At 70.8% G+C, this 55,953-nt stretch carries 60 protein-coding genes (2 of these 60 only partly in view); 35 read left to right on the top strand and 25 right to left on the bottom strand.

The annotated features are described in order from the left end of the window. The 3 genes in view from ACXDC7_RS04260 to ACXDC7_RS04270 are tightly spaced (at most 40 nt apart) and all read right to left on the bottom strand, a layout consistent with a single transcriptional unit that may run on beyond the window. Positions 1-797, bottom strand: the 5' portion of a protein-coding gene (locus tag ACXDC7_RS04260) for a glucosaminidase domain-containing protein (RefSeq protein ID WP_459221319.1). Its footprint begins 181 nt before the window's first position; the window shows 797 of its 978 coding nt (coding positions 1-797); it begins with the start codon at positions 795-797; its stop codon lies off the left edge, out of view. A gap of 40 nt (positions 798-837) precedes the next feature. Then, on the bottom strand, positions 838-2,343 hold the full coding sequence (locus ACXDC7_RS04265; protein ID WP_459221320.1) for a sensor histidine kinase: 1,506 nt from the start codon (positions 2,341-2,343) through the stop codon (positions 838-840). Further along, on the bottom strand, positions 2,340-3,074 hold the full coding sequence (locus tag ACXDC7_RS04270; protein WP_179444667.1) for a response regulator transcription factor: 735 nt from the start codon (positions 3,072-3,074) through the stop codon (positions 2,340-2,342). The genes ACXDC7_RS04265 and ACXDC7_RS04270 overlap by 4 nt, the downstream gene beginning before the upstream one ends. Positions 3,075-3,236: 162 nt before the next feature. Between ACXDC7_RS04270 and pdxS the strand changes: the two genes are divergently transcribed. Beyond that, positions 3,237-4,130, top strand: coding sequence for a pyridoxal 5'-phosphate synthase lyase subunit PdxS (gene pdxS, locus ACXDC7_RS04275; RefSeq protein WP_459221321.1), 894 nt, complete (start codon positions 3,237-3,239; stop codon positions 4,128-4,130). After that, on the top strand, positions 4,127-4,720 hold the full coding sequence (gene pdxT, locus ACXDC7_RS04280; protein ID WP_459221322.1) for a pyridoxal 5'-phosphate synthase glutaminase subunit PdxT: 594 nt from the start codon (positions 4,127-4,129) through the stop codon (positions 4,718-4,720). Before pdxS ends, pdxT begins: the two co-directional genes overlap by 4 nt. Before the next feature lie 10 nt (positions 4,721-4,730). Here pdxT and ACXDC7_RS04285 read toward each other — a convergent pair whose 3' ends face one another. Both ACXDC7_RS04285 and ACXDC7_RS04290 read right to left on the bottom strand, forming a co-directional pair. Then, entirely contained in the window at positions 4,731-5,138 is a 408-nt protein-coding gene (locus ACXDC7_RS04285; RefSeq protein ID WP_459221323.1) for a VOC family protein, read from the bottom strand. A gap of 66 nt (positions 5,139-5,204) precedes the next feature. After that, complete coding sequence (locus ACXDC7_RS04290; protein ID WP_459221324.1) at positions 5,205-5,996, bottom strand: helix-turn-helix transcriptional regulator; 792 nt, start codon at positions 5,994-5,996, stop codon at positions 5,205-5,207. A 96-nt stretch (positions 5,997-6,092) separates the two neighbouring features. Here ACXDC7_RS04290 and ACXDC7_RS04295 point away from each other — a divergent pair, with 96 nt between their 5' ends. After that, complete coding sequence (locus ACXDC7_RS04295) at positions 6,093-7,301, top strand: glycoside hydrolase family 10 protein (protein ID WP_459221325.1); 1,209 nt, start codon at positions 6,093-6,095, stop codon at positions 7,299-7,301. Here ACXDC7_RS04295 and ACXDC7_RS04300 read toward each other — a convergent pair. The 5 genes from ACXDC7_RS04300 to ACXDC7_RS04320 form a co-directional block, all read right to left on the bottom strand. Next, positions 7,274-7,726: a MarR family winged helix-turn-helix transcriptional regulator gene (locus tag ACXDC7_RS04300; RefSeq protein ID WP_343045878.1), complete on the bottom strand. Its 453-nt coding sequence runs from the start codon at positions 7,724-7,726 to the stop codon at positions 7,274-7,276. The two genes, ACXDC7_RS04295 and ACXDC7_RS04300, sit on opposite strands and share 28 nt — an antisense overlap. Positions 7,727-7,759: 33 nt before the next feature. Next, entirely contained in the window at positions 7,760-7,915 is a 156-nt protein-coding gene (locus ACXDC7_RS04305) for a hypothetical protein (RefSeq protein WP_459221326.1), read from the bottom strand. A gap of 89 nt (positions 7,916-8,004) precedes the next feature. Further along, positions 8,005-8,487: a hemerythrin domain-containing protein gene (locus ACXDC7_RS04310; RefSeq protein WP_459221327.1), complete on the bottom strand. Its 483-nt coding sequence runs from the start codon at positions 8,485-8,487 to the stop codon at positions 8,005-8,007. 4 nt (positions 8,488-8,491) lie between these two features. Next, positions 8,492-9,133 carry an NAD(P)-dependent oxidoreductase gene (locus ACXDC7_RS04315; protein ID WP_459221328.1) on the bottom strand — a complete coding sequence of 214 codons (642 nt, stop codon included), beginning with the start codon at positions 9,131-9,133 and terminating at the stop codon, positions 8,492-8,494. Between the two features lie 2 nt (positions 9,134-9,135). Beyond that, positions 9,136-9,705 (bottom strand): PadR family transcriptional regulator, encoded by a 570-nt coding sequence (locus ACXDC7_RS04320; RefSeq protein ID WP_459221329.1) that lies wholly within the window; start codon positions 9,703-9,705, stop codon positions 9,136-9,138. Between the two features lie 181 nt (positions 9,706-9,886). Between ACXDC7_RS04320 and dnaK the strand changes: the two genes are divergently transcribed. From dnaK to ACXDC7_RS04350, 6 genes are all read left to right on the top strand, one after another. Next, positions 9,887-11,773, top strand: a complete 1,887-nt coding sequence (gene dnaK / locus ACXDC7_RS04325) for a molecular chaperone DnaK (RefSeq protein ID WP_179444658.1) — start codon at positions 9,887-9,889, stop codon at positions 11,771-11,773. Between the two features lie 79 nt (positions 11,774-11,852). Then, complete coding sequence (gene grpE / locus ACXDC7_RS04330; protein WP_459221330.1) at positions 11,853-12,506, top strand: nucleotide exchange factor GrpE; 654 nt, start codon at positions 11,853-11,855, stop codon at positions 12,504-12,506. Next, positions 12,506-13,711 carry a molecular chaperone DnaJ gene (gene dnaJ / locus ACXDC7_RS04335; protein WP_459221331.1) on the top strand — a complete coding sequence of 402 codons (1,206 nt, stop codon included), beginning with the start codon at positions 12,506-12,508 and terminating at the stop codon, positions 13,709-13,711. Before grpE ends, dnaJ begins: the two co-directional genes overlap by 1 nt. Positions 13,712-13,717: 6 nt before the next feature. Then, positions 13,718-14,110: a heat shock protein transcriptional repressor HspR gene (locus tag ACXDC7_RS04340; RefSeq protein ID WP_179444656.1), complete on the top strand. Its 393-nt coding sequence runs from the start codon at positions 13,718-13,720 to the stop codon at positions 14,108-14,110. Positions 14,111-14,268: 158 nt separating this feature from the next. After that, on the top strand, positions 14,269-16,923 hold the full coding sequence (gene clpB, locus ACXDC7_RS04345; RefSeq protein ID WP_459221332.1) for an ATP-dependent chaperone ClpB: 2,655 nt from the start codon (positions 14,269-14,271) through the stop codon (positions 16,921-16,923). Next, positions 16,910-17,722, top strand: coding sequence for a spermidine synthase (locus tag ACXDC7_RS04350; RefSeq protein ID WP_459221333.1), 813 nt, complete (start codon positions 16,910-16,912; stop codon positions 17,720-17,722). Before clpB ends, ACXDC7_RS04350 begins: the two co-directional genes overlap by 14 nt. Here the strand turns inward: ACXDC7_RS04350 and ACXDC7_RS04355 are convergent. The 10 genes from ACXDC7_RS04355 to ACXDC7_RS04400 form a co-directional block, all read right to left on the bottom strand. Continuing rightward, positions 17,715-18,725: an ABC transporter substrate-binding protein gene (locus tag ACXDC7_RS04355; protein ID WP_459221334.1), complete on the bottom strand. Its 1,011-nt coding sequence runs from the start codon at positions 18,723-18,725 to the stop codon at positions 17,715-17,717. The genes ACXDC7_RS04350 and ACXDC7_RS04355 overlap by 8 nt on opposite strands. A gap of 62 nt (positions 18,726-18,787) precedes the next feature. Further along, entirely contained in the window at positions 18,788-19,627 is an 840-nt protein-coding gene (locus tag ACXDC7_RS04360; RefSeq protein WP_459221335.1) for an ABC transporter ATP-binding protein, read from the bottom strand. Continuing rightward, a complete protein-coding gene (locus tag ACXDC7_RS04365; protein WP_459221336.1) occupies positions 19,624-20,733 on the bottom strand; it encodes a FecCD family ABC transporter permease in 1,110 nt (369 codons plus the stop codon). Before ACXDC7_RS04365 ends, ACXDC7_RS04360 begins: the two co-directional genes overlap by 4 nt. Next, entirely contained in the window at positions 20,730-21,764 is a 1,035-nt protein-coding gene (locus ACXDC7_RS04370; RefSeq protein ID WP_179444651.1) for an iron chelate uptake ABC transporter family permease subunit, read from the bottom strand. Before ACXDC7_RS04370 ends, ACXDC7_RS04365 begins: the two co-directional genes overlap by 4 nt. Before the next feature lie 266 nt (positions 21,765-22,030). Then, entirely contained in the window at positions 22,031-22,651 is a 621-nt protein-coding gene (locus ACXDC7_RS04375; RefSeq protein WP_459221337.1) for a GntR family transcriptional regulator, read from the bottom strand. A gap of 46 nt (positions 22,652-22,697) precedes the next feature. Continuing rightward, positions 22,698-24,242, bottom strand: a complete 1,545-nt coding sequence (gene tcuA / locus ACXDC7_RS04380) for an FAD-dependent tricarballylate dehydrogenase TcuA (protein ID WP_459221338.1) — start codon at positions 24,240-24,242, stop codon at positions 22,698-22,700. A gap of 13 nt (positions 24,243-24,255) precedes the next feature. Then, positions 24,256-25,062: an N-acyl homoserine lactonase family protein gene (locus tag ACXDC7_RS04385; protein ID WP_459221339.1), complete on the bottom strand. Its 807-nt coding sequence runs from the start codon at positions 25,060-25,062 to the stop codon at positions 24,256-24,258. Further along, positions 25,059-25,985 (bottom strand): NAD(P)-dependent oxidoreductase, encoded by a 927-nt coding sequence (locus ACXDC7_RS04390; RefSeq protein ID WP_459221340.1) that lies wholly within the window; start codon positions 25,983-25,985, stop codon positions 25,059-25,061. The genes ACXDC7_RS04385 and ACXDC7_RS04390 overlap by 4 nt, the downstream gene beginning before the upstream one ends. Then, complete coding sequence (locus ACXDC7_RS04395) at positions 25,982-27,472, bottom strand: aldehyde dehydrogenase (protein WP_459221341.1); 1,491 nt, start codon at positions 27,470-27,472, stop codon at positions 25,982-25,984. Before ACXDC7_RS04395 ends, ACXDC7_RS04390 begins: the two co-directional genes overlap by 4 nt. Further along, positions 27,465-28,802 (bottom strand): MFS transporter, encoded by a 1,338-nt coding sequence (locus tag ACXDC7_RS04400; RefSeq protein ID WP_179444648.1) that lies wholly within the window; start codon positions 28,800-28,802, stop codon positions 27,465-27,467. The genes ACXDC7_RS04395 and ACXDC7_RS04400 overlap by 8 nt, the downstream gene beginning before the upstream one ends. A 135-nt stretch (positions 28,803-28,937) precedes the next feature. Here ACXDC7_RS04400 and zwf point away from each other — a divergent pair, with 135 nt between their 5' ends. From zwf to ACXDC7_RS04435, 7 genes are all read left to right on the top strand, one after another. Beyond that, the gene (zwf, locus tag ACXDC7_RS04405; protein WP_343045875.1) at positions 28,938-30,455 is read left to right on the top strand and encodes a glucose-6-phosphate dehydrogenase; all 1,518 of its coding nucleotides are present in this window, start codon (positions 28,938-28,940) and stop codon (positions 30,453-30,455) included. A 15-nt stretch (positions 30,456-30,470) separates the two neighbouring features. Next, positions 30,471-31,067: a hypothetical protein gene (locus ACXDC7_RS04410; protein ID WP_179444646.1), complete on the top strand. Its 597-nt coding sequence runs from the start codon at positions 30,471-30,473 to the stop codon at positions 31,065-31,067. Beyond that, the gene (locus tag ACXDC7_RS04415; RefSeq protein WP_459221342.1) at positions 31,064-31,756 is read left to right on the top strand and encodes a class E sortase; all 693 of its coding nucleotides are present in this window, start codon (positions 31,064-31,066) and stop codon (positions 31,754-31,756) included. The genes ACXDC7_RS04410 and ACXDC7_RS04415 overlap by 4 nt, the downstream gene beginning before the upstream one ends. After that, positions 31,753-32,313 (top strand): orotate phosphoribosyltransferase, encoded by a 561-nt coding sequence (gene pyrE, locus ACXDC7_RS04420; protein ID WP_179444644.1) that lies wholly within the window; start codon positions 31,753-31,755, stop codon positions 32,311-32,313. Before ACXDC7_RS04415 ends, pyrE begins: the two co-directional genes overlap by 4 nt. Next, entirely contained in the window at positions 32,310-33,041 is a 732-nt protein-coding gene (locus ACXDC7_RS04425; RefSeq protein WP_459221343.1) for a LemA family protein, read from the top strand. Before pyrE ends, ACXDC7_RS04425 begins: the two co-directional genes overlap by 4 nt. Positions 33,042-33,135: 94 nt before the next feature. Then, positions 33,136-34,245 (top strand): hypothetical protein, encoded by a 1,110-nt coding sequence (locus tag ACXDC7_RS04430; RefSeq protein WP_459221344.1) that lies wholly within the window; start codon positions 33,136-33,138, stop codon positions 34,243-34,245. Then, on the top strand, positions 34,242-35,528 hold the full coding sequence (locus ACXDC7_RS04435) for a hypothetical protein (RefSeq protein ID WP_459221345.1): 1,287 nt from the start codon (positions 34,242-34,244) through the stop codon (positions 35,526-35,528). The genes ACXDC7_RS04430 and ACXDC7_RS04435 overlap by 4 nt, the downstream gene beginning before the upstream one ends. Positions 35,529-35,535: 7 nt before the next feature. On the opposite strand, the gene ACXDC7_RS04440 is transcribed toward ACXDC7_RS04435, so the two are convergent. Next, complete coding sequence (locus ACXDC7_RS04440) at positions 35,536-35,925, bottom strand: hypothetical protein (protein ID WP_179444641.1); 390 nt, start codon at positions 35,923-35,925, stop codon at positions 35,536-35,538. Between the two features lie 137 nt (positions 35,926-36,062). On the opposite strand from ACXDC7_RS04440, the gene ACXDC7_RS04445 reads away from it, so the two are divergent. The 8 genes from ACXDC7_RS04445 (at position 36,063) to ACXDC7_RS04480 (ending at position 43,039) form a co-directional block, all read left to right on the top strand. Next, entirely contained in the window at positions 36,063-36,614 is a 552-nt protein-coding gene (locus ACXDC7_RS04445; RefSeq protein WP_459222800.1) for a TrmH family RNA methyltransferase, read from the top strand. Positions 36,615-36,680: 66 nt separating this feature from the next. Then, positions 36,681-37,433, top strand: a complete 753-nt coding sequence (locus tag ACXDC7_RS04450) for a GntR family transcriptional regulator (protein WP_343045873.1) — start codon at positions 36,681-36,683, stop codon at positions 37,431-37,433. A gap of 32 nt (positions 37,434-37,465) precedes the next feature. Then, on the top strand, positions 37,466-38,005 hold the full coding sequence (locus ACXDC7_RS04455) for a hypothetical protein (RefSeq protein ID WP_179444639.1): 540 nt from the start codon (positions 37,466-37,468) through the stop codon (positions 38,003-38,005). A 50-nt stretch (positions 38,006-38,055) separates the two neighbouring features. Next, positions 38,056-39,090, top strand: coding sequence for a class II fructose-bisphosphate aldolase (gene fbaA / locus ACXDC7_RS04460; RefSeq protein WP_459221346.1), 1,035 nt, complete (start codon positions 38,056-38,058; stop codon positions 39,088-39,090). An 86-nt stretch (positions 39,091-39,176) separates the two neighbouring features. Further along, positions 39,177-39,932 carry an SDR family NAD(P)-dependent oxidoreductase gene (locus ACXDC7_RS04465; protein ID WP_459221347.1) on the top strand — a complete coding sequence of 252 codons (756 nt, stop codon included), beginning with the start codon at positions 39,177-39,179 and terminating at the stop codon, positions 39,930-39,932. Continuing rightward, entirely contained in the window at positions 39,929-40,681 is a 753-nt protein-coding gene (locus ACXDC7_RS04470) for an enoyl-CoA hydratase-related protein (protein ID WP_459221348.1), read from the top strand. Before ACXDC7_RS04465 ends, ACXDC7_RS04470 begins: the two co-directional genes overlap by 4 nt. Before the next feature lie 26 nt (positions 40,682-40,707). Then, entirely contained in the window at positions 40,708-41,904 is a 1,197-nt protein-coding gene (locus ACXDC7_RS04475; protein WP_179444635.1) for a thiolase family protein, read from the top strand. Position 41,905: 1 nt separating this feature from the next. Next, the gene (locus ACXDC7_RS04480; RefSeq protein ID WP_179444634.1) at positions 41,906-43,039 is read left to right on the top strand and encodes a CoA transferase; all 1,134 of its coding nucleotides are present in this window, start codon (positions 41,906-41,908) and stop codon (positions 43,037-43,039) included. Between the two features lie 287 nt (positions 43,040-43,326). On the opposite strand, the gene ACXDC7_RS04485 is transcribed toward ACXDC7_RS04480, so the two are convergent. After that, complete coding sequence (locus ACXDC7_RS04485; RefSeq protein ID WP_179444633.1) at positions 43,327-43,929, bottom strand: TetR/AcrR family transcriptional regulator; 603 nt, start codon at positions 43,927-43,929, stop codon at positions 43,327-43,329. Between the two features lie 76 nt (positions 43,930-44,005). On the opposite strand from ACXDC7_RS04485, the gene ACXDC7_RS04490 reads away from it, so the two are divergent. Then, the gene (locus ACXDC7_RS04490; protein ID WP_459221349.1) at positions 44,006-44,476 is read left to right on the top strand and encodes a DUF3151 domain-containing protein; all 471 of its coding nucleotides are present in this window, start codon (positions 44,006-44,008) and stop codon (positions 44,474-44,476) included. Here ACXDC7_RS04490 and ACXDC7_RS04495 read toward each other — a convergent pair. Then, the gene (locus ACXDC7_RS04495) at positions 44,457-45,323 is read right to left on the bottom strand and encodes a DMT family transporter (RefSeq protein WP_459221350.1); all 867 of its coding nucleotides are present in this window, start codon (positions 45,321-45,323) and stop codon (positions 44,457-44,459) included. The genes ACXDC7_RS04490 and ACXDC7_RS04495 overlap by 20 nt on opposite strands. Positions 45,324-45,381: 58 nt before the next feature. Between ACXDC7_RS04495 and ACXDC7_RS04500 the strand changes: the two genes are divergently transcribed. The 6 genes from ACXDC7_RS04500 (at position 45,382) to ACXDC7_RS04525 (ending at position 52,099) form a co-directional block, all read left to right on the top strand. Then, positions 45,382-46,803 (top strand): aminotransferase-like domain-containing protein, encoded by a 1,422-nt coding sequence (locus ACXDC7_RS04500; RefSeq protein WP_459221351.1) that lies wholly within the window; start codon positions 45,382-45,384, stop codon positions 46,801-46,803. 93 nt (positions 46,804-46,896) lie between these two features. Then, on the top strand, positions 46,897-48,180 hold the full coding sequence (locus ACXDC7_RS04505; protein WP_179444629.1) for an adenylosuccinate synthase: 1,284 nt from the start codon (positions 46,897-46,899) through the stop codon (positions 48,178-48,180). Next, positions 48,167-48,694 (top strand): hypothetical protein, encoded by a 528-nt coding sequence (locus ACXDC7_RS04510; protein ID WP_459221352.1) that lies wholly within the window; start codon positions 48,167-48,169, stop codon positions 48,692-48,694. Before ACXDC7_RS04505 ends, ACXDC7_RS04510 begins: the two co-directional genes overlap by 14 nt. A gap of 9 nt (positions 48,695-48,703) precedes the next feature. Further along, on the top strand, positions 48,704-49,969 hold the full coding sequence (purD, locus tag ACXDC7_RS04515) for a phosphoribosylamine--glycine ligase (RefSeq protein WP_459221353.1): 1,266 nt from the start codon (positions 48,704-48,706) through the stop codon (positions 49,967-49,969). Continuing rightward, on the top strand, positions 49,962-51,398 hold the full coding sequence (gene purB / locus ACXDC7_RS04520) for an adenylosuccinate lyase (protein ID WP_459221354.1): 1,437 nt from the start codon (positions 49,962-49,964) through the stop codon (positions 51,396-51,398). The genes purD and purB overlap by 8 nt, the downstream gene beginning before the upstream one ends. 98 nt (positions 51,399-51,496) lie before the next feature. Then, a complete protein-coding gene (locus ACXDC7_RS04525) occupies positions 51,497-52,099 on the top strand; it encodes a DUF1269 domain-containing protein (RefSeq protein ID WP_179444626.1) in 603 nt (200 codons plus the stop codon). A gap of 96 nt (positions 52,100-52,195) precedes the next feature. Here the strand turns inward: ACXDC7_RS04525 and ACXDC7_RS04530 are convergent, their stop codons facing one another. Further along, positions 52,196-52,381, bottom strand: a complete 186-nt coding sequence (locus ACXDC7_RS04530) for a PspC domain-containing protein (RefSeq protein WP_179444625.1) — start codon at positions 52,379-52,381, stop codon at positions 52,196-52,198. A 132-nt stretch (positions 52,382-52,513) separates the two neighbouring features. Next, positions 52,514-53,587, bottom strand: coding sequence for a diacylglycerol/lipid kinase family protein (locus ACXDC7_RS04535; protein WP_179444624.1), 1,074 nt, complete (start codon positions 53,585-53,587; stop codon positions 52,514-52,516). An 87-nt stretch (positions 53,588-53,674) separates the two neighbouring features. On the opposite strand from ACXDC7_RS04535, the gene ACXDC7_RS04540 reads away from it, so the two are divergent. The 4 genes in view from ACXDC7_RS04540 to ACXDC7_RS04555 are tightly spaced (at most 24 nt apart) and all read left to right on the top strand, a layout consistent with a single transcriptional unit that may run on beyond the window. Further along, a complete protein-coding gene (locus ACXDC7_RS04540) occupies positions 53,675-54,565 on the top strand; it encodes a phosphoribosylaminoimidazolesuccinocarboxamide synthase (protein WP_343045870.1) in 891 nt (296 codons plus the stop codon). A 24-nt stretch (positions 54,566-54,589) separates the two neighbouring features. Next, on the top strand, positions 54,590-54,838 hold the full coding sequence (gene purS / locus ACXDC7_RS04545; RefSeq protein WP_246292564.1) for a phosphoribosylformylglycinamidine synthase subunit PurS: 249 nt from the start codon (positions 54,590-54,592) through the stop codon (positions 54,836-54,838). Then, positions 54,838-55,518 (top strand): phosphoribosylformylglycinamidine synthase subunit PurQ, encoded by a 681-nt coding sequence (gene purQ, locus ACXDC7_RS04550; RefSeq protein WP_459221355.1) that lies wholly within the window; start codon positions 54,838-54,840, stop codon positions 55,516-55,518. The genes purS and purQ overlap by 1 nt, the downstream gene beginning before the upstream one ends. Continuing rightward, positions 55,515-55,953 carry the 5' portion of a hypothetical protein gene (locus ACXDC7_RS04555; protein WP_459221356.1) on the top strand. The gene runs 578 nt beyond the window's last position, so the window shows 439 of its 1,017 coding nt (coding positions 1-439); the start codon lies at positions 55,515-55,517; its stop codon lies off the right edge, out of view. Before purQ ends, ACXDC7_RS04555 begins: the two co-directional genes overlap by 4 nt.

Here is a 55,953-nt window from a genome sequence, read left to right on the forward strand (position 1 = left end):
CCGCTGCCGATGATCACACCGCGATCGAAGATGATCATCGCCGTCTGGTCGACCGGTCCGTCCTGGACGGCGCCCAGAGGCGCGCCGAGCGGCCCGGTCAGCCCGCCCGTCTCGCGATAGGCCGCGGCGAAGCGCTCCGGCACGGGCGTACCGTTCGGGGCGCCCTTGTCGTATCGGAAGAGGTCGTGGTCGCGCATCAGCGAGATGACCATCTCCGAGTACTTCGGGTCGGTGGCATAGCCCGCCTCGCGAACCTCGGTGATGAACTCCTCGGGATCGTCGGTGTGGTCGAAGGCTCCGGCATAGCGCGGGGTCTCGCGCAGGAACTCACCATGATCGAGGAAGGAGTCGCGCGCCGTCGCATAGCTGCGGAACTCGGCCACCTCGGTGGTCGGCTTGTCCGGCTCGTAGAACTCCTGGGTCTCCTTGGACACGCAGCCGTTCTGCCGGGGCGAGGTGGTGGATCCGCACTTGATCCCGAAGTAGTTGCCGGACCAGTTGGACAGCGCGGACGTGCCCCAACCGGATTCCAGGATCGCCTGGCCCATGATCACGGACGCGGGTACGCCGGTCGCCTCCATCGACTCGCGAGCCAGCGGTGCGATCGCGGTGATGAACACCGTCTTGTCGTCCACCTCGGGGCGTTGCAGGCTTGCCTCCACACTGCGATTCCACACCACCGTGCCGATCGCGACCGCGGCCACGATGATCACCACGACGGCGATCCCGGTGATCGCCAGCGCGATACCGACGCAGCCGTTCGCCCGGTTGCGGGGGCGAAGCGCGCGGCGGGCCATGCAGACTCCTTCGGTTGGGTGGGGTTCGACCGGAACGAGGCTACCCGGGACGTCCAACCTCCGCGCGCGGCGCGGCCTCGGCGAGCCGCACCCGAAGCCGGATCGAAGTCCGGCCCGGCCGGCTGTCGACCCTGGCCTCGCCGCCGTGGGCGGCCATCACCGCGGCGACGATGGCCAGACCGAGGCCGGTGCTCTGGCCCTGGCCGGTCCGGGACCGGCTCGAATCGGCGCGGGTGAACCGCTCGAATGCGGTGTCGCGGATCTGGTCGGGGATGCCCGGCCCGTCGTCGGTGACCGCGATCTCGGCCCATTCGCCGCGAGCCACGACACTTGCCACCACCGAGGTCCCGGCCGGGGTGTGGGTCCGGGCATTCGCCAACAGGTTCGCCACCACCTGGTGCAGCCGGAACCTGTCGCCGAGCACCAGCACGGGCTCGTCCGGCAACTCCACGCTCCAGCGATGATCGGTGCCCGCGATCCGCGCGTCGCTCACCGCATTGATCAACAACTCGCTCGCATCCACCGGGCCGAGCTGCAGCGCGGGATCGGCATCCAGTCGGGCCAACAGCAGCAGATCCTCCACCAGGGAGGACATCCGCTCCGACTCGGACTCGATCCGGTCCATCGCGTGTCGGGCGTGCGGCGGCAGTTGATCACGGTCGCGTCGGGTGAGCTCGGCGTACCCCTTGATCGCCGCAAGTGGATTGCGCAGCTCGTGGGAGGCATCCGCGACGAACTGGCGTACCTTCGTCTCGCTGGCCTGCCGGGCCGCCAGGGCGCCGGACACGTTGTCCAGCATCCGGTTGAAGGCCTGCCCCACCTGGCCGACCTCGGTGGCGGGGTCGGCATCGCCCGGTGGAACGCGCGCAGTCAGGTCGACCTCGCCGTGGGCGAGCTCCTGGGTGGACACCTGCCGCGCGGTGCCGGCGAGCCGGTTCAGCGGGCGCAGGCTGCGCGACATCACCTCGCGCACCGCGAGCGCCGAGGCGAGAATGGCCAGGCTGCTGGCCACCATCCCGATCACCATCAGGCGGAAGACGGTGTCGTTGATCTCGTCCAGCGGCAGCGCGGCAATCAGTGTTCCCGCCGGCGTCGACACGGCCACCGCGCGGTAGTCGCCGATGCTCAGCCGGACCGACCGCGGCTGGGAGTCGGGCGCGAGGGCGCTGAGGTCATAGGCGAACTCCAGTTGCTCCTGCTTGCTGGGTTTGGAGCCGTTGATCTTGGTGTTCAGCGAGACGACGACCGATCCGTCCAGGCCGGGCTCGACCAGGATGGTGCCGATGGGCTGGCCGCGCAGCTTCTGGTCCTCGGAGATGCCGCGTGGCGATCCCGCCGCGACCGAACGTTCACGCGCCAGCGTCATCAGCTGCTGGTCGAGCTGGCCGAGCAGCAGTTGCTGGGTGACCACGATGCTCAGTGCGGCAACGCCGGTGGTGGCCAGGGTGACGATGATCAACACCCGGACCAGCAGCCGTCGCCCGATCGATCCGGGCGCGAATGGGTGTGGGGGTTGGTCTGGTCCCGGGGTCGGCGCGATGATCATGCCGGCTTCAGTACGTATCCAGCTCCGCGCATCGTGTGGATCATGGCCGGCCGATCGGCGTCGATCTTCTTGCGGAGATAGGAAATGTAGAGCTCCACGACATTGGACTGGCCGCCGAAGTCGTAGTTCCAGACGCGGTCCAGGATCTGCGCCTTCGACAGCACGCGCCGCGGATTGCGCATCAGGTAGCGCAGCAGCTCGAACTCGGTGGCGGTCAGGTGGATCTCGTCGCCGCCACGAGTCACCTCGTGGCTGTCCTCGTCCAGGCGAAGATCACCGACGACCAGCACCGAGTCGGGATTGGCGGTCGTCGCGCCGGTCCGCCGGAGCAGACCGCGCAGACGCGCGATCAGCTCCTCCAGGCTGAACGGCTTGGTGACATAGTCGTCGCCGCCGGCGGTCAGCCCGCCGATCCGGTCGGTCAGGGCGTCCTTGGCGGTCAGGAAGATCACCGGGGTACGCGGCTCGTCCTCGCGGATCCGCCGCATCACCTCCAACCCGTCGAAATCGGGCAACATCATGTCGAGCACGACGGCGTCCGGGCGTACCTCGCGGGCCAGCCGGACCGCATCGCTGCCGGAACCGGCGGTCGTCACATCCCAGCCCTCGTAGCGCATCGCCATCGACAACAGCTCGGTCAGGCTCGACTCGTCGTCGACGGCGAGCACGCGGATGGGCGAGCCGTCGGCACGCGTGAGCTGCTGGTCGGGGGTGCGCGGAACGGTGGACATGTACCCAGCGTGGCATGTCCGGTCGCTGTCTTCCAGTGAGCTGGCTGTGTCATCCCTGTGAGGCTCCGGCCCGGCCGAGGGCGACGGATGCTCACGCTATGGACCACTCGACAGCGCGCAGATATCGGAGTAAGACTGGTCCAAAGCAACGAAGGAGGGGTCGTGAGCGAGAACGGCAGCACCGGCGGCGATCGGGTGAAGCGGGGCATGGCGGAGATGCTCAAGGGCGGCGTGATCATGGACGTGGTCACCCCCGAGCAGGCGCGGATCGCCGAGGACGCCGGCGCCGTCGCGGTGATGGCCCTGGAGCGGGTGCCCGCCGACATCCGCCGCGACGGCGGGGTGGCCCGGATGAGCGATCCCGAGATGATCGAGGGGATCAAGGCCGAGGTGTCGATCCCGGTGATGGCCAAGGCCAGGATCGGGCACTTCGTCGAGGCGCAGGTGTTGCAGGCGATCGGCGTGGACTATGTCGATGAGTCCGAGGTGCTGACGCCGGCCGACACTGCCCACCACATCGACAAGCGCGGCTTCACGGTCCCGTTCGTGTGTGGTGCGACCAATCTCGGCGAGGCCCTGCGCCGGATCGCCGAGGGCGCGGCGATGATCCGCTCCAAGGGCGAGGCCGGCACCGGGGATGTCAGCCAGGCCACCTTCCACATGCGCACCATCTCCGCCGAGATCCGGCGCCTCGCCGGCCTCGGCGAGGACGAGCTCTTCGTTGCCGCGAAGGAATTGCGCGCGCCGTTGGAGCTGGTACGCGAGACCGCGCGCCTCGGTCGCCTGCCCGTCGTGTTGTTCACTGCCGGCGGGGTGGCGACCCCTGCCGATGCGGCGATGATGATGCAGCTCGGCGCCGACGGGGTGTTCATCGGGTCGGGCATCTTCACCTCCGGCGACCCGGCCGCGCGGGCCCGCGCCTGTGTGGAGGCGACCGCGCACTACGACGATCCGGAGCGGGTGGCGAAGGTCAGTCGCGGTCTCGGTGCCGCGATGGTCGGCATCGCTACCGACAGCCTCGGCGCCGGCGAGCTGCTCGCCACCCGCGGCTGGTGAGCGCCCGGGTCGGCGTACTCGCCCTGCAGGGCGGGGTACGCGAACACCTCACGGCGCTCGCCAGCGCGGGTGCGGACGGCGTACCCGTCGCCGACGAGGCCGGGCTCGACGGCCTGGCCGGGCTCGTCCTGCCCGGTGGCGAGTCGACCACGATGGGGCGGCTGCTCGCCCGCTTCGCCCTGCTCGAACCCTTGCGCGCCGCGCTCGCCGACGGGCTGCCGGTCCTCGGCACCTGCGCCGGCCTGGTCCTGCTCGCCCGCGAGGTCACCGACGGGCTGCCCGGGCAGCCACTGCTCGGCACGCTCGACATCGCCGTGCGGCGCAACGCCTACGGGTCGCAGGTCGCGAGCTTCGAGGCCGAGCTCGATCTCGCCGGCGCGCCGTTCCCCGGCGTCTTCATCCGGGCGCCCCGGATCGAGCGGGTGGGTGACGGGGTCGAGGTGCTGGCCCGCGGTCCCGCCGGCGAGCCGGTGGCGGTACGCCAGGGCGGCGTCCTCGCCACCTCGTTCCATCCCGAGCTGGCCGGCGACGAGCGCCTGCACGCCTACTTCCTGCGGGAGGTAGCGGGCCTGCCGGCAGTCCCGGCCTGACCGCGCCGGATCACTCGCTCGCGGGCCCGGCCGGGTTCATCCACAAGACCTCCCACGTGTGGCCGTCGAGGTCGTCGAAGGAACGTCCGTACATCCAGCCGTGGTCCTGGGCCTTCCGTGGCTCGACGGCGCCTGCGGAGACCGCGGCGTCCACCAGCCGGTCCACCTCGTCGCGCGAGTCGGCGCCGATCCCGATCAGGACCTCCTTGGCGGAGTCATCGGCCACGGGCTTGGGGTGGAACGTGCCGAAGAAGTCGCGCTGCAGCAGCATCGCCGCGCTCTGCCCGGGGGCGATGATCATGGCCAGCGCATTGTCATCGCTGTAGTTGTCGTCGAAGGCGAACCCGAGCTTTGTCCAGAAGGCGCGAGTGGCGGGGATGTCGGCTACCGGGAGATTGATGAATACCTGTCTGCTCATGGATCGATCATGGTCGGTGACCGGCCGGCATCGCTTCTCCGATATTGCTCAGTCCTCCGATATTGCTCAGTCCTCGCGGATGACGAGCCAGGGGAGCGCGACGGTGGCCGGGGTGGCGTGCGGAGGCCGGGGCAGGATGGTGACGCGGATCCGGTCGGTGAGCTGGCCCGCGCGGATCGCGATGCGCCCGGCATTGCCGAAGGCGCGGGCCGGGGGCACGAGTTGTTCGATCGGTCCGGTGGCCGGGAGGGCGGTCGCGAGCAGCCACCACGATCCCGGCGGGATGCCGAACAGCCGGAACGGGCCGGGCCCGGCGATCATCGCCCCGGCGACCGGCCGGCCCCGCGCCATCGGCCTGGCGAACAGCCCGACGTAGTAGTCCGCCCCCGGCCCGACCGCCGCGGCCGCCTCCGCCGAGATCGCCACCTCCCCGGTGAGCGTGCCGCCCGAGCGGAGCTCTCCGGGCCGGTTGAGTGGGCGTACCGGGTCGTCGGCGATCAGGTGCGGCAGACGGCGGAACTCCGACGGGCTGGGCCCGACGCTCTCGGCGAACCGCCGGCTGAAGGTCCCGGCCGAGGAGAAGCTGACCGCCATGCAGATGTCGGTCACGGCCTCGTCGGTGGTCAGCAACAACCGCTTGGCGTGATGGAAACGCAAGGACGCGAGGTACTGCATCGGTGCCGAGCCGAGTGCTGCCGCGATCAGCCGGGACAGATGGAACGGGCTGTAGCCGACATGCTCGGCGAGGTCGTGCAGCGTGATCGGTTCGGTCGAATGTTCGGCGAGGAAGGTGGTGGACGCCGCCACGATGCGAGCGATGTCGCCGGCATGCGCGCCCGGGTCTGTCCCGTTCCCCATCCGACCTCCTCGTCCGGAGCACCGACACTGTAGCCGCGGCCGTCCCGCTCGCCTAGGGTGAGGCCTACCTGCGGGGGGCCGAGCCCAGGAGGATCGATGGCAATCTCACGCCGCACCCTGTTGACCGTTCCCGTGGCCGCCGCTGCGATGTTCGGCGCGCAGTCCGCGCCGGCGCGGGCCGCGACCGCGCAGCTGCGCGGGTTGTGGATCGCCTCGGTCGCCAATATCGACTGGCCCTCGCGGATCGGGCTGAGCGCCGCCGAGCAGCGCCGCGAGCTGCTGGGCTGGCTGGATCTGGCCAAGGCGCACAACCTGAACGCGATCGCGCTGCAGGTACGCCCGACCGCCGACTCGTTCTGGCCCGGCGCGCGCGAGCCGTGGTCGCGCTATCTGACGGGTACGCAGGGCCGCGACCCGGGCTGGGATCCGCTCGGCACCGCGGTCGCGGAGGCGCACCGCCGCGGGCTGCAGCTCCATGCCTGGTTCAACCCGTACCGGGTCGCGATGACCGACGACATCAGCACGCTCGTCTCCGGTCATCCGGCGCGGCGCAACCCGTCCTGGGTGGAACGCTACGGCGGGAAGCTGTACTACAACCCGGGTGTGCCCGAGGCGCGCCGCTTCGTGATCGACGCGATCGTCGACGCGGTCCGGCGGTACCCGATCGACGCGGTGCACTTCGACGACTACTTCTATCCCTATCCCGTCGCCGGGCAGACCTTCGACGATCGCGCGGAGTACCAGGCCTATGCCGATCACGAACTTGATCTTGCCGGTTGGCGCCGCGCCAACATCACCACGCTGATCACCGAGCTGCGTACCCGGATCCGCGCGACGCGCCCCGGCGTGCGGTTGGGCATCTCGCCGTTCGGGGTGTGGCGCAACCGGTCGACCGATCCGGCCGGATCGGACACCCGGGCCGGCGTGCAGACCTATGACGACCTGTACGCCGACACGCGCGGGTGGGTGCGCCGCAATCTGATCGACTACATCGCGCCGCAGGTGTACTGGTCGCGCGGGTTTGCCGCGGCGGACTATGCCAAGCTCGTGCCCTGGTGGTCGAGCGTCGTCGCCGGCACGAACGTGCGGCTCTACATCGGTCAGGCCGCCTACAAGGTCGGGGCCGACGCGGATCCGAACTGGTCCGACCCGGCCGAGTTGTCCTCGCACCTGGACTTCAATCGCGGCTTCCCGGCGGTGCGGGGCGATCTGTGGTTCTCGGCCCGGAACTGGCGGGCCGATCGGCTCGGATCGATCAAACGGGTACGCGAGGCGCACTACCGAACGGCCGTGCCGCCTGCCTGAGGCCGATCCAGCGGGGAGAGTTCGTCGGCCAGGTCGCGGATGATCACCGCCGCTCTGCGCAGCGTCTGGAGTTGATCATCATCGAGCCCGTCCAGCGCCGGATCGAGACCGGCGGCCATGTTCTGCCGCAACGTGTCGAGGCGTTCGCGTCCGGCATCGGTCAGGCCGATCAGGCTGGATCGCCGGTCGTCGGGATCGGGCCGGCGCTCGACGACGCCCTCGGCCTCCAGCCGCTGGAACAGCTTGGTCACGGTCGGCTGGCTGGTGTTGTCGACCATGGCGAACGCGCCGACCGACATCGGCCCGAACTGGTCGAGCGTCGCCAGTGCGCGGCCGACGCCGTGCGGCTCGCCGTGCAGCCGGGCGGCCAGTCGGGTCAGCCGGGCGCACGCAATGGCGAGGTCGACGGCCAGCGGTGTGCTCACGGGAACGATGGTACGGAGCACGGCGACCGCGGCTCAGCGGAGCAGGCGTCGCCAGAGCAGCAGGCCGGCCCCCGCGGCGGCCGCCCCCGCACCGAGCGCGACCAGTCGGCGCGTCGTGCCCGGATGGTCCGGCGCCAGCGCGCCGGTCTTCTGACCGGGCGCCACCGCCCGGTCGTGTTCTCCCGCCACCGCGATCTCCTCTCCGTCGATGATGTGCCGAGCCAGTTCGCCGGCGCCGACCCTTCAATCGTCTCAGACTTCCCTCAGTTGTCTGTGAGTTACAGCCCCAGTAGCTGTCTCCGATGGTCTGGCGGTTCCTGGAGTGCGTGCAACGCGCGGTTCAGCTTGTTCTCCTCGGATGCGAAGTGGTCAGCGACGAGGCGATGCAACGCATCGAGCTTCCGGTCCGCCTCGTCGCGAGCCTGTGGTGAGACGGCGGTGCGAAGTTGATCAAGGATGACCCGGAACTCACCAAGCAGACCCGCCAGGCGAATGTGGTCTGCCTTCAAGGCCTCGATGGTCGGCGTGAGGGCGGGGTCTTGCTCGACGATGAGAGGGAACAGGTGATCGTCCTCACTTTCGTGATGCGCCTGCAGTGCTTTGCAGAACCCGAAGCAATGAACGAGCAGGTCACCCTGTGGGGACGGCTGCGCCGGGGTCAGGCGGCTGACCTCGGCGCGGGCATCACGAAGCTGCGTCTCGAGTTGGTGGTGGGCGGCCTGTAGTTCCAACGCCCACGCAACAGCGCGTTCACTGGTCATGGTGTCAGTAAGAGACGGTCAGCGTCTTGTGTGCCAGGGATTCGTCCAAGGCTGCGTTGGCCAGCTCGTTAGCCAGGTCCGCGCGGCTGATCTTCTTTGGTTTCCCGAGCGGTGAGTCGACGGCACGGCGAACATCTCCTCGTGCCGGATCGTCGGTGAGTAGCGGGGGCCGGACGATCGTCCAGTCGATGTCCTTCGCCCGGGTGCGCAGTTCTTCTTCCATCACGCGCAGATCTCGATAGCTGGGCCCGAAGAAGCGCCAGAGGATGGGATGCAGGATGTGGCGAACGAAGAAGGTGTTCTCCTCTGGAGGAGACACCGGGACCGCGCTGATCACGACCAGCCGATGGACGCCCGCGGCCCGCATCTGGGCGATGATGTTACGCATTCCCCTCGAATACACGGTCGTCGGCGATCGCCCGTCACGTGGGCCAAGTGCAGAGATGATGGCATCGACGTTGTCGAGGACGCCGTGAAGGCTGGAGGGATCGAGGACATCGGCTTGCTTGACGGTGACGCCCGGAGGGGCTTTGTAGCCGGTTGGGTCACGCACGATGGCCACGACGCCGAGGCCACGTTCTCGAAGGGCCGTGACGAGGAGTCGTCCAGTTCCTCCGGTGGCGCCGAAAACAGCGATGGTGTTCATCGTTAAGGGGGCCTCTCGATGGTGCAGTTGGATGTGGTGTGTCGGAGTTCACCAGCGACTCGGGTGAACCACTCGGCTTCGAACTTCAGACGGGCGATGGTGTGGTCAAAGGCAACGCGCTCCATCGGGGACAGGTGCTGCTCGACGCGTGTCAGTGCCGAGGTGTGTGCGTTGCAACGATCATGGAGCGCTTTTGCTCTAGCCGTGAGGAGCGCGATCAACTCGTCTGGGTCGAGTTCGTCGGCGAGCCGTAGGGCAACGGCAACGGAATCGACCGGGCTGTTCACCGTGCGGATGCTGTCGGCAATGAGCGTGTGGAGTTCTGTGTATCCGGCGGGCGCGAGGGCATAGGTGGTCCTGGGTGGCCGTTGGCCGTCGCGACCCACGGCCTCAACCTTGACGAGATTCTCCCGTTCCAGCGCAGTGAGAGCGTGATAGACGGAGCCTGGTTTGAGGTCGGACCAACTGTCTACCTGGTCCTGGACGGCTTCTTGGCGAATCGCATAGCCATGACGGGGACCTCGGCGTAGGCAGCCGAGGACGAAAAGGCGGGCGCCGGAGGACCTGGGCATGTCTTAGACAAACTTGTATAGACAACCTTGTCAACATGCTCGATTGGGCTCCGGGCGCCAGGCGTCCCCGGAGACTTGAGCGACTTCGACTCAAGGTGTATATTGAGTCTCGCGGACTCAAGTTGCCCGGCGAGTCCCGGGCGACGAGCACACCAAGCCCCGATCGCAGGAGGAAACCAACATGGCTCGTGCAGTAGGCATCGACCTCGGCACCACCAACTCGGTGGTCGCCGTCCTGGAGGGCGGCGAGCCCACCGTCATCCCCAACGCCGAGGGTTCGCGGACCACCCCCTCGGTCGTCGCTTTCACCAAGAGCGGCGAGGTCCTCGTCGGCGAGGTCGCCAAGCGTCAGGCCGTGACCAACGTCGACCGCACCATTCGTTCCGTGAAGCGCTACATGGGCACGGACTGGACCATCGACATCGATGGCAAGACCTACCGGCCGCAGCAGATCAGCGCGTTCGTGCTGCAGAAGCTCAAGCGCGACGCCGAGGCCTACCTGGGCCAGGACGTCGACAGCGCCGTGATCACCGTGCCGGCCTACTTCGACGACGCCGCCCGCCAGGCCACCAAGGAGGCCGGTGAGATCGCGGGCCTGAAGGTCGAGCGGATCATCAACGAGCCGACCGCGGCCGCACTGGCCTACGGCCTGGACAAGTCCGACACCGAGCAGACCGTGCTGGTCTTCGACCTCGGCGGCGGCACCTTCGACGTCTCGCTGCTCGACATCTCCGACGGCGTCTTCGAGGTGAAGGCGACCAAGGGCGACAACCGCCTCGGCGGCGACGACTGGGACGAGCGGATCGTCGAGTGGCTGGTCAAGCAGTTCAAGAACAAGACCGGCATCGACCTGGCCAAGGACAAGATCGCGCTGCAGCGCCTGCAGGAGGCCGCCGAGAAGGCCAAGATCGAACTCTCCTCGACCACCGAGACGACGATCAACCTGCCCTACATCACTCTCGGCGAGGGTGGCCCGCTGCACCTGGAGGAGAAGCTCACCCGGGCGGAGTTCCAGCGGATGACCCAGGACCTGCTGGATCGCTGCAAGGGCCCGTTCAATGCGGTGATCTCCGATGCCAAGATCAGCGTCGATGACATCGACCAGGTGATCCTGGTCGGCGGCTCCACCCGGATGCCCGCGGTCACCGAGCTGGTCAAGGAGCTCACCCACAAGGACCCGCACAAGGGCGTCAACCCCGACGAGGTCGTTGCGCTCGGCGCCTCGCTGCAGGCCGGCGTGCTGCGCGGCGAGGTCAAGGACGTGCTGCTGCTCGACGTCACCCCGCTCTCCCTCGGCATCGAGACCAAGGGTGGCCTGATGACCAAGATCATCGAGCGCAACACCACGATCCCGACGCGGAAGTCCGAGACCTTCACCACCGCCGATGACAACCAGCCGTCGGTGATGATTCAGGTCTACCAGGGCGAGCGCGAGTTCGCGAAGGACAACAAGTCGCTCGGCAACTTCGAGCTGACCGGCCTGCCGCCGGCGCCGCGTGGCGTACCGCAGATCGAGGTCGCCTTCGACATCGACGCCAACGGCATCGTGCACGTCAACGCCAAGGACCTGGCCACCGGCAAGGAGCAGTCCATGACGGTGACCGGCGGGTCGGCGCTGTCGAAGGAAGAGATCGACAAGATGGTCAACCAGGCCGAGCAGTACGCCGAGGAGGACCGCAAGCGCCGCGAGGCAGTGGACCTGCGCAACGACGCCGACTCGCTCGTCTTCCGCACCGAGAAGCTGCTCGACGAGACCGGCGACAAGGTCGGCGACGACGTCAAGCAGCCCGTCCAGGACGCGCTCGGTGAGCTGAAGACCGCGCTCGAGGGTGAGGACAACGACGCCGTCCGCGCCGGGGTGGAGAAGCTGAACACCGCCGCGGCCACCCTGGGCCAGGCGATGTACGCCGCCGCCCAGGCCGAGTCGGCCCCGTCCGACGACGCGCAGTCCGGGACCGCCGGCGACGCCTCCGGCTCCGGCGCCGGCAGCTCGGATTCCTCCGATGACGACGATGTGGTCGACGCCGAGATCGTCGACGAGTCCGACGACGACAAGAAGCAGTCCTGACCGGCATCCGCTGACGCCTCGCCGGGTCGCCCAGCACGGGCGGCCCGGCGGGTCGTACCCGCAACGCAGAGGAGACAGCGTGCAATCGCAGAATTCCGATCCCGCTGACCAGGCGGGACCCTACGACCGGCCCGGCGCTCAGCAGCCCGCCGAGCCCGGCGTGCCCGACAACGAGAACGCGGCGCCCGATCAGGACACGACGCCCGATCAGAATGCGGCGCCCGATCAGAACGCGGCGGCCGGCGCCGAGGACGCATCCGATGCCGGCGAACCGGCCGATGCCTCGGTCCAGCTTGCCCTGCAGCTCGCCGAGCGGACCGCTGATCTGCAGCGGTTGCAGGCCGAGTACGTGAACTACAAGAAGCGCGTCGATCGCGACCGCGACCTGTCCCGCCGGGCCGGCGCCGAGCGGATCCTCGCCGACCTGATGGGCGTGCTGGACAACATCCGCAGCGCCCGCGAGCACGAGCAGATGACCGACGGGTTCAAGCTGGTCGCCGGCGAGATCGAGAAGGTCGCGTCCCGGCACGGGCTGGAAGCCTTCGGCGAGAAGGGCGACCCGTTCGACCCGCGGATCCACGAGGCCCTGATGCAGACCCAGGCGAGCGGGATCACCGAGCCGACGGCCGCGGAGGTCCTCCAGGTCGGCTACAAGGTCGGCGATCGGGTGCTGCGCCCGGCCCGGGTCGCCGTCGCGCAGCCCGCGGAGGACGCGCCCGACCAGGAGGCCTGATGAGCACCAAGGACTGGCTGGAGAAGGACTACTACAAGATCCTCGGCGTCGCCAAGGACGCCAAGCCCGCCGACATCAAGAAGGCGTTCCGCAAGCTGGCCCGGGAGAACCACCCGGACCAGCATCCCGGCGACGCCGAGGCCGAGAAGCGCTTCAAGGAGGCGTCCGAGGCGCACTCGGTGCTCTCGGATCCGGAGCAGCGCCAGGAGTACGACGACGCGCGCCGGATGTTCGGCGGGGGTGGGTTCCGTTTCCCTCGCGGCGGCGGGGGAGCGCCCGGCGGCGGTACCTCCGCCGGGTTCGAGGACTTGTTCCGAAACGCCACCGGCGGCGGCGCCGCCGACTTCTCTGACCTGTTCGGCGGCCTGGCCGGCCGGTTCGGTCAGGGGCGGACCAGCCGCGGGCCCGGCCCGCGCCGCGGGACCGACATCGAGGGCGAGGTGACGATCGACTTCGTCGACGCCGTCGAGGGGACCACCGTCAGCATGCAGATGGTCTCGGAGAATGCCTGCGAGGCCTGCCACGGGACCGGCGCCCGCGCCGGCACCGTGCCGCGGGTCTGCCCGACCTGCGAGGGCGCGGGCATGGTCAGCGCGTCGGCCGGCGGCGGGTTCAGCTTCACCGAGCCGTGCCCGGACTGCCGCGGGCGCGGTCTGATCGTGGACGACCCCTGCCCGGTCTGTCACGGTTCCGGGCGCGCCAAGTCGACCAAGACGATGCACGTGCGGATCCCGGCTGGGGTCAGCGACGGGCAGAAGATCCGGCTCAAGGGCAAGGGTGGCCCGGGCGAGAACGGCGGCGCCGCCGGCGATCTCTATGTGCTGGTCAACGTGTTGCCGCACGCGGTCTTCGGGCGCAAGGGCGACAACATGACGATCACCGTGCCGGTGACCATCGTCGAGGCCTCGCTCGGCGGTGAGATCGACGTGCCGACCCTGTCGGGCACGTCTGCGGTCAACTCGGATCGGGTACGCCTGAAGATCCCGGCGGGTACGCCGAATGGCCGGACCTTCCGAGTCCGCGGCAAGGGCGTGGCGAAGAAGGACGGCACGCGGGGCGACCTGCTGGTCACCGTCGAGGTCGCCGTCCCGTCCGCGATCACCGACGAGGCCAAGGAGGCCCTGGCGGCCTACGGACGACTCACCGACAGCGCCGATCCGCGGGCGGCGATCTTCGCCGACGCGCGTTCGGGGCGGCGGGGGTGATCCGCGATGGCGGCTGTATCCGGTCGCAATGCGGTCGAGCTGATCGATGAGGAGGCGCCGGTCTTCGTGATCTCGGTGGCCGCGCGGCTCGCCGGGATGCACCCGCAGACCCTGCGTACCTATGACCGGATGGGGCTGGTCTCCCCGCGGCGCGCCCGCGGGCGGGGCCGGCGCTATTCGCGGCGCGACATCGGCCGGCTGCGCTCGATCCAGCGGCTGTCACAGGACGAGGGCATCAATCTGCCCGGGATCGCCCGGATCCTCGCGCTGCAATCGCAGAACGACCAGCTCCGCGGCCAGCTCGCCGAGCTGGGCAAGCTGCTGCGGGAGGCCCAGGTGGCGCGCTATCCACGGCTGTTCAGCGCCGACCCCGAGGGATCGGTACGCCTGCACCCGTGACGGCGCCGCTCGCGGCCCGGGTCAGTCCCGGGCCGTGCCATGACAACGAATCCACGCATCATGCCATCGTGAACGGAATGTCGACCCCGCATTCCGCAACGGCCGAGAACGGGCGATGATGGCATGAGCATCGCAGGACCGCCCGGAGGAGAGGCCAGATGGACACAGAGAAGCTGACCACCAAGAGCCGTGACGCCGTGTCGACCGCATTGCGGCTCGCACTCACCAACGGCAACCCGAGCGCCGAGCCGGTGCACCTGCTGCACGCGCTGCTGATGGTGCCGGAGAACAATGTGGGCCCGCTGCTGGAGGCGGCCGGCGCGGACCCGAAGACCGTCGACGCGCAGGCGGAGGCGGCGATCAAGAAGCTGCCGGCCGCGTCGGGCAGCTCGGTCAGCCAGCCGCAGCTCTCCGGCGGGTTCGCCCGGGTGCTGGCCGACGCCGAGGTACGCGCGGACCAGTTCGGCGACAAGTTCGTGACCACCGAGCACCTGCTGCTCGGCCTGTCGACCATCGAGTCCGAGGCGTCGTCGATCCTGTCCCGGGCCGGGGCGGAGACCGATGCGCTGATCCAGGCCTTCGAGCAGTTGCGCGGCGACAAGCGCGTGACCAGCCCGGAGGCGGAGGGCTCGGAGTCGGCGCTGGAGGAGTACGGCGTCGACCTCACCGCGCAGGCCCGCGAGGGCAAGCTCGATCCCGTGATCGGCCGGGATTCGGAGATCCGCCGCGCGGTGCAGGTGCTGTCGCGGCGTACCAAGAACAACCCGGTGCTGATCGGCGAGCCCGGCGTGGGCAAGACCGCCGTCGTCGAGGGCCTGGCCCAGCGCATCGTCGATCTCGACGTGCCGGACTCGCTGAAGAACCGCCGACTGATCGCGCTCGACCTGACCGCGATGGTCGCCGGCGCGAAGTACCGCGGCGAGTTCGAGGAGCGGCTGAAGGCCGTGCTGAACGAGATCAAGGAGTCCGAGGGCGAGATCATCACCTTCATCGACGAGCTGCACACCGTCGTCGGCGCGGGCGCCTCGGGCGACGGGTCGATGGACGCCGGCAACATGCTCAAGCCGATGCTGGCCCGCGGCGAGCTGCGGATGATCGGCGCGACCACCCTGGACGAGTTCCGCGAGCGGATCGAGAAGGACCCCGCGCTGGAGCGGCGCTTCCAGCAGGTCTTCGTCGGCGAGCCGAGCGTGGAGGACACCATCGCCATCCTGCGCGGCCTGCGGGAGCGCTACGAGGCGCACCACAAGGTGGCGATCACCGACGCCGCCCTGGTCGCCGCGGCGTCGCTGTCCAACCGCTACATCACCGCGCGACAGCTTCCGGACAAGGCGATCGACCTGGTCGACGAGGCGGCCTCGCGGCTGCGGATGGAGATCGACTCCTCCCCGGAGGAGATTGATCAACTTCGCCGCGATGTGGACCGGATGACGATGCAGCAGCTCGCGCTGGAGAAGGAGAACGACCCGGCGTCGAAGGAGCGGCTCGACCGGCTGAACGGCGAGCTGGCCGACGCGCAGGAGAAGCTGCGCGGGCTGGAGCAGCGCTGGGCCGCGGAGAAGGAGGGGCTGAACAAGGTCGGCGACCTGCGCAAGCGGATCGACGACCTGCGCGGCGAGGCCGAGCGCGCCCAGCGCGAGGGCGACCTGGGCAAGGCATCCGAGCTGCTCTACGGCGAGATCCCGTCGCTCCAGGCGGCCCTGGAGAAGGCCGATGCCGACGAGGCGACCCATACGCCGATGGTGTCCGAGGAGGTCGGCGCATCCGACATCGCCGAGGTCGTCTCGGCCTGGACCGGCGTACCTGTCGGCCGGATGATGGAGGGCGAGAGCGAGAAGCTGCTCAACATGGAGACCCGGCTGGCGAACCGGCTGATCGGCCAGGAGAAGGCGGTCAAGGCGGTCTCGGATGCGGTACGCCGCTCGCGCGCCGGCATCTCCGACCCGAACCGGCCGACCGGCTCCTTCCTGTTCCTCGGCCCGACCGGCGTCGGCAAGACCGAGCTGGCGAAATCGCTCGCGGAGTTCTTGTTCGACGACGAGTCCTCGATGGTCCGGATCGACATGAGCGAGTACTCCGAGAAGCACTCGGTGTCGCGGCTGGTCGGCGCGCCTCCCGGCTATGTCGGCTACGACGAGGGCGGCCAGCTCACCGAGGCGGTACGCCGCCGCCCGTATTCGGTGGTGTTGCTGGACGAGGTCGAGAAGGCCAATCCGGAGATCTTCAACATCTTGTTGCAGGTGCTCGACGACGGCCGGCTGACCGACGGGCAGGGGCGTACCGTCGACTTCCGGAACGTGATCTTGATCCTCACCTCGAACCTGGGATCGCAGTTCCTCGCCGATCCGGAGATGCCGGAGGACAAGAAGCACGAGGCGGTGATGGGCGTGGTACGCCAGTCCTTCCGCCCCGAGTTCCTGAACCGGCTGGACGAGATCGTGATGTTCGAGCCGCTGCAGGCGAGCGAGCTGGCCAAGATCGTCGACATCAGCCTGGAGCGGCTGAACAAGCGGGTCGCCGACCGCCGGATCACCGTCGAGGCCGATCACGACGCTCGCGTCTGGCTCGGCGTGAACGGCTTCGATCCGGTCTACGGCGCGCGGCCGCTGCGCCGGCTGATCCAGCGCGAGGTGGAGGACCCGCTGGCCCGCGAGGTGCTCGCCGGCAAGATCATGGAGGGCTCGACGGTCACCTTCGAGGTCGACTCCGGCACCGACACGCTGGTGATGAAGACCGACGCCCCGCACGGTGCCGATGCGGCCACGCCGGACGAGACGAAGCGCTCCGACGAGCTGGCGGGTGACCGCGGCTGACGACCCGCTCGTTCCGGACGGTGCGCGCCCCGGCGCGTTCACCGTCCGGGTCGGCGGGGCATCGCAGTCCTATGTGGATCCCGGCGATCCGCTGCACCTGGAGTTCGAGTACATGCAGCGGATCGCCGATCTGCTCGATGCCTGGGCCGCCCCGCTGGAGCGGCTGCGGGTGATCCACGTCGGCGGCGCCGGGATGACGCTCGCCCGCTATGTCGCCGCGACCCGGCCGACGTCGCCGCAGATCGTGCTGGAGCCCGACGCGGAACTGACCGAGCGGGTGCGCGCGGAGCTCCCGCTGCCCCGCGGTAGCGGCGTCAAGGTGCGCGCGATCGACGGCCGGGCGGGGGTCGCGGCGATGCGCGCGGAGTTCGCCGATGTGATCATCAACGACGCCTTCGTCGCCGGCCGGGTGCCGGCGGACCTGACCACGCGCGAGTACCTGGCCGACGTGCGGCGCGTGCTGCGCGCCGCCGGCGTGCTGTTGATCAATGTCACCGACCGGGGCCCGTTCTCCTACGCCCGGCGCGTCGCCGCCGGCGCGGCCGAGCTGTTCCCCCGGGTGGCGATCACCGCCGAGCCGCCGATCCTGAGGGGCCGGCGGTTCGGCAACCTGGTGATCATCGCCTCGGGCGCCGAGCTGCCCGTACGGGTGCTGCAGCGCAAGGGCGCGAGCGCGATGTTCCCCTACCGGGTGGTGCACGGCGCCGACGCCGAACGCTGGATCAATCGCGCAAAGCCCTTCACCGATGCCGATCCCGGGACCTCGCCCGACCTGGTCCGCGAGCTGGGACTCAGGTGACCGAGCGGTCGGAGCTCAGCCAGCCGGCGAGCTCGCGCATGTAGCCGGCCTGGGAGGCGTAATCCATCGCCACCAGCTTCCACGGGTGCAGTTGGCCGGCCGCGGCGGCGGGCAACCGCGCGAAGGCGGGCTGCTGCATCAGCTTCTCCGGCGGATAGGAGTCGCGCATCGAGTAGAGCACGACATCCGACGGGTAGGTGTCGGCGTTCTCCCAGCTCACCTGGTGCCAGTAGTACTGGTCGCCGCCGATCTCGACGAAGTTCACCCCGAGGTCGGCGTAATAGGCCAGCGAGGGCTCGTCCGGCGCCTTGGCGAAGTAGAGCCCGGAATCCTCGGCATAGAGCGTGGTCACCGAGAGCCCGCTCTTCGCGGCCTCGGTCAGTTCGCGACCCGCCGCGTCGAAGTCCGCCCTGGCTGTGGTGATCAACTCGCTGTCCGGATCGGCTCCGAGCGCGACCGCGAGCTGCTCGGTGGCGGTGATCACCTCGGGTGCGCTGCCGGTCTGCTTGATCGCGATCACCGGCGCGAGCTGGCGTACCTGGTCCAACTGTGCGGTGTCGTTGAAGTAGTAGAGATTGTCCGGATCGTTCTGTGCGTACGCCAGCGTGATCACCAGCTCGATGCCGGCCGCGGCCATCGCCTCGATGTTGAGCTGCCCGTAGGTCGTGCCGACGATCTCGATCCCGCCGATGTCGACGCCCTCGAAGCTCGGGTCCTGGGCCGGGTCGACGAAGTGGAAGATCTGGGTCGGCCGAATGCCGAAGTTGATCAGAGCGACTGCGGCATCGCCGTAGGCGGCGATCCGGGTCGGCCGGCTCGGCAGTTCGATCTGCTGTCCCACGCCGTCCGTCCAGCGCCACGGGCCCTCGGTCGCCGGGCCGGCGGGTGTCGCCGGCGTCGGTCCGCCGCCGCAGGCCGCGAGCAGGCCCGCCGCCGCGGCGGTGGCCAGGCCCGTGCCCAGCAGTCGCCGGCGCGACAGCGTACCGATCGGATGAGTGGGCATGAAGGACCGCATGAAGCTCCTACCAGGTTGACGAAATGGGATTGAACGAAAGGTCGACGGGATCAGAGGGTGGCGTACGCGGTTACCGGTTCTCGGACGGGAGCGCCGGCCGCGTCATGGATCGACGTCTTGGGCACCACCACCGGCAGCCCGTCGCGGCCGACGGCGATCACCTCGGCATCCAGCCCGAACACCCGGCGCAGCATCTCGGCGTCGAAGACCTCGGCGGGTGTGCCCTGGGCGACGATCGCGCCGTCGGCCATGATCACGATCCAGTGGGCATAGCGCACCGCCAGGTTCAGGTCGTGCAACACCATCGCGACGGTACGCCCGCGCTCGGCATTCAGCCGGCAGACCAGCTCCAACACGTCGACCTGATGGGCAAGATCAAGATAGGTGGTCGGCTCGTCCAGCAGTACCAGATCGGTCTCCTGGGCGAGCGTCATCGCCAGCCAGGCGCGCTGCCGCTGGCCACCGGACAGTTGATCCAGCGCCCGATCACGTAGCTCGCTCATGTCGGTCATCGCCAGTGCCGCCTCGACCGCGGCCTCGTCCTCGCGCGACCACTGGCTGAACCAGCGCTGGTGCGGATGCCGGCCGCGGCCGACCAGGTCGCGGACCAGCAGCCCCTCCGGCGCGATCGGCGACTGCGGCAGGATCGACATCCGCTGCGACACGGCACGCGGGGCATAGGACTCGATCGGCCGATCATCGAGCAGCACCCGACCGGCGGCCGGTTTCAGGATCCGGGCCAGGGTCCGCAGCAGGGTCGACTTGCCACACCCGTTCGGACCGATGATTGCGGTGATCATGCCGTCACCGATCTCGATGTCGAGACCGTTGATCACCGGTTGCTGGCCGTAGCCGACGACCAGGCCCTCGGCGCGCAGACGTGAGCTCATGCGGAGATCCTCCGATTCGAACGCAACAACAACCACAACAGATAGGGGGCGCCGAGGACGGCGGTGATCATGCCGGCCGGCAGGCCGAGCGGGATCACCACGCGGCTGATCAGGTCGGCACCGAGCACCAGCGCCGCACCGAAGGTCATCGCCGCGAGCATCGGCGGCCGTGATCCTCCGGTCAGCCGCAGGGCGATCTGCGGCACGACGAACGCGACGAAGTTCAACGGTCCCACCGCCGATACGGCGACCGCGGCCAGCCCGACCGCGCAGACGAGCATCAGCAGTTGCGTCGTCTGCAGCCGCACCCCGAGCCCGCGGGCGGAGTCGTCGCCGAGCTGCATCGCATTCAGCGAGCGGATCAGGATCAGCGAGGCGGGCACGAACACCAGCAACGACGCGGCCACCGGCAGCGCCTGCTCCCAGCCGCGTCCGTTCAGGGAGCCGTTCAACCAGATCGCGGCGCTGGCCGCATCCTCGATCTGGGCGGTCGCCAACAACCACGACACGATGGCCGTCATGAAGGCGCCGATGCCGATGCCGATCAGCACCAGCCGGCCACCGTCGACGCCGCCGCGCCAGGCCAGGACGTAGAGCAGGGCCGCGGTGCCGATACCGCCGACGAAGGCGGCAACCGGTACGCCGACGGTCTGCAACAGGCCCGAGACGATGCCGCCGCCGTAGCCCGCGGTACCGGCGAGGATGATCACGCTTACCGCGCCCGCCGAGGCCCCGTTGGTGATCCCGAGGATGTCGGGGCTGGCCAGCGGATTGCGGGCGAAGGTCTGGGTCAGCGCGCCCGACAGCCCCAGCGCGGCGCCGACCAGCACCGCGACGCTGGCCTGCGGCAGCCGCAGGCCGTTGATGATGAAGCTCTGCGCCGGCGTACCACCGCCGAGGAGCGTGATCACCACATCGGTCGGCGCGATCGGATAGTCGCCGAGGCCGAGATCCAGCACGAACAAGATCGCGGCAACGATCAGGCCACCGAGCGCGACCATCCCGGCGCGGATGGGCACCTGCCACGACATCGGTCCGAGTCGCAGCGAGACGGGCTGGCTGCCGGGGCGTCGGGCATCCGGCCGCGCGAGCGTGTCGGTGCTCACAGTTTCACCAACCGGGCGCGCCGGACCAGCAGCACGAAGACCGGCCCGCCGATCAGGGCCATCACGATGCCGACCTGCAGCTCGGCGGGCCGGACCATCAGCCGGCCGAGGATGTCGCCGGCCGTGACCAGGATGGCGCCGAGCAGGGTCGAGTAGACGAGGATCCAGCGATAGTCGACGCCGGCCAGGAAGCGCGCGAGGTGGGGGACGACCAGCCCGACGAAGGAGATCGGGCCGCAGGCCGCGGTGGTCGCGCCGACCAGCAGCATCACCGCGGCGATGCCGATCACCTTGGCCCGCGTGGGCCGGATGCCGAGCGAGCGGGCGACGTCGTCGCCGAGTTGCAGCAGGTTCAGGCTTCGCGAGCTGATCGCGGCGAGCACCGCGCCCGCGACCAGGAACGGCGCCACCTGCGCGACCACGTCGAGGCCGCGGTTGGCGACCGAGCCGACCTGCCAGAACCGCCACTGGTTCAGGGTCGCCCGGTCGGTCAGCACGACGGCCTGGGTGCAGGCGATCAACAACGCGGAGACGGCCGCGCCGGCAAGGACCAGCGAGACCGGGTTCGGGCCCCCGCGGCTCGACCCGATGGCGAACACCGCGGCAGCGGCCAGGCCGGCGCCGGCCAGGGCGAACCAGGCGTACCCGGCCAGCGAGGTGACGCCGAACGCGAACACGCCGATCACGACCGCGAAGGCCGCACCGGCGTTCACGCCCAGCAGGCCGGGGTCGGCCAGCGGATTGCGGGTGTGGCCCTGCATCAGCGCGCCCGCCAGACCGAGGGCCGCGCCCGCGAGCAGGCCGAGCGCGGTACGCGGGACCCGCAGCCCGTTGACGATCGTCGAGATGTCCGAGCCGTCCGGGTACAGCAATGCCCCGAGCACCTCGCCGATCGGGATGTCGCGGCTGCCGATGGCGAGGCTGGCGAGTGCGGCGCCGACCGCGAGCACGACCAGCAGCGTCAGCCCGAGCACCGACCCGCGCCGCGGCGGGGCCTCCGTGCTCGGCGGTACGCGCTGGGTGGTGGTCACTGCGCTCCTCGGGATCGTCGCTCCGGCGGCGCCGGCTGCATGGTGAGGCTAACCTAATAGGCTGCCGCGACTCAATCCGGAGTCACCGCGCCGCGCCGTTGGCGACCACTCGCCCGGGTTGTGGCGGGGTTCAGACCAGGACGGCAGCCACAACCCCAACCAGTGGTCGCCAACGGCGCGGAAGCGTGCCCGGCGGTCGCCACTTGCCGGGCGAGTGGTCGCTTTCGGCGGCGGACGACGTGCAAGCGAACCCGCGTGACGGGCGCTCAGGACCGGGTCATCATCCACAGGCGCACCTCGCGGGCGCTGACGATGTGCGCCTCGGCGAGGGTCTTCGCCCGGTCGGTGTCGCCGGCGTCGATCGCCTCCAGCAGCCGCTCGTGCTCGTCCAGCACGGCGACCCAGCGCTCCGGGACCTCGAGCGTGGTCGTCGGATACCGGATCAGGTGCACGTTCAGCCGGTGCAGCAGGTCGATCAGCGTGGGGTTGTGGCTCGCCGCCCAGATCGCCTCGTGGAACACCCGGTTCAGCCGGGCGCGCTCGCGCGGATCGTCGGTCGCGGCGCGCATGTCGTCGGCCGCGACCCGCAGCCGCGCCCGATCCAGTTCGGTCGAGCGCTCCGCGGCGCCCCGCGCTGCCGCGCCCTCCAGCGTGATCCGCACCTCGTAGATGTCGAGGATCTCCTCGGGGCTGGTCGCGCGTACCCGAAAGCTCCGCCCGGCCCGCTCGACCAGCATCTCGGCCTCCAGCCGGTGCAACGCCTCGCGCACGGGAGTGCGGGAGGTGCCGAACTGGGCGGCCAGCGCGTTCTCCGAGAGCGACCGTCCCGGCGCGAGCCCGCCGGCCAGGATCGCCTCGCGGATGTCCTCATACACCGTCGTCGCCATCGGTCCCTCCCGCCCGGACTCTAGTGCGCCGGCGCGGCGGCGGGCCTCAGGCGATCCGGCCCGCGCGCCGCCCGAACACCATCCCCGCCGCCAGGCCCGACCCGCCCGGGTAGTTCACGCTGAACAGCCCGCCGAGCGCCTCGCCGCAGGCGTACAGCCCCGGGATCGGTACGCCCGACTCGTCCAGCACGCGGCCGTCCAGGTCGCCGCGCAGGCCGCCGAAGGTGAACGTGATCCCGCAGGTCACCGGGTAGGCGTAGAACGGACCGGTCTCGATCGGCGCGGCCCAGTTGCTCTTCGGCGGGCGCACCGCCGCGGACCGGCCGTCCTTGATCGTCGGGTCGAACGGCACCGAGCGGTCGATCGAGGCGTTGAACTCGCCCACCGTCCGCGCCAGCGTCTCGGCCGGTACGCCGATCCGCCCGGCCAGCTCCTCGATCGTGTCGGCGACCACCTCGGTCACCCCGGGCATCTCGTACTCCTCTGCGCGCAGCATCGGGCGCAGCGTCGCGTCGAAGATCTGGTACGCCACGGAGCCCGGCTGGGCAAGGATCTCCCGGCCGTACTTGGCGTAGGTGTAGTTGCGGAAGTCCGCGCCCTCGTCGAGGAACCGCAGGCCGTCGCGGTTGACCAGGATGCCGAACGGGTAGCTCTGCCGGGTGAGCCGGTTGGTCAGCTCGCGGTTGGACGCGTTCTCGGGGTGGCCGGCGTCCCACTGCACGCTGTGGCAGGTCGACCAGTCGCCGCCGCGCGCGGCGCCGAGGTCGAGGGCGGCGGCGATCAGGTCGCCGGTGTTGTTCGGCGTACCGCGCACCACGGCGTGCGACCAACCCGGGCCCAGGTAGCGCTCGCGCCACTGCGGGTTCGCCTCGAAGCCGCCGGCGGCGATGATCACCGACTCGGCCCGCGCGGTCAGCTCGGCCCCGTCCGCGGTGCCGCGTACGCCGACCACCCGGCCGTCGGTGACGATCAGGTCGGTGACGTGTACGCCGTAGCGCACGTCGATGCCGAGGCGCCGCGCGACGGCCGTGTGGTCGGCGATCAGGCCCTCCCCGCCGCCGACATTGCCCACATGCAGGCCGCCCCAGAACAGGTAGCTCCCGTCGGGGCGCTGGAAGGCCTGCCGCTCATACATCAGCCGGTACTTCACGCCGAGTCCGTGCAGCCAGCGGACGGCATCCAGCGCGTCGGCGACCAGCACCGCCGCCAGCTCGGGGTCGCCGCGCCCCTCGGTCACCTTGGCCAGGTCGGCGGCGTACTCCTCGCGGCTGTAGGGCGGCACCTCGCTGACGGCGTGCCGCTCGTCGGGCTCGACCAGGTCGCGCAGATCGGTCATGCCGTCGTGCGGGATCCGGGTGGCGCCGGCGGTGTAGAAGCTGTTGCCGCCGGACTCCTCGCGCGTACCGCGCTCCAGCAACAGCACCCGGCGGCCGCGTTCGGCGGCGGCGTGGGCGGCGGAGAAGCCGGCGTTCCCGCCGCCGACCACGATCACGTCCGCCTCGATCGGCTCGGCCCGATCCGCGACGGCACGATCCGCGACGGCACGGTCCTCGGTGGTCGGTTGCGCGGCGGTCTCGACCTGCTGGCTCATGCGGTTCCTTCGTTCACTGATGGGGGGTGGGGGACAGCGAGAACACGGCGTCGTCGGTGCCGGGCACGGCCGGGTGCCGGTCGGGCACCCGCGGGTCGTGCCCGGGCACGATCACGCCGTCGTCTCCGGCGAGCTCGCGCAGCCGGTCGAAGGCGAGATACATCCGCGGCAGCTCGTGCACGACGCCGTAGGGGTGGTCCTCGTCGAGATTGGCGTAGAAGTGGCTGGCGTCGCTGGCCAGCACGACCGGCCCGGCGTCGGTCGCGACGCGCACGACCTGGGTACCGGCGGTGTGTCCGCCGACCAGGTGCAGCGAGACCCGGTCGTCGAGCCGGGCGTCGCCCGCGTGGACGCGGACCCGGCCGGCGGCCTCCAGCTCGCCGAGCCGGGCCAGGTCGCCGGGGTGCAGCAGGTGGGCGTACGCCCCGCGCCGCGCCATCGGCCCGCGCCAGAAGTCGAGCTCGTCGCGCTGCACGTGCAGGGTGGCCGCCGGGTAGGCGTCGAGGTGGCCGGTGTGGTCGTAGTGCAGGTGGCTGAGCACCACATCGCTCACCTGTTCGGGGCCGAGGCCGAGGCGGCCGAGCAGTTCGACCGGGCTGGCCACGTACGGCCGGTCGCCGCGCCTGGCCGCCTCGACGGCGGTGAAGCCGGTGTCCACCACGATCGCCCGGTCGCCACGCACGATCGCCCACGTGTAGTAGTCGATCGGCCACGGCCCCATGCAGTCGGCGGGGTGGCCGTAGAAGTGCTCGCCGCGCACCGAGGCGGTACGCCACGCGTAGCGCAGGGCATACACGCCGTCGCCGGCCGGCGCGCTCACGGCTGCTCGCCGAAGGTCAGCGACTGGCCGGTCCAGGACTGCCACAGCGTGGCGATGGCGGCGTAGTCGTCGCGGCCGAGCCCGGCGGCGGCCGCCAGGTCGTAGACCGACTGCGCGGCCTGGGTCGCGAAGAGCGGTACGCCGCTGCGCTGCGCCATCGCCAGCGCGAGCGTCGAGTCCTTGCGGGCCGCGTCCAGCGACATCCCGCCGGTGTAATTGCCACCGGCGACGCGCTCCATCATCCGGTGGGTGAGCGGGCGGAGCAGCCCGGCGTCGGGCTGGCTGAGCATGGCCGCGATGTCGGTCAGGCGTACCCCCTGGGCGCGGGCCATCGCGAACGCCTCGACCAGCACCACCATCACGGCGTGCGCGACGCCGTTGTTGACCACCTTGGCCGCCATCGCCGAGCCCAGCGCGCCCAGCTCGCGTATCCCGCCCCCGCCGAGCGCCGCGAGCAGGTCGCGCACCTGCGCCAGATCGGCCTCCTCGCCGCCGATCAGCAGCGTCGCCGTGCCGCCGCTCATCTGGCCGACGCCGGACAGCACGGCCGCCTCGACCAGCCGGACGTCGTGTGCGGCCAGCGCGGCGGCCATCTCGCGCACGTCGTCCGGCAGCACCGTGCTGGTCTCGATCACGATCGTCCCGGGCGCCAGTTGCGGGCCGAGCTCGGCCAGCACGGCGTGCGAGATCGCCGGGTTGGGCAGCGACAACACGATCCGCCCGCAGCCGGCCAGGTCGGCCAGCCGGTCGGTGGCTTGCAGCCGGTCGATCCCACCGGCCAGCTCGCGCCGGTCGGCGGCGATGTCGAACGCGACGACATCGAAGGCGGTGCCGAGCCGTTCGGCGATCGGCAGGCCCATCTGGCCGAGCCCGACCAGGCCGACCGTGGAGTTGCCATCCATGATCATCTTCTCCTCGCTCATGCCTTGATCGCGAAGGGGTCGCGTACCTCGTCGGACAGATCGATCAAGACGTTCTTGGTACGCAGGTAGCCCTCGATCGCCTCGATCCCGCGCTCGCGGCCGTGGCCGGAGCGGCGTACCCCGCCGAACGGCGCCTGCGCCGCCGAGTAGCGATAGGTGTTCACCCACACGGTGCCGGCGATCAGCTCGCGGGCGACGCGGTGGGCGCGGGCGAGGTTCTCGGTCCACACGCCCGAGGCCAGCCCGAACTCGGTGCCGTTGGCGATGGTGATCGCCTCCTCCTCGGTCGCGAACCGGGTGATCGCGAGCACCGGCCCGAAGACCTCCTGCTGCGCGAGCGGCGAGGCCGGGTCGACATCGGCGAACACGGTGGGCTCGACATACGAGCCGGCGGCCAGCGCCGGATCGTCCGGCGCGCCGCCGCCGGCCAGCAGGCGGGCCGAGCCGCGCGCCGCGTCGATGTGGCCGAGGATGCGGTCGCGCTGCGCGGTGGAGACGACCGGGCCGAGCTGCGTGGCGTCGGCGAACGGATCACCCAGCACGATCGCGCGAGCGCGTTCGGCCAGCCGCCGCTCGACCTCGTCGGCGACCCCCTCGTGCACCAGCAGCCGCGATCCGGCGATGCAGGCCTGCCCGCCGGCGGCGAAGATCCCCGCGACCGCACCCGGCACCGCGCGATCCAGGTCGGCGTCGTCGAAGATCACGTTGGCGCTCTTGCCGCCGAGCTCGAGGGTGACCGGGACCAGCGTCTGCGCCGCCGCGCGGGCGATCGCCTGCCCGGTCGGCACGGAGCCGGTGAAGCTGATCGTGCCGAGCCGCGGGTCGGTGGTCAGCGCCTCCCCGGTGGTCACGCCGCCGGTGACGATGTTCACCACGCCGTCGGGGAAGCCGGCCTCGGCGAGCAGGTCCGGCATCGCCAGGGTGGTCATCGGCGCGATCTCGCTCGGCTTGACCACCACGGTGCATCCGGCGGCGAGCGCCGGGGCGAGCTTGTTTGCCAGCAACTGCATCGGCGAGTTCCAGGCCGTGATCAGGGCGGCCACTCCGACCGGCTCGCGGCGGGTGTAGTCGAAGGTCTCCCAGGCGTCCAGCGGCACGGTGCGACCGTCGATCTTGTCGGCGAGGCCGGCGAAGAACCGGTAGTTGCGCGCCGCGAATGCCGCCTGGGCGCGCGTCTCGCGCAGCAGTTTGCCGTTGTCGCGCGATTCCAGCCGCGCCAGGCGGTCGGCATCGCGCTCGATCAGGTCGGCGAGCCGGTGCATCAGCCGGGCACGCTCGCCGCCGCTGACCCGGCGCCAGTCGGCGAACGCGTCCTCCGCCGCGCCGATCGCCGCGCCGACCTGCTCCGGGCCGGCGTCGGCGATCTCTCCGAGCACGGCGCCGTCGATCGGGCTGTGCACCCCCATCGTGGCGGCGGGATCGAGCGCGGGGCGCTCGCCCCCGATCAGCATCCGGGTGTCCGGAACGTCTCGTTGCGGGTCAGGCACGTGGTTCTCCTTCGGTTGTCTGCGGCGGCTGCTCTCCCATCCAACGCCGCCCGGGTTGCGTTGCCACCCAGACCGCGATGAAGGTCAGCACGGACACCAAGATCATGTACGGCGGGATGGTCACCACGGCGCCGAGCCCGGTGGCGAGCAGCGCGGTCAGGATCAGCGGGGCGAACCCGCCGCCGAAGATCGCGCCGATCTGGTAGCCGAGCGATGCTCCGCTGTAGCGGACGCGGGCGGGGAACAGCTCGGCGAACAGGGTGGCCATCGGCCCGTACATGAACGGGTGGATCAGGGCGAGCCCGACGAACGTCGTGATCGCGAAGGTGGCGACGGAGGGGAACGCCTGGTTGATCAGGAAGAACGGATAGGCGTACAGCGCGAAGAGCACGGTCCCGGTCAGGAACACCCGGCGCCGCCCGATCCGGTCCGACAGCGCGGCGCACAGCGGGATGGTGAACAGCTCCGCGAATCCGGCGACCGCGACGATGGTGAGCACGGTCCCGCGGGCCATCCCGAGCGTGGTGGTGGCGTAGGTGAGGATGAATGTCGCGAACATGTAGAAGTTGACGAACGGCGCGAGGCACATCACGGCGGCCAGCACGATGTTCAGCGGGTGCTGGCGAAGTGCCTCCAGGGCCGGCATCGCTGCCCGTTCGCCGGAGGCCTCCACCCGCTCGAACTCCGGGCTCTCGATCACGCGGAGCCGGATGAACAGGCCGACCCCGACCAGCAACGCGCTGAACAGGAACGGGATCCGCCAGCCCCAGGCGAGGAAGTCCTCGGGCGGCAGCAGGGTGGTCAGGCCGAACACCACGGTGGACAGCACCAGCCCGGCCGGCGAGCCGGCCTGGGTCCAGCTTCCGGCGAGTCCGCGGTGCTTCTCGTCGGTCGACTCGACCGACATCAGCACGGCCCCGCCCCACTCCCCGCCGACCGCGAAGCCCTGCAGCAGGCGGAGCAGGAGCAGCAGCAGCGGCGCGGCCACGCCGATCTGGGCGTAGGTGGGCAACAGGCCGATCAGGAAGGTCGCCGCGCCCATCCCGACCAGGCTCCAGACCAGCATCGACTTGCGGCCGATCCGGTCGCCGAAGTGCCCGAACACGATCCCGCCGATCGGGCGGGCGAGGAAGCCCGCGGCGAACGTGCCGAACGACACCAGGGTGCCGACCAGCGGGTCGAAGGACGGGAAGAACAAGACGTTGAACACCAGCGCCGACGCCGTGCCGTAGAGATAGAAGTCGTACCACTCGATCGCCGTGCCGACGAACGAGGCGGTGATGACCCTGCGGGTCATCGCCGGGTCTCGCACCTCATTGTGCTGAGCCATCGCGGCTCCTTCCGTGGAGCGTGCGGGCCCCTCCGCACGCGTTGCATCCGATTGTATACAAATGCATTCCGAATGGTCGACCGGCTGACGGCCCCCGCACCCCCGCGGGCTCGCGGCCGGTGCGACGATGGGCGTGTGCCTGAGAACACGACCCCGGACTCCGCGCTGCACCCCGCCGACAACATCGCCTATCCCGACCCCGCCGCCCGCCGGCGCGGCGGCACCGAGAAGATCGCCCCGCACGTCATCGTGTTGTTCGGGGCGACCGGCGACCTGGCCCAGCGCAAGCTGCTGCCGGGCCTGGCGTACCTGTCCGTGTCCGACCTGACGCCCGACATCGAGGTCGTCGGCACGTCGCTGGAGGACATGACCACCGAGCAGTTCCGCGAGTTCGCCAAGACGGCGATCGACAAGTACGGCACCCACAAGCTGAGCGCCGAGCAGTGGGCCGAGTTCAGCCAGCGGCTGCACTACGTGCCCAGTTCGGCCGGACCGCAGGCGCTCGCCGACGTGGTGCACAAAGCCGAGTTCGATCTTGGTCCGAAGGCCCGCCTGCTGCACTACCTGAGCGTCCCGCCGAAGGCCGCCTCGGCGGTGTTGACCATGCTCAAGGACGCCGGGCTGGTGGAGAACTCCCGGGTGGTGATGGAGAAGCCGTTCGGCACCGACCTGGCCAGCGCCATCGCCCTGAACGACGAGGTGCACGAGACCTTCGACGAGAGCCAGATCTTCCGGATCGATCACTTCCTCGGCAAGGAGGCGGCGCTGAACATCTTGGCGTTCCGCTTCGCGAACGGATTGTTCGAGCCGATCTGGAACCGCAACTTCATCGATCATGTGCAGATCGACATCCCCGAGTCGCTCGGTCTTGATCAACGCGCCTCCTTCTACGAGCCGACCGGCGCCTACCGCGACATGGTCGTCACGCACCTGTTCCAGGTGCTGGCCTTCGTCGCGATGGAGCCGCCGACCGCGCTGGAGCCGAAGTCGATCAGCGAGGAGAAGAACAAGGTCTTCCGCTCGATGGAGGTGATTCGGCCGCACGAGGTGGTACGCGGGCAGTACCAGGGCTACCGGTCGGAGAAGGGGGTCGCGCGCGATTCCGACACCGAGACGTTCATCGCCCTGCGGGTGCGGATCGACAACTGGCGCTGGGCCGGCATCCCGTTCTACCTGCGTACCGGCAAGAAGATGGCCGAGGGGATGCGGATCATCTCGATCGCGTTCAAGGAGGCGCCGAAGTCGATGTTCCCGGCCGGCTCCGGGGTGGACGCGATGGGCCCGGATCACCTCACCTTCGATCTGGCCGACGAGGCGAAGATCTCGCTGTCCTTCTACGGGAAGCGGCCCGGCCCGGGGATGAAGCTGGACAAGCTGTCGATGCAGTTCTCCACCTCCGAGACCGATGCCGCCGACGATGTCCTGGAGGCCTACGAGCGGTTGATCATGGACGCCATGCGCGGTGATCACACGCTGTTCACCTCCGCGGAGGGCATCGAGAGTCTGTGGCAGGTCTCCCAGCCGCTGCTGGACAACCCGCCGCCGGTGAAGCCCTATCCGCAGGGGACCTGGGGCCCGAATGCCGTGCACCAGTTGATCGCGCCGCATGCCTGGCGGCTGCCGTTCGAGCGGGTCTGGCGGACCAAGCCCTGAGGTAGCGTCGGTGCGGTGAGCTTCCCCGGGCCGTCGTTGCCGCCGCCACAGCCGTGGCAGCGGATGCCGATGCGACCCCCGCGCGGCCCGGCGTACCCCCCGCGCCCGGGCGCCGGGCCGGCGACCTCCGGCGCGCCCCGGCCGGGGCTGCTGACGGCCGCCGCCGTCGCCACCATGGTCGGATCGCTGGTCTGGTTGTGTGGCTTCACCATGTTCTGGCTGGCCGTGACCGGCGCGATGGCCTCGATCGCGGGCGTGGACGGCTACAACGGCACCTATCACCTGTTGAACTCCTTCCATCTCGGGCTGGTCAACGGCGGCGCCTGGGCCGCCTACGTGCCCGCGCTGGTCGCCGTGGTGCTCGGCGGCATGCTGCTGACGCGCGCCCCCTGGGTGCGGATCGCGACCACCGTCTGGGGCGTGATCGCGATGGCCTGGGGGGCGTGGTGGCAGTGGTCCAGCCCGGCCCTGTGGGCGCCGGCGGCGATCTACATCGCGCTGGTCATCCTCGCCACCTGGTCCCCCGACGTCGGCAGGTGGTATCGCGGCGCGGACAAATCACCCCCCAGGGGTTTGGACTCGGCGCCGCAGCAGGTGAGAATGACTCCATGACCCGGGTTGATCCTGCCCCGAGCCGTGCCCGCAAGCCCAAGAAGAAGCGGGGCGTCTCGCCGTTGACCGTCGTCGGCGTCTTGTTGCTGGTGATCGGCCTCGGCTGTCTCGGCTACATCGGCTGGCAGTACTTCGGCACCAATGTGGTGTCCCAGCGCGCCTTCAGCGAGGAGCGCACCAATCTGCGCGAGCAGTGGAAGCAGCCCGACAGCGACCCGGTGACCAGCGAGCCCGGTGCCGCCGTCCCGGGCGACGCAGTGGCGCTGATGCGGATTCCGAAGCTGGGCGACGACTACGAGGTGCCGGTGCTCAAGGGCACCGATCCGGGTACGCTCGCCCGCGGCCTCGGCTGGTACGAGGAGACGGCACAGCCGGGCGAGGTCGGGAACTTCGCGGTCGCCGGGCACCGGGTCACCCACGGTGAGCCGTTCGCCAAGCTGCTCGAGCTCGAGGTCGGCGACACCGTGGTCGTCGAGACCCGCAAGGCCATCTACACCTACACGATCACCCAGGCGCCCAAGGACGTGACCGTGAAGGACAGCGAGACCTGGCCGCTCGATCCCGTGCCCGGCAAGAGCGGGCAGAAACCGACCGAGGCAATCCTCACGCTGACCACCTGCACCGACCTGTTCCGCTCGCCGGATCGCTCGATCGGGTTCGCCGACCTGACCAATACCGAGAACAAGTGAGCCGCGATCGCGCGGCGCTGGTCGAGCACATTCGTCGCCTCGGGGTGGTGCACGGCCGGGTGACGCTCTCCTCGGGCGCGGAGGCCGACTACTACATCGACATGCGGCGGGTGACGCTCGACGGGGTCGCGGCGCCGGTCCTGGGCCGGGTGATGCGCGAGCTCGTGGCCGATCTCGACTTCGACGCCGTCGGCGGCCTGACCCTCGGCGCCGACCCGGTCGCGACGGCGATGCTGCACGCGGCCGCGGCGGACGGCCAGCGCCTGGATGCGTTCGTGGTCCGCAAGGCGCAGAAGGCCCACGGCATGCAGCGGCTGATCGAGGGCACCGATGTCGCCGGGCGCCGGGTCCTGGTGGTCGAGGACACCTCCACAACGGGAGCCTCGGCCCTGACCGCGGTCGATGCGGTACGCCGGATGGGCGGCGAGGTGGTCGCCGTCGCCTGCATCGTGGACCGCGACACCGGGGCCGGGCAGGCGATCGCCGAGGCGGGCCTGCCCTACCGTTACGCTGTCAGCGCGGCTGACCTCGGCCTCGGGAAGGAAGCGGGACAGTGAACGGATTTCTGATCGCCCTGATCGTCATCGTCGCCATCGTTCTGGTGGCCGTGATCGCCGCCATCGGCATGTACAACGGCCTGGTCCGGCTGCGCAATCTCGTCCAGGAGTCGTGGCGTCAGGTCGATGTCGAGCTGAACCGGCGCTATGAGCTGTTGCCGAATCTGGTCGAGACCGTCCGGGCGTCGGCCGCCCACGAGCGCAACACCCTGGAGAACATCACCCGGCTGCGCAACCAGGCCGCCTCGCTCGCCCAGCGCGAGGGCGAGATCCCGAGCCCCGAGCGGGCCCAGGCGGAGGAGCAGCTCTCCGGCGCGGTCCGCAATCTGCTGGTCAGCGTCGAGGCGTACCCGCAACTGCAGAGCAACCAGAACTTCCTCGAACTGCAGAAGCAGCTCGCCGAGACCGAGGACCGGATCGCGGCCGGGCGGCGGTTCTACAACGCCAACGTGCGCGAATACAACACCAAGCAGGAGAGCTTCCCGGGCAACCTGTTCGCCGGGCCGCTCGGCTTCCAGCGCGCGACCTATTTCGAGGTCAACGACCCGGCGGTACGCCAGGCGCCCGACGTGAACTTCGGCGAGATCGCCTACCGGGGTGACGCCCCGACGGGCGGTGCGACTAGCGGGCAGCCGCAGCTCGGCCAGCAGGCTCCGCAGCAGCCGCAGGGCTTCGGCCAGCAGCCGGCGGCGCAGCCCGAACCGCGTCAGGATCCGCCCGCGCGCTGAGCCCGCAACTGTCTGCCCCGGCCCGAAATCGGTACCATCGCGGGCGGGCCCCGGGTGAGCCGGCGGTCCGGTCAGCGAACCCGAAGGGCGGCCGATGGCTGAGGAGACCGGCGAACGGAACCGTCGCCGCGCGCTCGTCGTGCTGCTCGCGGCGGCCGTCGGCGTCGTCGTGGTGGTGACGGTCGCGATCATCAACGACCGGACCTCGCCTGTCGACCAGGTCGCCCCGCGCGGCGCGGACGAGACCATCCTCAACCCACGGCCGAAGGATCCCGACGCCTCACCGCGGCCGGATCCGGGCAGCCCGACCGATCCCGACCGCGAGGGCACGGGCAATGGCGGAGGGCTCGATCCCGAAGCCCGCCATGACGACGATCACGTCGGCCGCTCTCCGCGCGGGCCCGACGCGCCCGGCGAGCCGAACGATGGCGAGGCGTCGATGCCGCCGGGCAACAACCCGCAGAACCGCCCGGACGCCACACCGCGCCCGCAACCGTCCGAACCCGCCCCGTCGGACTCCGCGCCCGAGGGCGGAGCCAGCCAGGAGCCGCCCGCGCCGTCGCCCGAGCCCCCGTCGACGCCCCAGCCCCCGGAACCGTCACCACAACCGCCGGAGCCGTCGCCGCCGACCTCGTCGTCGCCGACACCGACCGACGATCCGACGGCCGAGCCCGAGCCGTTGCCGAGCTTCCGGGCCGCCGTCGCCCCGGGGGGCGTGGACTACGGCTTCGTACCCGAGCGCGACGGTCGGTACACCTTCGTCTACAGCTACGAGATCGGCGACGTCGATCCGCGCGACATGGTCGCCCGCCAGACCCTCGTCGTCGTCGACCGGCGCCTGCAGCCGAATGCGGAGGGCGCCACCCAGGGCGCGGACGGACGGATCTCCGCGCGGGTGCTGCCGGACGAGTTCGCCGCGGACGGCGTCGATTCCCCGGAGCTGATCCCGGACCGCGACGAGCGGGGCGCGATGAGGGTTGGCGGGGTCCGGGTGTCCGATGGTGTGACCTATCCGCTGCGGCTCGACCAGCCCAGCGACACGGCGCTGGTCGGGCCGTCCTCGCCCACCCCGACGCCGCAGCCCGCGCCGACCGATGACGACGAGGCATTCCGCGGGTCCCCCACGCCCACGGCATCGGCCTACCAGGCCCCGAGCGCGACGAGCCCGGGCCCCGCCACCCCGACCCCGGAGCCCACGCCGTGAGTGCGGGCGATCCCGACGGACGCGGCGCGCCGCACTGGCCGCAGCAGGATCGCCACGAGGGCGGCCGGCATCTGGCGTCGGTGCCGCATTCGAGCGGCTCACCGACGTGGCGGCCGTCCCCGCAGCCATCCCCGTCGCCGCGTGGCCGCGGTCCCGGCCTGGTGCGCTCGGCCCTGCTGCCCATCGGCGTGTTCCTGCTGGTCCTCGCGGTCGGCCTGTCGGGGTACGCCGGCTGGCGCGCCCTGGTCCAGCCGCCGCCCGCACCACCACCCGCGGCCGCTGGCAGCGAGCTGTCGCGCCCGGCGCCGCCGGGCTGGAGCTCTCAGTTCGCCTGGTCGCAGGAGATCTCGGAGACCCGGGACATCGCGGTCAGCAACAACCGGATCGCCACCATCAATGCCAACGGGTCGCTGGTGGTGCTGAATGCCGACGGGGGCGAGGTGATGTGGGCCTCCAAGCCGGTGGTGATCTCGACCAGCGCGCGACCGGTGATCGCCGATGCCGGCGGTACGCCGGTGGCCGGGATCATCGACGGGCAGGATCTGTACCTGAGCCGGCTGGACGATGCGTCGGGTTCCCCCGAGCTGTCGGCCCGGGTGCTGCCCCCGCAGTCGGCGGTGACCTGGACGGGCGGTTCGTTGCTGGTCACCGCGCCGTCCGGCACCTGGACGGTCGGACCGGACCTCAACCTGCGCTCGGTCGACGTGCCGCGTGACGAGGTGGCGATGGCGGCCGACGCCGAGCAGGTGATCTCCGCGCCCCAGGAGGGCGGCTGGTTGCTGACCGGCGGCGACGACCAGGAACGCGTGACCCCGGATGCCCCGCGCGGCGCCCGGGGGAGTCCGCATCCGGCCTGGGCGGCACGAGGGGTGGTCTTCGCTTGGTGGGACACCTCGGACGGTCGGCGCAAGGTCGCCAGCCTGCACGATGCGCGGAGCGGGGAACTGCTCGCGCTGTCCCAGGTGAGCGATGACACGCTGCGCGGGGGGATGTTCCTGACGGTCTCACCGGGCCGGGCGCTGGCCAGCGCGGGCCCGATGCTGGTCGACCTGCGTACCGGCTTCACCACGATCGACGACGAGTGGAACTCCCAGGCGGCGCCCAACGACCGCTATCTCTACGGCAGCCGGTCCGGGATCAAGGCCGTCTGGGACGGCCGGGAGGTCACCGACATGGACCCGGATGCCGCCGTACCGTGGGGGACGTCCGACGCCGGACTGGCAATCGTGCTGGACCGCACCGAAGAGGGCACCACCCTCGTCGGCGGCCTGCGACCCGAGTGAGGAGACCTCACGACCCGGAGCGGCGGTTCTTCCTGAGGGCGTAGGCCATGTTGACCAGGGCGATGCCGATCCAGGCGATCAGCAGCCCGGCGATGCCGGTAGTGCCCGCGGCGATGGCGGTGAGCGGAATGCCGACGCCGAGCGAGACGATGCCCAGCACCATCTGCTGGGTGGAATCGGCCTTGGCCGCCTCGGCCGCGCTGGTGCTGGCGTTCTGCTGGGCCAGTTCGCCGGCCCGGGAGCGCCGCTCGATCTCCGCCTGGACCCGGTCGGCGAACGAGTCGACCAGTGCCGGCGTCAGGTCCGGCTGGTCCCGGGCGACGGACAGTGTCGCCTCGATGTCTTCGGACCGGAGCCCGGGGGTCTCCGGGTCACGGGCGGGCGTCGGCTGGGTCACGGTGTCACCCTAACCCGGCTAACGTCGGCGCGGTGAGCGTCGGCGACCCCGAGAATCCCTCCCTCGGCCCTGAATCGGCCGTCGGGGTCGGCCCCCATCCGCGACCGTGGCCGGACGATCCGCGCCTCGATCCGGAGCTGTTGGCGGGCGGCGATCGCCGCAATGTCGAGGACCGGTTCCGCTACTGGACGCTGCCGGCGATCGTCGCCGAACTCGACCGGACCCGGGCACCCTTGCAGATCGCGATCCAGAACTGGGAGCACGACTTCAACATCGGCTCCATCGTGCGCACCGCCAACGCCTTCAACGTGGCCGGGGTGCACATCATCGGGCGCCGCCGCTGGAACCGCCGCGGCGCGATGGTCACCGACCGCTACCTGTCGGTACATCATCACGCCTCGGTCGAGGAGTTCGTCGCCGCGCTTGCCGCGCCCGCCGACGGCGGGACGGGGTACGCCCTGGTCGGCGTCGACAACCTGCCCGGCGCCGGGCCGCTGGAGACCGCCGCACTGCCCGAGCGCTGCTGCCTGGCGTTCGGGTCCGAGGGTCCCGGATTGACGCCGGAGCTGGTCGCGGCCTGCCAGCGACTGGTGGCGATCACCCAGCACGGCTCGACGCGTTCGATCAATGCCGGCGCGGCGGCGGCGATCGCAATGTATGCCTGGTCGACGCAGCACCCGCGGAGCTGAGGCGTACCCAACGGCTCGGCCGGTGCGCCATACTGGTATTGACTGGTCTTTCAGGAGGGAGCGACGGTGGCGCCCGACCCACTGGCCGAGCCCGACTCGGCCGTCCGCCCCAGCACCAAGCGGGCGCAGGTGAAGCTGATGCTCAGCGAGCTGATCGACAGCAAGCTGCGCGCCGGCGACGCGATCGACTCCGAGCGCAGCCTGGTCCGCCGGCTCGGGGTGAGCCGGGTGACCGTGCGGCAGGCGATCTCCGACCTCGTCGCGGACGGCCGCCTGGAGCGCGTGCACGGCAAGGGCACCTATGTCACGGGTCCGCGGGTCGACTCGCGGTTGCACCTGACCTCGTTCTCCCGCGAGATGCGCGCCCGCGGCCTGGAGCCCGGGACCCGCGTGCTGGACGCCGGCGAGATGGACGCGCCGCCGCACGTGGCGAACGGCCTGGGCATCGCGACCGGCGACCGCGTCGTGCGCGTCGAGCGGCTGCGCACCGCGGACGGTACGCCGATGGCGCACGAGCTCGGCTATTACCCCTGTCTGCAGTTCCCCGGCCTGCTCGGCAAGGAGCTCGGTTCGCTCTACGACATCTTCGCCAGCGACTACGGCGTGATCGCCACCTCGGGCGAACAGTCGGTCTTCGCGGGGGCCGCGGACTCCAACCACGCGCGGCTGCTCGGCGTACCCAAACGAGCGCCGTTGCTGGTCCAGGAGCGCGTCACCTGGGCCGGCGAGCGGGCGATCGAGTACGCCACCTCCTGGTATCGCGGCGATCGCTACCGGATCCACATGGCGGTCACCCCGCACGGGGCACGGGAGAACTGATCCCGCGCACCCCTGCGTGGCAGGATTGGCCCGTGCTGCAGCAACTGACCCGGACCCCGGTGCCCTGGGAGCGCGGCGCGCTCACCGAGCGTCGCGAGGGCGCGCTGCGCGGGCTGACCTGGCCCGCCGTGTCCCTGACCGGCACGCTGGTCGGCCTGGTCGCGGTGACCGCGTGGATCGCCGCGACGCGGGCGGGGGTCTCGCTGCCGTTCTTCGTGATGGTGTTCTTCGGGCTGTCCGTGCTCAGCGGGGCCGGATTCCTCGGCTACGGGATCCTGCGCGCCGTCCGGGCGCACCAGGAGCTCGGCCTGGCGGGCGAGGGGATCGCCTTCGAGATCGATCACGACGGGATCACCACCTCGGCGGGCAAGGCCCCGTGGGAGGCCGTGCAGGCGATCACGACCCTCCCCGGCGGTGCGCTGCACGGACCGCTGCTGCGGATCGACCATCGCCTCGGGCGCGACGAGTACCCGGTGGATGCCCTCGGCGTACTGCCCGGAAGCCTCGAGTCGGCGGTCCGGATCTTCTCCCGGGGCCGGCACGGGGTGGACCTGTCGGCCATCGAGGACTGACCTGCAAGACTGATCCGAGCAACCGCTCGCAGCGCCCCACGATCCGAAAGGTGGTCGCCATGCCCATCGCCAGCCCCGAGGTGTACGCCGAGATGTTCGACGCGGCCAAGAAGGGATCATTCGCCTACCCGGCGATCAACATCTCGAGCTCGCAGACGATCAACGCCGCCCTGGCCGGATTCGCCGAGGCCGGCTCGGACGGCATCATCCAGATCTCCACCGGCGGCGCCGAGTACGGCTCCGGACCGACGATCAAGAACATGGTCACCGGCGCGGTCGCGCTCGCCGAGTACGCGACCGAGGTCGCCAAGAACTACCCGGTCAACATCGCGCTGCACACCGACCACTGCCCCAAGGACAAGCTGGACGGCTTCGTCCGCCCGCTGCTCAAGATCAGCGCCGAGCGCGTCGCGAACGGGCAGGCCCCGCTCTTCCAGTCCCACATGTGGGACGGCTCGGCGGTGCCGTTGGAGGAGAACCTGCAGATCGCCGAGGAGCTGCTCGCCGAGGCTGCCAAGGCCAAGATCATTCTGGAGATCGAGGTCGGTGTGGTCGGCGGCGAGGAGGACGGCGTCGCGAACGAGATCAACGAGAAGCTCTACACCACCGTTGCCGACGGTCTGGCCACGGTCGAGGCGTTGGGCACGGGCGACAAGGGTCGCTACATCACCGCCCTGACCTTCGGCAACGTGCACGGCGTCTACAAGCCGGGCTCGGTGAAGCTGCGACCGGAGGTGCTGAAGGAGATCCAGGACGCGGTCGGCGAGAAGGTCGGCAAGGACAAGCCCTTCGATCTCGTCTTCCACGGCGGTTCCGGCTCGACGGCGGAGGAGATCAGCGCCGCGGTTGACTACGGCGTGATCAAGATGAACATCGACACCGACACGCAGTACGCGTTCACCCGCCCGGTCGCCGGGCACATGTTCACCAAGTACGACGGCGTGCTGAAGGTCGACGACGAGGTCGGCAACAAGAAGGACTACGACCCGCGCGCCTGGGGCAAGCTGGCCGAGGGCGGGATGGCTCAGCGCGTCGTCGAGGCCTGCCAGCAGCTTCGCAGCGCCGGCACGTCGCTGAAGGGCTGACGCGTATCGGGGCGGGGGCTGCCCGGGGCGGGCCGCTTAGCGTACGCTAAGCACGTTCGCGTTCCCGACCGAAGGACGACTGACCAATGAAGCTCAACGGCCGCACGGCCCTCGTCACGGGTGCCGCCTCCGGCCTCGGCCTCGCCACGGCCACGCGCCTGGCGGCCGATGGCGCCCGCGTCTTCGGACTCGACCTCGACGGGGCCGATCCCGGCGCACTGACCGGGGCGGGCGCCGAGTTCGTCCCCGCCGACGTTCGCGAGGAGGAGGCGGTCGCCGAGGCCGTCGCCCGGGCCAATGCCGACCGCACGCTCTCCGTCGTGGTGAACTGCGCCGGGATCGGCGGGCCGGCCCGCACCGTCGGCCGTGACGGCCAGCCCTACCCGCTGGAGCAGTTCGCGACGATCGTCCAGGTCAACCTGGTCGGCACGTTCAACGTGATCCGGCTGGCCGCCGCGGCGATGAGCGAGAACGAGCCGGTCGACGACGAGCGCGGCGTGATCATCAATACCGCGTCGGTCGCGGCGTACGAGGGGCAGGTCGGCCAGGCCGCCTATTCCGCCTCCAAGGGCGGCGTGGTCGGGATGACGCTGCCGATCGCCCGCGATCTCGCCAACCGGCAGATCCGCGTGATGACGATCGCGCCCGGGCTGTTCGACACCCCGATGCTGGCGCGGCTGCCCGACGAGGCGCGGGCCTCGCTGGGTCAGCAGGTGCCCAACCCGAGCCGGCTGGGCCGCCCCGAGGAGTACGCCGAACTCGCCGCGGCGATCATCGCGAATCCCATGCTGAACGGCGAGGTCATCCGCCTCGACGGCGCGATCCGGATGGCGCCCAAGTGAGCGAGGACCTGATCGTCGAGCGCGCCGACGGCGTCGCCCGGCTGACCCTGAACCGGCCGGACAAGCTGAACGCGCTGACCGCCGACCTGATCGAGCGCGTGGCCGACGAGATCACCAGTGGCGGCGACCGGGTGGTCGTGATCACCGGCGCCGGGCGAGCCTTCACCTCCGGCGCCGATCTCGGTCGCGACCGTGCGGCCGGCCCCGGAGACACCCTGGACGCCGCGGACAAGTTGATCACCGCGATGATCGAGGGCGATGCGATCGTGATCACCCGGGTCAACGGGCCGGCCGCGGGGATCGGCGCGTCGATCGCGCTCGCCGCGGACCTGCCGGTGATGAGCGCCGATGCCTACCTGTTGTTGCCGTTCAGCAACATCGGGCTGATGCCGGACGGCGCGGTCACCGCGACCTGGCCCGCCACCGGCGGCCGGGTCCGGGCGATGCGGGCCGCCCTGTTCGCCGACCGGATCGGCGCCGACGAGGCGCTCGCCACCGGGCTGATCGCCGCGGCGGTGAAGGCCGACGACCTCGACGCCTTCGTCGACGACTGGGTTGCCCGGCTGGTCCGCCGGCCCCGGGTGGCGCTGGCCCGGGCCAAGCAGGCGATCAACGCCGCCGCGCTGCCCGATCTCGCCGGGGTGTTGCGTCGCGAGGCCGAGGGTCAGCGCGACCTGATGCGTGCGGCGGACTTCGCCGAGGGCACCAAGGCCTTTCTCGAGCGGCGCGAGCCGCGCTTCACCGACTGAGGAACAGTTCCTGATCAAGGAGAATCATGACCGACGCAGTGATCGTTGACATCATCCGTACGCCCTCGGGCAAGGGCAAGCCGGGCGGCGCGCTGTCGGGCACCCACCCGGTGGACCTGCTCGCCCACACGCTCCGCACGCTGGTCGAGCGCACGGGCATCGACCCCGAGCGGATCGACGACGTGATCATCGGTTGCGTCGACCAGGGTGGCGAGCAGGCGCTGAACGTGGCCCGCAACGCTGTGCTCGGGGCGGGCTGGCCCGAGTCGGTGCCCGCCACCACGATCGACCGCCAGTGCGGTTCCAGCCAGCAGGCGCTGCACTTCGCCGCGCAGGGCGTGCTCAGCGGGGCGTACGACATCGTCGTCGCGGGTGGTGTCGAGTCGATGTCGCGGGTGCCGATGGGCAGCCCGGTCGCCGGCGCCGACGCGCTCGGCTCCGCTGTCCGCGAGCGCTACCCCGAGGGCCTGGTGAACCAGGGCGTCTCGGCCGAGCTGATCGCCAACAAGTGGGGCTTCGACCGGGCCACGTTGGACGAGTACGCCGCGCGCAGCCACCGGCTCGCCGCCGAGACGGCCGCCGCCGGAGGCTTCGCCAACGAGCTGATCGGCGTACCCGTCACCGATGCCGAGGGCAACCAGGTCGAGTTCAGCGCCGACGAGACGGTACGCGGCTCCACCACAGCGGAGAAGCTTGCCGGGCTGCCGACCGTCTTTGGCACCGAGAAGATGGCCGCCCGCTTCCCCGAGCTGGACTGGCGGATCACCCCGGGCAACTCCTCGCCGCTGACCGACGGCGCGTCGGCGTCGTTGATCATGTCGGCGGAGAAGGCCAAGGAGCTCGGCCTCACGCCGCGCGCCCGGTTCCACGACTTCGCCGTCGCCGGCTCGGATCCGTTGTTCATGCTGACCGGCCCGATCCCGGCCACCGAGAAGGTGCTCGCGCGCTCCGGGCTCGGGATGGACGATCTCGACGTCTACGAGGTGAACGAGGCGTTCGCGTCGGTGCCACTGGCGTGGGCGGCCGAGCTCAAGGCCGACCCCGAGAAGCTGAACCCGCGCGGCGGTGCGATCGCGCTGGGGCACCCGCTCGGCGCGTCCGGGGTGAAGCTGATGGCCACCTTGGTCAACACGCTGGAGGCGACCGGCGGCCGCTATGGCCTGCAGACCATGTGCGAGGGCGGCGGCATGGCGAACGCGACGATCATCGAGCGGCTCGGCTGACGTGGCGGGCCCGCTCGCCGGGGTACGCGTCGTCGAGCTGGCCGGAATCGGCCCGGGGCCCTTCGCCGGCATGCTGCTGGCCGACCTCGGGGCCGAGATCATTCGGGTGGATCGGGCGGCCGACCTCGGCGGTGACGAACTGCGTGCCCTCGCGCACGCCGTCATCGACCGCGGACGCCGCTCGATCGCCGTCGACCTCAAGCAGCCGGCCGGCCGGGAGGTGGTGCTGGCGCTCGCCGAGCGGGCGGACGTGATCATCGAGGGCTTCCGGCCCGGCGTGGCCGAGCGGCTCGGCGTCGGGCCCGAGGACGTCGCGGCGCGCAACCCACGGCTGGTCTACGGCCGAATGACGGGCTGGGGCCAGTCCGGGCCGTATGCCCATCTGGCCGGGCACGACCTGAACTACATCGCCGCGGCCGGCGCGCTCGCGCTGGGCCGGGGCGCGGACGGCGTACCCGTGCCGCCGGAGAACGTGCTCGGCGATTTCGGCGGCGGCTCGCTCTATCTGGTCACGGGCATCCTGGCCGCGCTGCTGCACGCTCGCGAAACCGGTCGGGGGCAGGTCGTCGACGCCGCGATCGTCGACGGGGCCGCGTCGCTGATGGCGATGCACCACGCGATGATCAATACCGGGGTGATCAAACGCAATCCGATGGACGGCGGCGCGCCGTACTACCGGGTCTATCGGACTGCCGACGACCGGTTCCTGGCCGTCGCCGCGATGGAGCCGCAGTTCTGGGCCGAGTTGCTCGACGGTCTCGGGCTGGCCGACCGTGAGCTGCCGGATCGCGACGACCCGGCGAACTGGCCCGAGCTCGGCGAGCTGTTCGCCGAGATCATCCGCGGCCGCCCGCTGGCGGATTGGCTGGCAGCCTTCGAGGGCCGGGACGCCTGTGTGACGGCGGTCTGCACGCCGGGCGAGGCGCCACACGATCCGCACCTGGCGGCGCGCCGGGCCTATCTTCCCGCCGGGGCAGACGGCGCCGGCTGGCAGCCCGCCCCGGCCCCGCGGCTCTCGGTCACCGAGCCCGAGCTGCCCGGTCCGCCGCCGCGGATCGGCCAACACACCGACGAGGTGTTGGCCGAACTCGGGATCGATGCCGATGCGCTCCGCGCCGCGGGTGTGGTCGGCTGAAGTTCTCCACAAGTGCGACGACGCCGCGGAGAATCTCACTGATCGCGCCTAAGAGTTGCATTGTGGACATCGAAATGTTTGGGAACGAGGCTCCAGGGAGCCTTGTCCCGATTCGCGGAAGTGGGCCGCAGGCCGACCTGGGGTTGTCGTACAACCGAGTGAACAAGCTGGTCGGCCAGTTGGTCGAGCTCGACATCCTGCAGCCCGCCAGATCCGGGTCGTACAACCGACGGTTCTTTGCCCCACGAGTGCTGGACGTCCTGGTCGGCGACTGAGTGGCCGGCCGGTCAGCTCGCGGTGCGCAGCATGGCAAGGGCGAGCTGAACATAACGCTGCGCCATCTCCGACGGCCCGACGGGTCCGTCCAGGCGGTACCACTTCGAGATCCCCTGGCACATGGTGAAGATCGCGCGGGTGCACTCATAGGGCCAGGGCGTGCTGAAGGTGCCATCGGCGACGCCGTCGCCGATGACGTCGCGCAACTGCCGCTCGGCCTCGTCGCGCCGGGCGATGTAGGCGGCCAGATTCGCCGGATCGAGGCTGCGCCGCTCGGTGTCCATGGCCGCCAGGTCGGGGTAGTGGGCGAAGTACAGCACCAGCGCCTCGACCACGGCCCGCAGCCGCGACTCCGCGTCGGGGCCGGCATCGGCGAGTGCGGCATCCACATAGGAGATGACCCGGTCCATCGCGTGCTCGAGCAGGGCGACGAGCATCGCCTGCTTGTTCTCGTAGTAGTAGTAGAGCGCGGGCACGGTCACCCCGAGCCGTTGGGCGAGGGTACGCACGGACGTCCCGTCGTAGCCGTGCCGGGCGAACTCCTCGAGCGCGCCGAGCAGGAACGGATGCAACTGCAGCGGCGGAAACTCCCGCCAGTCGGCCACCGTCGTCATTGCTCCTCCCAGCGGCGCTCGCGGGCTGCGAGGCACCGACGGATGACTCTAACCCGCCGGTGGCAGAATCAACGCAATGAGCAACCCCTCGGCGCCGAAGAACCTGCTGTCCGGTGCGACCACGACCCCGCAGACCCGTCTCCCGGAAGATCCCGCCGCCGCGGACCTGGCCGCCGCCGATCTGGCCGAGGGCGGGCAGGAGGCCTTCCTGGACATCCTCGCGGCGCATCCCGACTCGAGCCTGGCCTGGGCGATCCTCGCCGAGGGTTCGTTGGCGCTCGGCAGCCGGGCCGGGGACATCGCGGCGTACGCCTATGCGCGCACCGGTTACCACCGCGGCCTCGATGCCTTGCGTCGGGCCGGCTGGAAGGGGTCCGGGCCGATCCCATGGGAGCACGTGCCCAATCAGGGCTTCCTGCGCGCGCTCTGGGCGCTCGCCCAGGCGGCCGACCGCATCGGCGAGGCCGCCGAGGCCGAGCGCTGCAGCCAGTTCCTGCGCGATTCGAGCGAGTCGGGGTACGCGGAGCTCACCGCCCGGCCGCGCTGAACCGGACGCGCACGGCGGCCGCCGCACAAGCGATCACGGCCGCCGCCCCGACCACCGTCGCCCAGGTCACCCGCTCGCCGAGCAGCAGTGCCGCCCAGCCGATGCTCAGCACCGGTTGGACGAGTTGCACCTGGCTGACTCGCACCATCGGCCCGATCGCGAGCCCGCGATACCAGGCCACATAGGCCCCGAACATGCTGACCAGGCAGAGATAGCCGAAGGAGAGCCAGCCCGCCGCGGTGGCCCGCGGTAGCTGGATCGACAGGTCGATCGTGGTGATCGCCGCCATCACGGGCGCGGCGATGAGCAGCGCCCAACACACGGTCTGCCACGCGCCCAGCTCGCGGGCCAGCAGCCCACCTTCGGCATAACCGATCGCCGCCGCGAGAACCGCGCCGAAGAGCAACAGGTCGGGCCAGCCGAGCTGGCCCGGAGTGCCCGCTCCCGCCATGGCGAATCCGATTGCCGCGACCATCCCGGTGCCGGTGAACCACCAGAACGCGCGCGGGGGTCGCTCGCCGGTGCGGATCGCGGCGAAGACCGCGGTCAGCGTCGGCAAGACGGCGAGGATGACAGCGGCGTGGCTGGCGGGCATCGCGGCGAGTGCGTACGAGCTGAACATCGAGAACCCGACGACGATCCCGGCCGCCACCACCGCGACGCGGATCCACTGCCACCCCCGCGGGGCCCGCTGGCGGGTCAGGACCAGGGCCACGGCGGCCAGCGCGGCGGCGACGACTCCGCGGGCCGCGCCGACGAATGTCGCCGACAACCCCTCGTGCACGGCCATCCGGGTCAGTGGCGTGGTCAGCGAGAACCCGGCGATCCCGACCAGCCCCCACAGCACTCCGGACGCCGATAGCGATAGGCGGTGCGGAACAATAGCGCTATCATCAGTTTTCACGATGAACGATAGCAGTTCGCGGATCGCGGGTGATCTTCGCCGGTGGCTGGCGTCCGCGCCGGCCGGCGCCCGGCTGCCGCCGACCCGGTCGTTGGTCACCGAGTACGCCGTCAGCCCGCTGACCGTGCAGAACGCGCTTCGCGCGTTGGTGGCCGAGGGGCTGATCGAGACCCGACCCGGCGCGGGAGCGTTCGCACTCGCGCCCAGGGCGCCGCAGAGCCAGGACTTCGGCTGGCAGACCCTGGCGCTCGGCCCGCGGCGCGGCGCGGGGGTCGCCGAGCCGACGGCCTTGCGGCCGGCGCTCGCCGACATGATCGCCCTGCACGAGGGCTATCCCGACCCTGAACTCCTGCCGCACCGCCTCGTGCGTGGGGCGCTCACGCGGGCCGGTCGCTCGGCCGCGGCGCTGGCCCGTTCGCCGGCAGCCGGCCTGCCGGAGCTGCGGGCGTGGTTCGCGGCCGACCTGGCCGGTCTGGTGCCGGCGGGGATGAGCCCACCGGCCGCGAGCGATGTCGCGGTTCTGCCGGGCAGTCAGAGTGGGTTGGCGGCCATCTTTCGGGCATTGGTCGGCCCGGACGGGGTGCCGCTCCTGGTCGAATCTCCGACCTACTGGGGTGCGATCCACGCGGCCGCGCAGGTCGGCGTACCGATGGTTCCGGTACCGAGCGGTCCCGACGGGCCGGATCCCGACCAGCTCGAGCAGGCGTTTGCCAGCACCGGGGCCCGCGTCTTCTATGCGCAACCCAACTTCGCCAACCCGACGGGCGCACAGTGGTCGAATGCCCGGGCCGCTCGGGTGCGCGAGATCGTCGCCCGGTTCGGCGCCTTCGTGGTCGAGGACGACTGGGCCCACGACTTCGGCATCACCACAGAGGCGGTGCCGCTCGCCGCCCGCGACGTCGACGGTCACGTGGTGTACCTGCGCTCACTCACCAAGAGCGTCTCGCCCGCGCTCCGGGTCGCGGCGGCGATCATCCGCGGACCGGCGCGGGAGCGGGTGCTCGCGGACCTGCGGGCCGGACCGCTCTATGTCAGTCCGCTGCTCCAGGCGGCGGCGCTGGACGTGGTCACCCAGCCCGGTTGGCGTACCCACCTGCGCGGGCTGCGCCGACAGCTCGGTGCCCGCCGTGACCTGATGATCGCGCAACTGCGAGAACACGTGCCGTCGGCACAGTTGACCGCGGTGCCGGGCGGCGGCCTCAATCTGTGGGTGCGGCTGGCCGACGGGGTGGATCTCGCCGCGCTCGTCGGCGCCTGCGAGAAGGCGGGGCTGCTGGTCGCCGCCGGCGACGAGTGGTTTCCGGCCGAGCCGACCGGACCGCACCTGAGGCTGAACTACGCCGGCCCCGATCCGGGTCGCTTCGGCGAAGCCATGCAGATCCTGGGGGCACAGCTCGCCGAGCACGAAGCGGGCGGCGGCTGATCCACTTGCTAAAGTGAGGCGTCAAGGACCCCCTTGACCCCGCGGTGCGGGCTGTCTCGGGGGTCGTTCGCTGAAAGAGGGGCTACGAACAAGATGCCGGGCATCGTCGTGATGGGCGCCCAGTGGGGCGACGAGGGCAAGGGCAAGGCAACCGACCAACTCGGGGACCGGGTCGACTACTGCGTCCGCTATTCCGGCGGCAACAACGCCGGGCACACCATCGTCGTCGGCGGAGAGCGATACGCCCTGCACCTGCTCCCCTCGGGCATCCTCAACCCCGGCGTCACCCCGGTGATCGGCAACGGCGTGGTCGTCGACCTCGACGTGTTGGACAAGGAGCTGACCGACCTGCGCGCCCGCGGCGCCGATGTCCAACACCCGCTGATCAGCGCGAACGCGCACGTGATCACCAGCTACCACCAGACGATCGACAAGGTCACCGAGCGGTTCCTGGGCAAGGCCAAGATCGGCACGACCGGTCGGGGGGTCGGACCGGCGTACGCCGACAAGATCAACCGGATCGGCATCCGGATCCAGGACCTGTTCGACGAGTCGATCCTGCGGCGCAAGGTGGAGGCGGCGCTCGACCAGAAGAACCACCTGCTGCTCAAGGTCTACAACCGGCGCGCGATCGACCCCGAGGAGATCGCCGATCACCTGTTGACCTATGCCGACAAGCTGCGCCCCTACGTGGTCGACGCCTCCCGGATCCTGAACGACGCCCTCGACGAGGGCAAGGTCGTGCTCTTCGAGGGTGCCCAGGCGCACCACCTGGATGTCGATCACGGCACCTACCCCTACGTCACCTCCTCCAACCCGATCGCGGCCGGCGCGTGCGTCGGCTCGGGGGTCGGGCCGACCCGGATCGATCGGGTCGTCGGGATCGCCAAGGCCTACACCACCCGGGTCGGCGAGGGCCCGATGCCGACCGAGCTGCTGGACGCCGACGGCGAGAAGCTGCGCGAGGCGGGCGGTGAGTTCGGCACCACGACCGGGCGGCCGCGCCGCTGCGGCTGGTTCGACGCGCTGGTCGTCGAATCGGCGGCGAATGCCAACGGCTTCACCGACATCTTCTTGACCAAGCTGGACACGCTGACCGGCTGGGACAAGATCCCGGTCTGCGTCGCCTACGAGATCGACGGCGAGCGGACCGACGTGATGCCGGTCAGCCAGACCGACTTCCACCACGCCAAGCCCGTCTACGAGGTGCTCGACGGCTGGACCGAGGACATCACCGGGGTACGCGACTTCGCCGACTTCCCGAAGGCGACGCAGGCCTATGTGCGGCGCCTGGAGGAGCTCTGCGGGGCGCGGATCTCCGGCATCGGCGTCGGCCCCGGCCGCGAGCAGGCCGTGATGATCAATGACCTCCTCTGAGGGGCGCCGGCCACCCTTCGCCGTGATCGGCGCGATCATCGGGCTGACCGGCGGTCTGGCCTTTGCTCTGGTGAACGCCGGCGCCTTCGGCGAGCCGTGGGCCTGGCTGATCCGCGGCGTGGCCATCGCACTCGCGATCGTGGTGCTGGTGCTCGGCCGCCGCGTGCCGCCACCCATGCCGGAGCCGCACCGTCATGCCGGTCCCGGCTATCTCGCCAGCGTGTTGATCATGGTGGTCGCGATCGTGGCAGGCGGGCAATGGCTCGGCGCGCAGGGGCGTACCGACATCCAGCCGGCCTGGGTCGCCCTCGTGGTCGGAGCGCACTTCCTGCCCTTCGCCTGGCTGTTCCGACTGGGCTTCTTCCTGCCATTGGCGGTCGGCATGATCATCATCGCGGCGGTCGGGATGATCACCGGCGCCGGCGCGGCCGCCGCGGCGCTGGTCGGCGTGTGGATGCTCGGCTGGCAGGCCGGCCATCTGGCGTACCGACTGCGCACCGCGGCCGCCCGCTAGGCTCGCCACGTGACCGATGCAGCCCCGCGTACCGTCCTGGTTCTCGGTTCGGGTGGCCGCGAGCACGCCCTCGCCGCCGCCATCGCCCGCGACCCGGCGGTGGAGTCCGTGCACTGCGCTCCCGGCAATCCGGGCACCGCGGCCGTGGCCACCAACCACGATGTCGATCCCGCCGACGGTGCCGCCGTCGTCCGGCTGGCGGCGGCGATCGGCGCCGATCTGGTGGTGATCGGGCCGGAGGTGCCGCTGGTCGCGGGCGTGGCCGACGACCTTCGCGAGGCCGGGGTAGCCGTCTTCGGGCCGGGCGCCGATGCCGCGCGGCTGGAGGGTTCGAAGGCCTTCGCCAAGGAGGTGATGGCGGCCGCGGGCATTCCGACCGCCGCCGCCCGGCTCTGTGAGGACGCCGAACAGGCGGCCGCCGCGCTGGACGAGTTCGGCGCACCCTACGTGGTCAAGGACGACGGCCTGGCCGCCGGCAAGGGCGTCGTCGTCACCGACGATCGCGCGACCGCGTTGGCGCACGCGCGTTCCTGCGGGCGGGTGATCATCGAGGAGTACCTGGACGGACCCGAGGTCAGCCTCTTCGCGATCACCGACGGGGTGAGCGTTCGCCCATTGCAGCCGGCGCAGGACTTCAAGCGCGCCCACGACGGCGACGCGGGCCCGAACACCGGTGGGATGGGCGCCTACACCCCGCTCGACTGGGCGCCGGATGATCTTGTCGAGCAGACGGTCGCGACGGTGATCCAGCCCGCGGTCGACGAGCTGCGCCGGCGCGGTACGCCATTCGCCGGGCTGGTCTATGCCGGCCTCGCGCTCACCTCGCGCGGCCTGCGGGTGGTCGAGTTCAACGCCCGCTTCGGCGATCCGGAGACCCAGCCCCTGCTCAGCCTGCTCGAATCCCCGCTCGCACAGGTGTTGTACGCCGCGGCGACCGGCCGGCTGGCCGACCAGCCGCCGCTGGCGTTCGCGGCCGGGTACGCGGTGGGTGTCGTGCTCGCCGCCGAGGGCTATCCGGCCGCCCCGGTCAAGGGCGGCGTGATCACCGGCGCGGACGGCCTCGCCGACGACGAGGCGGCGCGGGTCCTGCATGCCGGAACCGCGCGCGACGACGAGGGGCGGCTGATCGCCGCCGGCGGCCGGGTGCTGACCGTCGTCGGCAACGGCCCGAGCCTCGCGCAGGCCCGTGCCGAGGCGTACCGGCTGCTCGGCAAGATCGAACTGTCCGGCGGTTTCAGCCGGTCCGACATCGCGAAGGAGGCGGCCGGTGAGTGAGGTTCCCAACGTCCTCGCGACGCGCTACGCATCGGAGCAGATGCGCCGGATCTGGTCCCCGGAGAACAAGATCATCGCCGAGCGGCGGCTCTGGCTGGCCGTGCTGGCCGCCCAGCGCGACCTCGGGGTCGACTTCGGCGGCGACGATCCGGATGCGGTGATCGCCGACTACGAGCGGGTGATCGACCGGGTCGACCTCGACTCGATCGCCGAGCGCGAGCGGGTCACCCGGCACGACGTGAAGGCGCGGATCGAGGAGTTCAACGCGCTCGCCGGGCACGAGCACGTGCACAAGGGGATGACCAGCCGCGATCTCACCGAGAATGTCGAGCAGTTGCAGATGATCAGCGCGCTGCGCCTGGTCGCCGGCCGGGTGGTCGCGGCGCTGGCCCGGCTCGCCGATCTCGCGGCGCGGTACGCCGAACTGCCGATGGCGGGCCGCTCGCACAACGTGCCGGGCCAGATCACCACGCTGGGCAAGCGGTTCGCGACGGTCGCCGACGAGCTGCTGGTCGCCCACGCCCGGCTGACCGAGTTGATCAACCGCTATCCGCTGCGCGGGATCTCCGGGCCGATGGGCACCGGCCAGGACATGCTCGACCTGTTGGACGGCGACGAGGCCAGGCTCGCCGAACTGCAGCGACGCGTCGCGGAGCACCTCGGCGTACCCGCGGTGCTCGACTCGACCGGGCAGGTCTACCCACGCTCGCTCGACTACGAGGCGATCACCGCCCTGGCCCAGGTCGCCGCCGCGCCCAGCAACCTCGCCACGACGATCCGGCTGATGGCGGGCAACGAGCTCGTCACCGAGGGCTTCCGGCCCGGCCAGGTCGGCTCCAGCGCGATGCCGCACAAGATGAACACCCGCTCCGCCGAACGAATCAACGGGCTCGCGGTGATCATCCGCGGCTACGTGTCGATGGCCGGCGAGCTCGCCGGTGATCAATGGAACGAGGGCGACGTGTCCTGCTCGGTGGTGCGCCGGATCGCGCTGCCCGACGCCAGCTATGCGATCGACGGCCTGTTCGAGACGTTCCTCACGGTGCTCGACGAGTTCGGCGCGTTCCCGGCCGTGATCGAGGCCGAGCTGCGGCGCTATCTGCCGTTCCTGGCCACCACCAAGGTGCTGATGGCGGCGGTACGCTCCGGCATCGGTCGCGAACTCGCCCACGAGGTGATCAAGGAACACGCGGTGGCGGTGGCACTCGCCATGCGCGAGGGCCAGCCCGAGAACGATCTGCTCGCCCGGCTGGCGGCCGACCCGCGGCTGCGGGGCGTCGACGAGTCCGCCCTGCGCGAGGCGCTGGCCGCGCCGCTCGACCTCACCGGCATCGCCCGGTCCCAGGTGGCGAGGGTCGTCCGGCGGATCGAGGAACTGGCGGCGGCCGAGCCGGAAGCGGCGGCGTACCGCCCCGGCGCGGTGCTCTAGGTTCGACACCCCCCCTTGCGGTAGCCGCCCGTCGGGCGCAGGCTGGGACCAGCGGGCCCGGTCCGCGAGCCCGCGGTACCACTCCGAAGGGGGACGACATGCAGTCCAGTGTTGTACTGATCACCTTTCCGGAGCCGAGCAAATGCTATGAGTACCTGACTCGACTCCAGCAGATGGACGCCGCGGGCGAGCTGACGCTCGACTCGGCGGCGATCGTGAAGCGCGATTCCGACGGCAAGCTCCAGGTCGACACGGGGGCGGACAACGAGGCGGGCAGCGGCGCGCTCGGTGGCGGCCTGATCGGCGCCCTGGTGGGCATTCTCGGCGGACCGGTCGGCGTGTTGCTCGGCTGGGCCACGGGCGCGCTGGTCGGCACCTCGGTCGACCTTGACGACGATGCCGACGGCCTCGCGGTGCTCGACGATGTCGCCAAGCGGATCGAGCCCGGCCAGACCGCACTGATCGCACACGTGGAGGAGCCCTCCGCGGCCGTCGTCGACGAGACCGTCGCCGCCGACGGCGGCACGGTGCAGCGCTGGGACGCCGAGGCGCTGGTGGCCGACCTGGAGGCGGCGGCCGAGGTGCGTGCGGAGGACGAGCGCGAGGCCCGCAAGCAGGCGCGTGAGGAGAAGCGTGCCCAGGACAAGGCGAAGATCAAGGACAAGCTCGAGGAGTTCAAGAAGAAGCTGACCGGCAACTGATCCGGCTCCACCGCCCGGACGTGACGAACGGGTCGCCGCGAATCGCGGCGACCCGTTCCGGGGAGGGGAAAGAGACGATCGAGGGTGACCCGCGGATCACTCGTTCGGCAGCAGGATCCAGCCGAGCAGGTAGATCAGGATCTGCGGGCCCGGCAACAGCAGGCTGAGCACGAAGATCAACCGCACCAGATTGGCATTCAGGCCGAACCGGCGGGCGATGCCGGAGCACACGCCGGCGATGACGCGCTCGTTGCGGGGACGGGCCAAGGTGGCGGTTGCCATGATCGGGTCCTCTCGTACTGGATCGGGTACGCCAACCACGATGCCCGCCGATGCGCGCGCGCCCAAGGGCATCCGCCGCTGTTCAGGGGCCGCTCCGGGAGTCCCCGGCGCCGGCTCAGGGGCTCGGTGGGGTCAGGAGTCGGCCGGCACCCGCACCCGCAGCCCGTGCTGCTCGACCCAGACCTTGAACCCGGTCAGCTCGCCGAACTCGTCGCCGTCCAGCTCGAACGGCTCGGGCTTGGTGAGGCGTACCTCCACGGTCTCCACCCGCTGGTAGCTGAGCGCGCGGATGTCCTTGTCGGTGCCCCGGAACTTCTCGCCGACGCCGGTGCGGTGCAGGATCGCGTTCTCCACCAGCACCTTCCACCAGATCTGCAGCCAGCCGAGCGGACCCTCCGGGCTCAGGGCAACGACATCGAGGATGCCGTCGTCCACAGCGGCCTCGGGCAGCAGCAAGATGTTGCCGGGAAGCGAACCGCAGTTGCCGATCAGCAGGGTGTGCAGGCGGCCGCGTCGGGGACGCTCGCCGTCGTAGCGATACATCAGCTTGATCCGCCGACCGCCGCGGATCGCGGTGGCCATCGACTTGGCGTAGGCGACCCAGCCCATCTTCTTCTTCAGGTCTTCGTCGGTGTTCTCCATGAGCTGGGCGTCCAGGCCCATGCCGGCCATCACCACGAAGGCGTGCTCCTCGGTCTTCCCGTCCGGCCGGATGATCGTCACCAGGCCGAGATCAAGATCACGGGTGCGGCCGGTGAAGGCGGTCGACACCGACTCGCCGAGGTTGTCCAGGGTGAGATCGAGATTGCGGGCCAGCAGGTTTCCCGTGCCGGCGGGCAGCAGCCCGAGCGCGACGCGGCTGCCGCGCAGGCCCTCGGCCACCGCGCGTACCGTTCCGTCACCGCCGGCGGCCAGCACCACGTCGACACCGGCGTCGACGGCCTCGCGCGCCATCCCGGTGCCGGGATCGTCCTCGCTGGTCTCGATCCACAGCGACTCCGCCCAGCCGGCCTCGGCCTCGGCGGCCTGCACCGCGGCCTTCAGCACGTCCAACTCGACCTTGGTCGGGTTGTAGACGATGGCGGCGCGCTGCCCGCGCCCGCCGCTGCCGTCATCGGTCTCGCGGGTCCGCTGCCCGACCTCAGCGGCCGCCTCCTGCCCCGTGGTGTCGGTGGGCTTCTCCGCACTCGCCTCGTGTCGACTCATGGACACTGATTCTGCACCGTGGCGAGGTCGCGCGTCGCGCACCCCGCCAAAGACCGGAACAGCGGTACGCGCGACTAGGCTCGCGCCGTGACCGAGCGCCCCGTCTTCGCCGATTCCCTCGGACTGCCGCTGGTGCATGCCGGCAAGATCCGGGAGCTGTACGCCCTGCCCGATCCCGACACGCTGCTGATGGTGGCGACCGACCGGATCAGCGCCTTCGACCACGTGCTCCGACCCGGCGTACCCGACAAAGGGGCGATCCTCACCCAGCTCTCCCAGTGGTGGTTCGACCGGCTCGCCGACCTGGTACCCAACCACGTCGTCTCGACCGAGGTGCCGGGGGCCGTGGCCGGCCGCGCGGTGATCTGCGAGCGGCTGGAGATGATCGGCGTCGAGTGCGTGGCCCGCGGCTACCTGACCGGCTCGGGCTGGGCGGAGTACCAGCGCGACCGGACCGTGTGCGGCGTGGCGCTGCCGGACGGGCTGAGCGACGGCGACGAGCTGCCGGAGCCGATCTTCACGCCCGCGACCAAGGCCGCCGTCGGCGAGCACGACGAGAACGTCGACTTCGCCACGGTCGAGGCGACCATCGGCGCCCGGCGCGCCGCCGCGATCCGTGACCTGACGATGCGGATCTATGCCCACGCTCGCGACATCGCCGCGCAGCGGGGGCTCGTGCTGGCCGACACCAAGCTCGAGTTCGGGGTCCGCCGCGACGGCACCATCGTGCTCGCCGACGAGGTGCTCACCCCCGACTCCTCGCGGTTCTGGGATGCCGAGGCCTGGCGGGCCTCGCGCGCCGAGGGCGGCGTACCCGAGGCATTCGACAAGCAGTACGTGCGGAACTGGTTGCTCACCGAGTCCGGCTGGGACCGTGCCGCGGATGCGCCCCCGCCCCCGCTGCCCGACGCGGTGGTGGACCACACCCGCGCCCGCTATGCCGACGCCTACCGCCGGCTGACCGGCGAGGCCTGGTGACCCGGAGGCCCTAGACTCCGGGGCATGGCACGAGTGGTGGTCGACGTGATGCCGAAGGCCGAGATCCTGGACCCGCAGGGCAAGGCCGTGACCGGCGCCCTGCAGCGGCTGGGCTTCGCCGGACTGGCGGTACGCCAGGGCAAGCGGTTCGAGATCGAGGTCGACGGTGAGGTGACCGACGAGCGGCTCGGGCAGATCCACGACGCCGCGGAGAAGCTGCTCGCCAACACCGTGATCGAGGACTTCGCCGTTCGGGTGGAGGAGACCGCCTGATGGCGGCCCGGATCGGGGTCGTGACCTTTCCCGGCACCCTGGACGACTCCGATGCGCTGCGGGCGGTACGCCTGAGCGGCGCCGAGGCCGTCCCGGTCTGGCACGGCAGCGACAGCCTCGACGGCGTCGACGCCGTGATCCTGCCCGGCGGCTTCTCCTACGGCGACTACCTGCGCTGCGGCGCCATCGCCCGCTTCGCGCCCGTGATGACCGAGATCGTCGACGCCGCGGGCAAGGGCCTGCCGGTGCTCGGGGTGTGCAACGGCTTCCAGATCCTGTGCGAGGCGAAGCTGCTGCCCGGCGCGCTGATCCGCAACGACGTGCGTACCTTCGTCTGTCGTGATCAACGCCTGCGCGTGGAGAGTGCCGACACCGTCTGGACCGCCGACTTCACGCCCGGCCAGGAGATCACCATCGTGTTGAAGAACGGCGAGGGGGGCTATGTCGCCGACGCCGAGACCCTGCGTCGGCTCGAGGATTCCGACCGCGTCGTCTTCCGCTATCTCGGCGACAACCCGAACGGCTCGCTGCACGACATCGCCGGCATCACCAACGAGGCGGGCAATGTGGTCGGCCTGATGCCGCATCCGGAGCACAACGTCGAGGAGCTGACCTCGCCGAGCGTCGACGGCCGACCGTTGTTCAGCTCCGTCCAGCGGTATCTGGCGGCGCTGGTGTGAGCGATCGCGAGAAGAACCGGGGCACCGACCGCGGCTGGTCGATCGACAGCTTCGCCTCCACCGAGATCGAGACGAGCGGGGAGCGGCGCCGCACCCGCGGGCGGGCGCTGGCGGTGCTGGCCGCCATCGCGGGCATCCTGCTGCTCCTGCTGATCGGCGCGGTGGCGTGGCTGAGTGGCAGCGACCAGCCGGAGCCGGCCGAGAGCGGCATCTTCACCGAGAATGTCGTCGTCGTCGGCCTGCCGGGACGCACGGGTTTCTCACCCGCCGACCGCGCGGTGATCGACGCCCACGCGGACGCGACGCAGGTCGGCGTGGTCGCCTCGCCCGGGTCCTGCCCGGCCGCGGGCTGGGCGGGCCTGGGCGCGGGCGCGCCCGTGCCGGCGGCCGGGTGCGAGGTGCGCGTCGGCGAGGGTCGGGTGACCAATTTCGATG

It is taken from the genome of Naumannella huperziae (assembly GCF_054073625.1).

What these genes read in the sequence shown, in the direction of transcription:
- ACXDC7_RS04265 (WP_459221320.1), bottom strand. Translation starts at nt 2,343, where the DNA reads ATGATCATCGCGCCGACCCCGGGACCAGACCAACCCCCACACCCATTC.
- ACXDC7_RS04270 (WP_179444667.1), bottom strand. Translation starts at nt 3,074, where the DNA reads ATGTCCACCGTTCCGCGCACCCCCGACCAGCAGCTCACGCGTGCCGAC.
- ACXDC7_RS04285 (WP_459221323.1), bottom strand. Translation starts at nt 5,138, where the DNA reads ATGAGCAGACAGGTATTCATCAATCTCCCGGTAGCCGACATCCCCGCC.
- ACXDC7_RS04290 (WP_459221324.1), bottom strand. Translation starts at nt 5,996, where the DNA reads ATGGGGAACGGGACAGACCCGGGCGCGCATGCCGGCGACATCGCTCGC.
- ACXDC7_RS04295 (WP_459221325.1), top strand. Translation starts at nt 6,093, where the DNA reads ATGGCAATCTCACGCCGCACCCTGTTGACCGTTCCCGTGGCCGCCGCT.
- ACXDC7_RS04310 (WP_459221327.1), bottom strand. Translation starts at nt 8,487, where the DNA reads ATGACCAGTGAACGCGCTGTTGCGTGGGCGTTGGAACTACAGGCCGCC.
- ACXDC7_RS04315 (WP_459221328.1), bottom strand. Translation starts at nt 9,133, where the DNA reads ATGAACACCATCGCTGTTTTCGGCGCCACCGGAGGAACTGGACGACTC.
- ACXDC7_RS04320 (WP_459221329.1), bottom strand. Translation starts at nt 9,705, where the DNA reads ATGCCCAGGTCCTCCGGCGCCCGCCTTTTCGTCCTCGGCTGCCTACGC.
- dnaK (WP_179444658.1), top strand. Translation starts at nt 9,887, where the DNA reads ATGGCTCGTGCAGTAGGCATCGACCTCGGCACCACCAACTCGGTGGTC.
- dnaJ (WP_459221331.1), top strand. Translation starts at nt 12,506, where the DNA reads ATGAGCACCAAGGACTGGCTGGAGAAGGACTACTACAAGATCCTCGGC.
- ACXDC7_RS04340 (WP_179444656.1), top strand. Translation starts at nt 13,718, where the DNA reads ATGGCGGCTGTATCCGGTCGCAATGCGGTCGAGCTGATCGATGAGGAG.
- clpB (WP_459221332.1), top strand. Translation starts at nt 14,269, where the DNA reads ATGGACACAGAGAAGCTGACCACCAAGAGCCGTGACGCCGTGTCGACC.
- ACXDC7_RS04355 (WP_459221334.1), bottom strand. Translation starts at nt 18,725, where the DNA reads ATGCCCACTCATCCGATCGGTACGCTGTCGCGCCGGCGACTGCTGGGC.
- ACXDC7_RS04360 (WP_459221335.1), bottom strand. Translation starts at nt 19,627, where the DNA reads ATGAGCTCACGTCTGCGCGCCGAGGGCCTGGTCGTCGGCTACGGCCAG.
- ACXDC7_RS04375 (WP_459221337.1), bottom strand. Translation starts at nt 22,651, where the DNA reads ATGGCGACGACGGTGTATGAGGACATCCGCGAGGCGATCCTGGCCGGC.
- tcuA (WP_459221338.1), bottom strand. Translation starts at nt 24,242, where the DNA reads ATGAGCCAGCAGGTCGAGACCGCCGCGCAACCGACCACCGAGGACCGT.
- ACXDC7_RS04390 (WP_459221340.1), bottom strand. Translation starts at nt 25,985, where the DNA reads ATGAGCGAGGAGAAGATGATCATGGATGGCAACTCCACGGTCGGCCTG.
- ACXDC7_RS04400 (WP_179444648.1), bottom strand. Translation starts at nt 28,802, where the DNA reads ATGGCTCAGCACAATGAGGTGCGAGACCCGGCGATGACCCGCAGGGTC.
- ACXDC7_RS04415 (WP_459221342.1), top strand. Translation starts at nt 31,064, where the DNA reads ATGACCCGGGTTGATCCTGCCCCGAGCCGTGCCCGCAAGCCCAAGAAG.
- ACXDC7_RS04430 (WP_459221344.1), top strand. Translation starts at nt 33,136, where the DNA reads ATGGCTGAGGAGACCGGCGAACGGAACCGTCGCCGCGCGCTCGTCGTG.
- ACXDC7_RS04465 (WP_459221347.1), top strand. Translation starts at nt 39,177, where the DNA reads ATGAAGCTCAACGGCCGCACGGCCCTCGTCACGGGTGCCGCCTCCGGC.
- ACXDC7_RS04475 (WP_179444635.1), top strand. Translation starts at nt 40,708, where the DNA reads ATGACCGACGCAGTGATCGTTGACATCATCCGTACGCCCTCGGGCAAG.
- ACXDC7_RS04485 (WP_179444633.1), bottom strand. Translation starts at nt 43,929, where the DNA reads ATGACGACGGTGGCCGACTGGCGGGAGTTTCCGCCGCTGCAGTTGCAT.
- ACXDC7_RS04490 (WP_459221349.1), top strand. Translation starts at nt 44,006, where the DNA reads ATGAGCAACCCCTCGGCGCCGAAGAACCTGCTGTCCGGTGCGACCACG.
- ACXDC7_RS04500 (WP_459221351.1), top strand. Translation starts at nt 45,382, where the DNA reads ATGAACGATAGCAGTTCGCGGATCGCGGGTGATCTTCGCCGGTGGCTG.
- ACXDC7_RS04505 (WP_179444629.1), top strand. Translation starts at nt 46,897, where the DNA reads ATGCCGGGCATCGTCGTGATGGGCGCCCAGTGGGGCGACGAGGGCAAG.
- ACXDC7_RS04510 (WP_459221352.1), top strand. Translation starts at nt 48,167, where the DNA reads ATGACCTCCTCTGAGGGGCGCCGGCCACCCTTCGCCGTGATCGGCGCG.
- ACXDC7_RS04525 (WP_179444626.1), top strand. Translation starts at nt 51,497, where the DNA reads ATGCAGTCCAGTGTTGTACTGATCACCTTTCCGGAGCCGAGCAAATGC.
- ACXDC7_RS04530 (WP_179444625.1), bottom strand. Translation starts at nt 52,381, where the DNA reads ATGGCAACCGCCACCTTGGCCCGTCCCCGCAACGAGCGCGTCATCGCC.
- ACXDC7_RS04535 (WP_179444624.1), bottom strand. Translation starts at nt 53,587, where the DNA reads ATGAGTCGACACGAGGCGAGTGCGGAGAAGCCCACCGACACCACGGGG.
- purS (WP_246292564.1), top strand. Translation starts at nt 54,590, where the DNA reads ATGGCACGAGTGGTGGTCGACGTGATGCCGAAGGCCGAGATCCTGGAC.
- purQ (WP_459221355.1), top strand. Translation starts at nt 54,838, where the DNA reads ATGGCGGCCCGGATCGGGGTCGTGACCTTTCCCGGCACCCTGGACGAC.